This is a genomic window from Burkholderia sp. Ap-955, assembly GCF_011753045.1.
In the GTDB taxonomy this organism is placed as follows: Bacteria; Pseudomonadota; Gammaproteobacteria; order Burkholderiales; family Burkholderiaceae; genus Burkholderia; species Burkholderia lata_D.
Genome location: NZ_VWWH01000014.1, coordinates 1 through 54,697, shown reverse-complemented (window position 1 = coordinate 54,697; position 54,697 = coordinate 1). Strand labels below are relative to the sequence as shown.

61 protein-coding genes and 1 pseudogene (1 of these 62 cut by a window edge) are annotated in these 54,697 nt (G+C 69.8%); 43 read left to right on the top strand and 19 right to left on the bottom strand.

Annotated features, from left to right (window positions below; translation table 11 throughout):
* Positions 1 to 782 carry the 3' portion of a transketolase family protein gene (locus tag F3J15_RS11015; RefSeq protein ID WP_166890726.1) on the top strand. Its footprint begins 217 nt before the window's first position, so only the last 782 of its 999 coding nucleotides appear in the window; its start codon lies beyond the left edge, outside the window; the stop codon is at positions 780 to 782.
* Here the strand turns inward: F3J15_RS11015 and F3J15_RS11010 are convergent.
* Entirely contained in the window at positions 728 to 979 is a 252-nt protein-coding gene (locus F3J15_RS11010; RefSeq protein WP_166890723.1) for a LysR substrate-binding domain-containing protein, read from the bottom strand. The two genes, F3J15_RS11015 and F3J15_RS11010, sit on opposite strands and share 55 nt — an antisense overlap.
* Positions 980 to 1,114: 135 nt before the next feature.
* Between F3J15_RS11010 and F3J15_RS11005 the strand changes: the two genes are divergently transcribed.
* Together F3J15_RS11005 and F3J15_RS11000 are read left to right on the top strand one after the other, a co-directional pair.
* Entirely contained in the window at positions 1,115 to 2,320 is a 1,206-nt protein-coding gene (locus F3J15_RS11005) for a zinc-dependent alcohol dehydrogenase (RefSeq protein WP_166890720.1), read from the top strand.
* Between the two features lie 29 nt (positions 2,321 to 2,349).
* The gene (locus F3J15_RS11000; protein ID WP_205190771.1) at positions 2,350 to 2,673 is read left to right on the top strand and encodes a four-helix bundle copper-binding protein; all 324 of its coding nucleotides are present in this window, start codon (positions 2,350 to 2,352) and stop codon (positions 2,671 to 2,673) included.
* Between the two features lie 9 nt (positions 2,674 to 2,682).
* On the opposite strand, the gene F3J15_RS10995 is transcribed toward F3J15_RS11000, so the two are convergent.
* Entirely contained in the window at positions 2,683 to 4,275 is a 1,593-nt protein-coding gene (locus tag F3J15_RS10995) for an ATP-binding protein (protein WP_166890718.1), read from the bottom strand.
* A gap of 284 nt (positions 4,276 to 4,559) precedes the next feature.
* Here F3J15_RS10995 and F3J15_RS10990 point away from each other — a divergent pair, with 284 nt between their 5' ends.
* From F3J15_RS10990 to F3J15_RS10940, 11 genes and pseudogenes are all read left to right on the top strand, one after another.
* Positions 4,560 to 4,928, top strand: coding sequence for a chemotaxis protein (locus tag F3J15_RS10990; protein ID WP_166890715.1), 369 nt, complete (start codon positions 4,560 to 4,562; stop codon positions 4,926 to 4,928).
* A 187-nt stretch (positions 4,929 to 5,115) separates the two neighbouring features.
* Positions 5,116 to 6,003, top strand: coding sequence for a BON domain-containing protein (locus F3J15_RS10985; protein ID WP_166890712.1), 888 nt, complete (start codon positions 5,116 to 5,118; stop codon positions 6,001 to 6,003).
* 77 nt (positions 6,004 to 6,080) lie between these two features.
* Positions 6,081 to 6,428, top strand: a pseudogene (locus F3J15_RS37565) (ABC transporter transmembrane domain-containing protein); the annotation flags it as partial.
* A 278-nt stretch (positions 6,429 to 6,706) separates the two neighbouring features.
* Positions 6,707 to 7,222 (top strand): hypothetical protein, encoded by a 516-nt coding sequence (locus F3J15_RS10975; protein WP_166890709.1) that lies wholly within the window; start codon positions 6,707 to 6,709, stop codon positions 7,220 to 7,222.
* Positions 7,223 to 7,406: 184 nt separating this feature from the next.
* Positions 7,407 to 8,159, top strand: coding sequence for an SDR family oxidoreductase (locus F3J15_RS10970; RefSeq protein ID WP_166890707.1), 753 nt, complete (start codon positions 7,407 to 7,409; stop codon positions 8,157 to 8,159).
* Positions 8,150 to 8,758 (top strand): HAD-IIIA family hydrolase, encoded by a 609-nt coding sequence (locus F3J15_RS10965; RefSeq protein ID WP_166890704.1) that lies wholly within the window; start codon positions 8,150 to 8,152, stop codon positions 8,756 to 8,758. Before F3J15_RS10970 ends, F3J15_RS10965 begins: the two co-directional genes overlap by 10 nt.
* A complete protein-coding gene (locus F3J15_RS10960) occupies positions 8,758 to 9,960 on the top strand; it encodes a glycosyltransferase family 9 protein (RefSeq protein WP_205190777.1) in 1,203 nt (400 codons plus the stop codon). The genes F3J15_RS10965 and F3J15_RS10960 overlap by 1 nt, the downstream gene beginning before the upstream one ends.
* Before the next feature lie 3 nt (positions 9,961 to 9,963).
* Positions 9,964 to 11,709, top strand: coding sequence for a carbamoyltransferase C-terminal domain-containing protein (locus tag F3J15_RS10955; protein WP_166890699.1), 1,746 nt, complete (start codon positions 9,964 to 9,966; stop codon positions 11,707 to 11,709).
* The gene (locus tag F3J15_RS10950; RefSeq protein ID WP_166890696.1) at positions 11,706 to 12,707 is read left to right on the top strand and encodes a glycosyltransferase; all 1,002 of its coding nucleotides are present in this window, start codon (positions 11,706 to 11,708) and stop codon (positions 12,705 to 12,707) included. Before F3J15_RS10955 ends, F3J15_RS10950 begins: the two co-directional genes overlap by 4 nt.
* Positions 12,704 to 13,789: a glycosyltransferase family 9 protein gene (locus tag F3J15_RS10945; protein WP_166890693.1), complete on the top strand. Its 1,086-nt coding sequence runs from the start codon at positions 12,704 to 12,706 to the stop codon at positions 13,787 to 13,789. Before F3J15_RS10950 ends, F3J15_RS10945 begins: the two co-directional genes overlap by 4 nt.
* On the top strand, positions 13,779 to 14,729 hold the full coding sequence (locus tag F3J15_RS10940; RefSeq protein ID WP_166890690.1) for a glycosyltransferase family 4 protein: 951 nt from the start codon (positions 13,779 to 13,781) through the stop codon (positions 14,727 to 14,729). Before F3J15_RS10945 ends, F3J15_RS10940 begins: the two co-directional genes overlap by 11 nt.
* A 22-nt stretch (positions 14,730 to 14,751) precedes the next feature.
* Here the strand turns inward: F3J15_RS10940 and F3J15_RS10935 are convergent, their stop codons facing one another.
* Positions 14,752 to 15,774: a sigma-54 dependent transcriptional regulator gene (locus F3J15_RS10935; RefSeq protein ID WP_166890688.1), complete on the bottom strand. Its 1,023-nt coding sequence runs from the start codon at positions 15,772 to 15,774 to the stop codon at positions 14,752 to 14,754.
* A gap of 349 nt (positions 15,775 to 16,123) precedes the next feature.
* On the opposite strand from F3J15_RS10935, the gene F3J15_RS10930 reads away from it, so the two are divergent.
* Positions 16,124 to 17,491 (top strand): sigma-54 dependent transcriptional regulator, encoded by a 1,368-nt coding sequence (locus F3J15_RS10930; RefSeq protein ID WP_166890686.1) that lies wholly within the window; start codon positions 16,124 to 16,126, stop codon positions 17,489 to 17,491.
* Between the two features lie 14 nt (positions 17,492 to 17,505).
* Here F3J15_RS10930 and F3J15_RS10925 read toward each other — a convergent pair whose 3' ends face one another.
* Positions 17,506 to 18,429, bottom strand: coding sequence for a glycosyltransferase (locus tag F3J15_RS10925; RefSeq protein WP_166890684.1), 924 nt, complete (start codon positions 18,427 to 18,429; stop codon positions 17,506 to 17,508).
* Positions 18,408 to 19,118: a PIG-L family deacetylase gene (locus F3J15_RS10920; protein WP_166890682.1), complete on the bottom strand. Its 711-nt coding sequence runs from the start codon at positions 19,116 to 19,118 to the stop codon at positions 18,408 to 18,410. Before F3J15_RS10920 ends, F3J15_RS10925 begins: the two co-directional genes overlap by 22 nt.
* A gap of 101 nt (positions 19,119 to 19,219) precedes the next feature.
* Here F3J15_RS10920 and F3J15_RS10915 point away from each other — a divergent pair, with 101 nt between their 5' ends.
* Complete coding sequence (locus F3J15_RS10915; RefSeq protein ID WP_166890680.1) at positions 19,220 to 21,541, top strand: PAS domain-containing protein; 2,322 nt, start codon at positions 19,220 to 19,222, stop codon at positions 21,539 to 21,541.
* Positions 21,542 to 21,572: 31 nt separating this feature from the next.
* Here the strand turns inward: F3J15_RS10915 and F3J15_RS10910 are convergent, their stop codons facing one another.
* Together F3J15_RS10910 and F3J15_RS10905 are read right to left on the bottom strand one after the other, a co-directional pair.
* Positions 21,573 to 22,619, bottom strand: coding sequence for a UDP-glucuronic acid decarboxylase family protein (locus tag F3J15_RS10910; RefSeq protein WP_166890834.1), 1,047 nt, complete (start codon positions 22,617 to 22,619; stop codon positions 21,573 to 21,575).
* Complete coding sequence (locus F3J15_RS10905; protein WP_166890678.1) at positions 22,619 to 23,938, bottom strand: glycosyltransferase family 1 protein; 1,320 nt, start codon at positions 23,936 to 23,938, stop codon at positions 22,619 to 22,621. Before F3J15_RS10905 ends, F3J15_RS10910 begins: the two co-directional genes overlap by 1 nt.
* A gap of 242 nt (positions 23,939 to 24,180) precedes the next feature.
* Here F3J15_RS10905 and F3J15_RS10900 point away from each other — a divergent pair, with 242 nt between their 5' ends.
* From F3J15_RS10900 to F3J15_RS10870, 7 genes are all read left to right on the top strand, one after another.
* Positions 24,181 to 24,582 carry a BON domain-containing protein gene (locus F3J15_RS10900; RefSeq protein ID WP_089449133.1) on the top strand — a complete coding sequence of 134 codons (402 nt, stop codon included), beginning with the start codon at positions 24,181 to 24,183 and terminating at the stop codon, positions 24,580 to 24,582.
* 30 nt (positions 24,583 to 24,612) lie between these two features.
* On the top strand, positions 24,613 to 25,641 hold the full coding sequence (locus tag F3J15_RS10895) for an SDR family oxidoreductase (RefSeq protein ID WP_166890675.1): 1,029 nt from the start codon (positions 24,613 to 24,615) through the stop codon (positions 25,639 to 25,641).
* Between the two features lie 26 nt (positions 25,642 to 25,667).
* Positions 25,668 to 25,967 carry a DUF2795 domain-containing protein gene (locus F3J15_RS10890; protein ID WP_069250315.1) on the top strand — a complete coding sequence of 100 codons (300 nt, stop codon included), beginning with the start codon at positions 25,668 to 25,670 and terminating at the stop codon, positions 25,965 to 25,967.
* A gap of 64 nt (positions 25,968 to 26,031) precedes the next feature.
* Positions 26,032 to 26,601, top strand: coding sequence for a hypothetical protein (locus F3J15_RS10885; protein ID WP_166890673.1), 570 nt, complete (start codon positions 26,032 to 26,034; stop codon positions 26,599 to 26,601).
* Positions 26,602 to 26,706: 105 nt separating this feature from the next.
* The gene (locus F3J15_RS10880) at positions 26,707 to 27,564 is read left to right on the top strand and encodes an SDR family oxidoreductase (RefSeq protein WP_166890670.1); all 858 of its coding nucleotides are present in this window, start codon (positions 26,707 to 26,709) and stop codon (positions 27,562 to 27,564) included.
* Between the two features lie 34 nt (positions 27,565 to 27,598).
* Entirely contained in the window at positions 27,599 to 28,204 is a 606-nt protein-coding gene (locus tag F3J15_RS10875; protein WP_166890668.1) for a DUF4142 domain-containing protein, read from the top strand.
* 57 nt (positions 28,205 to 28,261) lie between these two features.
* On the top strand, positions 28,262 to 28,870 hold the full coding sequence (locus F3J15_RS10870) for a DUF892 family protein (RefSeq protein WP_166890665.1): 609 nt from the start codon (positions 28,262 to 28,264) through the stop codon (positions 28,868 to 28,870).
* Positions 28,871 to 28,954: 84 nt separating this feature from the next.
* On the opposite strand, the gene F3J15_RS10865 is transcribed toward F3J15_RS10870, so the two are convergent.
* Both F3J15_RS10865 and F3J15_RS10860 read right to left on the bottom strand, forming a co-directional pair.
* Positions 28,955 to 30,235 carry a divalent metal cation transporter gene (locus tag F3J15_RS10865; protein WP_166890662.1) on the bottom strand — a complete coding sequence of 427 codons (1,281 nt, stop codon included), beginning with the start codon at positions 30,233 to 30,235 and terminating at the stop codon, positions 28,955 to 28,957.
* On the bottom strand, positions 30,232 to 30,891 hold the full coding sequence (locus F3J15_RS10860; protein WP_166890659.1) for a UdgX family uracil-DNA binding protein: 660 nt from the start codon (positions 30,889 to 30,891) through the stop codon (positions 30,232 to 30,234). Before F3J15_RS10860 ends, F3J15_RS10865 begins: the two co-directional genes overlap by 4 nt.
* Positions 30,892 to 31,086: 195 nt before the next feature.
* Here F3J15_RS10860 and F3J15_RS10855 point away from each other — a divergent pair, with 195 nt between their 5' ends.
* A complete protein-coding gene (locus tag F3J15_RS10855) occupies positions 31,087 to 31,563 on the top strand; it encodes a response regulator (RefSeq protein WP_166890656.1) in 477 nt (158 codons plus the stop codon).
* Positions 31,564 to 31,593: 30 nt separating this feature from the next.
* Here F3J15_RS10855 and F3J15_RS10850 read toward each other — a convergent pair whose 3' ends face one another.
* Both F3J15_RS10850 and F3J15_RS10845 read right to left on the bottom strand, forming a co-directional pair.
* Entirely contained in the window at positions 31,594 to 32,805 is a 1,212-nt protein-coding gene (locus F3J15_RS10850; RefSeq protein WP_166890653.1) for an MFS transporter, read from the bottom strand.
* A gap of 40 nt (positions 32,806 to 32,845) precedes the next feature.
* The gene (locus tag F3J15_RS10845) at positions 32,846 to 33,115 is read right to left on the bottom strand and encodes a DUF4148 domain-containing protein (RefSeq protein ID WP_166890650.1); all 270 of its coding nucleotides are present in this window, start codon (positions 33,113 to 33,115) and stop codon (positions 32,846 to 32,848) included.
* 194 nt (positions 33,116 to 33,309) lie between these two features.
* Here F3J15_RS10845 and F3J15_RS10840 point away from each other — a divergent pair, with 194 nt between their 5' ends.
* A complete protein-coding gene (locus tag F3J15_RS10840) occupies positions 33,310 to 34,203 on the top strand; it encodes a LysR family transcriptional regulator (protein ID WP_069250006.1) in 894 nt (297 codons plus the stop codon).
* Between the two features lie 110 nt (positions 34,204 to 34,313).
* On the opposite strand, the gene F3J15_RS10835 is transcribed toward F3J15_RS10840, so the two are convergent.
* From F3J15_RS10835 to F3J15_RS10825, 3 genes are all read right to left on the bottom strand, one after another.
* Complete coding sequence (locus tag F3J15_RS10835) at positions 34,314 to 34,796, bottom strand: PRC-barrel domain-containing protein (protein ID WP_089429293.1); 483 nt, start codon at positions 34,794 to 34,796, stop codon at positions 34,314 to 34,316.
* A 91-nt stretch (positions 34,797 to 34,887) separates the two neighbouring features.
* Positions 34,888 to 35,319: a CBS domain-containing protein gene (locus F3J15_RS10830; protein WP_039371315.1), complete on the bottom strand. Its 432-nt coding sequence runs from the start codon at positions 35,317 to 35,319 to the stop codon at positions 34,888 to 34,890.
* Positions 35,320 to 35,398: 79 nt separating this feature from the next.
* Positions 35,399 to 35,653: a hypothetical protein gene (locus F3J15_RS10825; protein WP_089434103.1), complete on the bottom strand. Its 255-nt coding sequence runs from the start codon at positions 35,651 to 35,653 to the stop codon at positions 35,399 to 35,401.
* Positions 35,654 to 35,817: 164 nt separating this feature from the next.
* Between F3J15_RS10825 and F3J15_RS10820 the strand changes: the two genes are divergently transcribed.
* From F3J15_RS10820 to F3J15_RS10745, 16 genes are all read left to right on the top strand, one after another.
* A complete protein-coding gene (locus tag F3J15_RS10820) occupies positions 35,818 to 36,135 on the top strand; it encodes a hypothetical protein (protein WP_166890831.1) in 318 nt (105 codons plus the stop codon).
* 149 nt (positions 36,136 to 36,284) lie between these two features.
* Positions 36,285 to 36,512 (top strand): hypothetical protein, encoded by a 228-nt coding sequence (locus F3J15_RS10815; protein ID WP_166890647.1) that lies wholly within the window; start codon positions 36,285 to 36,287, stop codon positions 36,510 to 36,512.
* The gene (locus F3J15_RS10810) at positions 36,509 to 36,820 is read left to right on the top strand and encodes a hypothetical protein (protein ID WP_069250010.1); all 312 of its coding nucleotides are present in this window, start codon (positions 36,509 to 36,511) and stop codon (positions 36,818 to 36,820) included. The genes F3J15_RS10815 and F3J15_RS10810 overlap by 4 nt, the downstream gene beginning before the upstream one ends.
* Before the next feature lie 25 nt (positions 36,821 to 36,845).
* Positions 36,846 to 37,151, top strand: coding sequence for a hypothetical protein (locus tag F3J15_RS10805; RefSeq protein WP_166890644.1), 306 nt, complete (start codon positions 36,846 to 36,848; stop codon positions 37,149 to 37,151).
* Between the two features lie 112 nt (positions 37,152 to 37,263).
* Positions 37,264 to 37,773, top strand: a complete 510-nt coding sequence (locus F3J15_RS10800; protein WP_166890642.1) for a DUF892 family protein — start codon at positions 37,264 to 37,266, stop codon at positions 37,771 to 37,773.
* A 405-nt stretch (positions 37,774 to 38,178) separates the two neighbouring features.
* Entirely contained in the window at positions 38,179 to 38,367 is a 189-nt protein-coding gene (locus F3J15_RS10795) for a DUF3008 family protein (protein WP_069250317.1), read from the top strand.
* Between the two features lie 46 nt (positions 38,368 to 38,413).
* Positions 38,414 to 38,575, top strand: a complete 162-nt coding sequence (locus tag F3J15_RS10790; protein ID WP_006767422.1) for a DUF1328 family protein — start codon at positions 38,414 to 38,416, stop codon at positions 38,573 to 38,575.
* Positions 38,572 to 38,958, top strand: coding sequence for a DUF3022 domain-containing protein (locus tag F3J15_RS10785; RefSeq protein ID WP_166890639.1), 387 nt, complete (start codon positions 38,572 to 38,574; stop codon positions 38,956 to 38,958). Before F3J15_RS10790 ends, F3J15_RS10785 begins: the two co-directional genes overlap by 4 nt.
* A 93-nt stretch (positions 38,959 to 39,051) precedes the next feature.
* A complete protein-coding gene (gene katE, locus F3J15_RS10780) occupies positions 39,052 to 41,196 on the top strand; it encodes a catalase HPII (protein ID WP_166890636.1) in 2,145 nt (714 codons plus the stop codon).
* 12 nt (positions 41,197 to 41,208) lie between these two features.
* Positions 41,209 to 41,712 carry a YetF domain-containing protein gene (locus tag F3J15_RS10775; RefSeq protein WP_069250016.1) on the top strand — a complete coding sequence of 168 codons (504 nt, stop codon included), beginning with the start codon at positions 41,209 to 41,211 and terminating at the stop codon, positions 41,710 to 41,712.
* A 39-nt stretch (positions 41,713 to 41,751) separates the two neighbouring features.
* Entirely contained in the window at positions 41,752 to 42,756 is a 1,005-nt protein-coding gene (locus F3J15_RS10770; protein ID WP_166890633.1) for a Ku protein, read from the top strand.
* Between the two features lie 24 nt (positions 42,757 to 42,780).
* Positions 42,781 to 45,528 carry a DNA ligase D gene (ligD, locus tag F3J15_RS10765; RefSeq protein ID WP_166890630.1) on the top strand — a complete coding sequence of 916 codons (2,748 nt, stop codon included), beginning with the start codon at positions 42,781 to 42,783 and terminating at the stop codon, positions 45,526 to 45,528.
* A 36-nt stretch (positions 45,529 to 45,564) separates the two neighbouring features.
* The gene (locus tag F3J15_RS10760; protein WP_166890627.1) at positions 45,565 to 45,711 is read left to right on the top strand and encodes a hypothetical protein; all 147 of its coding nucleotides are present in this window, start codon (positions 45,565 to 45,567) and stop codon (positions 45,709 to 45,711) included.
* On the top strand, positions 45,708 to 46,124 hold the full coding sequence (locus F3J15_RS10755) for a hypothetical protein (protein WP_166890625.1): 417 nt from the start codon (positions 45,708 to 45,710) through the stop codon (positions 46,122 to 46,124). Before F3J15_RS10760 ends, F3J15_RS10755 begins: the two co-directional genes overlap by 4 nt.
* A gap of 69 nt (positions 46,125 to 46,193) precedes the next feature.
* A complete protein-coding gene (locus tag F3J15_RS10750) occupies positions 46,194 to 46,559 on the top strand; it encodes a DUF3022 domain-containing protein (RefSeq protein ID WP_166890621.1) in 366 nt (121 codons plus the stop codon).
* Positions 46,560 to 46,760: 201 nt separating this feature from the next.
* Positions 46,761 to 47,309 (top strand): type 1 glutamine amidotransferase domain-containing protein, encoded by a 549-nt coding sequence (locus F3J15_RS10745; protein WP_069250318.1) that lies wholly within the window; start codon positions 46,761 to 46,763, stop codon positions 47,307 to 47,309.
* 135 nt (positions 47,310 to 47,444) lie between these two features.
* Here the strand turns inward: F3J15_RS10745 and F3J15_RS10740 are convergent, their stop codons facing one another.
* Complete coding sequence (locus F3J15_RS10740) at positions 47,445 to 48,692, bottom strand: phosphatidylserine decarboxylase family protein (protein WP_166890618.1); 1,248 nt, start codon at positions 48,690 to 48,692, stop codon at positions 47,445 to 47,447.
* A gap of 110 nt (positions 48,693 to 48,802) precedes the next feature.
* Between F3J15_RS10740 and F3J15_RS10735 the strand changes: the two genes are divergently transcribed.
* Complete coding sequence (locus tag F3J15_RS10735; protein WP_166890615.1) at positions 48,803 to 49,048, top strand: hypothetical protein; 246 nt, start codon at positions 48,803 to 48,805, stop codon at positions 49,046 to 49,048.
* 187 nt (positions 49,049 to 49,235) lie between these two features.
* Here F3J15_RS10735 and F3J15_RS10730 read toward each other — a convergent pair whose 3' ends face one another.
* The 3 genes from F3J15_RS10730 to F3J15_RS10720 are packed head-to-tail and all read right to left on the bottom strand — an operon-like array spanning position 49,236 to position 52,569.
* Positions 49,236 to 50,045: an endonuclease/exonuclease/phosphatase family protein gene (locus tag F3J15_RS10730; RefSeq protein ID WP_166890612.1), complete on the bottom strand. Its 810-nt coding sequence runs from the start codon at positions 50,043 to 50,045 to the stop codon at positions 49,236 to 49,238.
* Complete coding sequence (locus F3J15_RS10725) at positions 50,036 to 52,234, bottom strand: VTT domain-containing protein (RefSeq protein ID WP_166890609.1); 2,199 nt, start codon at positions 52,232 to 52,234, stop codon at positions 50,036 to 50,038. Before F3J15_RS10725 ends, F3J15_RS10730 begins: the two co-directional genes overlap by 10 nt.
* Positions 52,231 to 52,569 carry a hypothetical protein gene (locus F3J15_RS10720; protein ID WP_166890607.1) on the bottom strand — a complete coding sequence of 113 codons (339 nt, stop codon included), beginning with the start codon at positions 52,567 to 52,569 and terminating at the stop codon, positions 52,231 to 52,233. The genes F3J15_RS10725 and F3J15_RS10720 overlap by 4 nt, the downstream gene beginning before the upstream one ends.
* Before the next feature lie 312 nt (positions 52,570 to 52,881).
* On the opposite strand from F3J15_RS10720, the gene F3J15_RS10715 reads away from it, so the two are divergent.
* A complete protein-coding gene (locus F3J15_RS10715) occupies positions 52,882 to 53,121 on the top strand; it encodes a DUF6566 family protein (protein ID WP_166890604.1) in 240 nt (79 codons plus the stop codon).
* 301 nt (positions 53,122 to 53,422) lie between these two features.
* On the opposite strand, the gene F3J15_RS10710 is transcribed toward F3J15_RS10715, so the two are convergent.
* Positions 53,423 to 54,697 (bottom strand): cytochrome c (locus tag F3J15_RS10710; RefSeq protein WP_166890601.1); only part of this gene is annotated, 1,275 nt, incomplete at its 5' end.

Below are 54,697 nucleotides of genomic sequence, written 5' to 3'. Positions count from 1 at the left end.
GGATGGCCGAGCAGCTGCTGATGGGTGCGGCCGCCGGATTCGCGCACGAAGGGGCGCAGCCGTTCGTCACGACCTATGCGGTGTTCGCGACGCGCCGCGCATACGACTTCATCCATCAGGCGATCGCCGAGGACAATCTCGATGTGAAGCTGGTGTGTGCGTTGCCGGGCCTCACGACCGGTTACGGGCCGAGCCACCAGGCGGCCGAGGATCTGGCGCTGATGCGCGCGATGCCGAACATGACCGTGATCGATCCGTGCGACGCGCTGGACATCGAGCAGATGGTGCCCGCGATGGCCGCGCACAAAGGGCCGGTGTATGCGCGCCTGCTGCGCGGCAACGTGCCGGCCGTGCTTGACGAATACGATTACCGTTTCGAACTCGGCAAGGCGAAGATGCTGCGCGACGGCAACGACGTGCTGCTGATCTCGTCCGGGATCATGACGATGCGTTCGCTCGAGGTCGCGAAGGCGCTCGAGGCCGATCGCGTCGATGTCGCGGTGCTGCACGTACCGACGATCAAGCCGCTCGACACGGCGACGATCGTCCGCGAGGCGTCGCGCAGCGGGCGCATGGTGATCGTCGCGGAAAACCATACGGTGATCGGCGGGCTCGGCGAAGCGGTAGCGACCGCGCTGCTGGCGGCCGGCGTTGTCGTGCCGTTCCGGCAGATCGGGTTGCCCGATGCGTATCTCGCCGCGGGTGCGCTGCCGACGCTGCACGATCGTTACGGGATCTCGGCCGGCGCGATGCGGACGAATATCCGGTCGTGGGCCGGGTGACGGCCTGACGGCCGCCCAGCGTCGTCTCCGCGCGCGACGACGTCGAATGCTTCGTCCGTGACGGTCACGTCGATGGTCGCGTCGGGATAACGCACCGCAAAGCTTGCCAGCCACGGCCCCGACAGGAAGGGCTCGGCAATCGACGTGGCCGAGAGCCGAAGATGGCCGCGCGGCGCGGCGCGTCGGTTGTGCCTCAACGACGTCCTTGGCGCCGTGACGGATGAATTCTCTCCGCACTGCGGAGAGAATTCAAGCTATGCCCGCCGCGGCTCATTCCTTGCTCGATTGCTTTCTCGGTATTTCCGAGAACGTTCGAACAAGGAGGGCCTGATATGAAAGCAGTCGTATTTCACGGTATCGGCGACATTCGCATCGACACGGTGCCCGATCCCGAAGTCACCGACGCGACCGACGCGATCGTGCGCCTGACGGCCAGCGCGATCTGCGGCACCGACCTGCACATGGTGCGCGGCACCCTCGACGGGATGAAGCCGGGCACGATCCTCGGCCACGAGGGTGTCGGCATCGTCGAGACGGTCGGTCGCGACGTGCGCAACCTGCGGCGCGGCGATCGTGTGCTGATTCCGTCGACGATCGCATGCGGCAGTTGCGCGTACTGCCGCGCGGGCTACACCGCGCAATGCGATGTCGCGAACCCGGGCGGCCCACGCGCGGGTACCGCGTTCTTCGGCGGTCCGGCCGACAGCGGCGCGTTCGACGGGCTGCAGGCCGAATACGCGCGCACGCCGCTTGCGCACGCGAGCCTGATCCGACTGCCGGATGCGATCGACGACGATCGCGCGATCCTGATGTCGGACATTTTTCCCACCGGCTATTTCGGCGCGCAGCTCGCGGAAGTGAGTCCGGGCGATACGGTCGCCGTGTTCGGTGCGGGGCCGGTCGGCCAGTTTGCGATCGCGAGCGCGAAGCTGATGGGCGCCGGACGCGTGATCGCGGTCGACCGCGTTGCGTCGCGTCTCGAGATGGCGTGCGCGCAAGGCGCGGAGATCGTCGATTTTTCGGAGGACGATCCGGTCGAGACGGTGCTGCGGCTGACGGGCGGGATCGGCGTCGATCGCGTGATCGATGCGGTGGGTGTCGACGCGATGCGCGCGACGCACGGGCCGGCCGCGGCCGATCGCGATGCGGCGCATGCATTCGATGCGGAAGTCGAGGCGATCGCGCCGCACCGCAAGCCGGACGGCCGCAACTGGGTGCCAGGCGACGGGCCGTCGCAGGTGCTGCAATGGGCGGTGCGCGCGGTCGCGAAAGCCGGCACGGTGGCGGTGATCGGCGTGTATCCGCCGGCGTCGCGCGTGTTTCCGGTCGGCGATGCCATGAACCGCAACCTGACGATCAAGATGGGCAACTGCAATCACCGAACAGTGACGCCGCCGCTCGTCGAGCTCGTGCGCAGCGGCGCATTCGACCCGCTGTCGGTGCTCACGCGTTGCGAACCGCTGACGAATGCGATCGATGCCTATCGCGCGTTCGACACGCGCGAGCCGGGCTGGATGAAGGTGAAGCTGACGCCATGACGATGCCAACCGAAACCGGGAGGACTGCGATGAACGATCAATACGACAACTGCATGGCCGCTTGCGACGCATGCGCACACGCATGCGATGCGTGTACGGCCGCGTGCCTCGTCGAGCGCGACGCGCAAGCGCTGGCCGACTGCATCGCGCTCGACATCGAATGCGCGCAGCTGTGCCGCTTCGCGTCGGGCGCGATGGCGCGCCGCAGTGTGCTTACGCCAAGCATCTGCGCGCTGTGTGCGCAAGCATGCGACCTGTGTGCGGCCGAATGCCTGCGGCATGCACACGATCATTGCCGCCGCGGCGCGCTCGCGTGTGAAGCATGCGCGGCGATGTGTCGCGCGGTGGCTTGAGCACGGCGGTCACGGCGTGTCGCGAACCCGGCGCGCGACGCGTTGCAGCAGCGCGTCGAGCACGGCTATTTCGACGGGCTTCACGAGGTGCTCGTCGAAACCCGCGCGTTCGGTGCGTTCAAGGTCCGCGGCGCTGGCATGTCCCGACAGCGCAACGCAGGTCGCGTCGCGCAGTGCGTCGATCGCGCGCAGTTCGTGCAGGAGCGTGAAGCCGTCGACGTCGGGCATCGTGAGGTCGAGGATCATCAGCTGCGGCGCGTAGTCGCGGGCGAGCGCCAGTGCGTCGCGCGCGTTGTAGGCGACGCGGGGCGCGTGCCCTTTCACCTGCAGCAGCACGGCGAGCGTGTCGGCCGAATCGCGATTGTCGTCGACGATGACGATACGGAGCGGCGTGGTGTCCGTCTGCGCGGACTTGACCGGCCCGCGCACCTCGTCGCGTGTCGCGCGCGCCATGCGGTCGATCGGCAACCGCACCGTAAACGTCGCACCGCGACCGGGGCCGTCGCTTTCGGCCGAGATGCGCCCGCCGTGCAGTTCGACGAACGTCCGGCAGATCGCGAGACCCAGCCCGAAGCCTTCGGCCGGCCGCCGGTCCGACCCGCTTTCCTGCTCGAACAGGTCGAAGATGGTTTCGAGCGCGTCGCGCGCGATGCCGACGCCACGATCGGTCACGCGGATCGCGACGACCGGCCCCTCGATCCGGGCGCCGACGTCGATGCGTCCGTCGAGCGGCGAGAACTTCGACGCGTTGTCGAGCAGGTTGTGCAGCACCTGGACGAGCCGCGCATCGTCACCGTGCAGCGGCACGGCATCGGATGGCAGATCGACGTGGATCTGCTGCCCGCGCGCGGCCAGCTTCGGCTGGATGCTTTCAACGCCGCGGCACACGATGTCGCGCACGGTAATGGGGCGGTCGTCCAGCTCGAGCTTGCCGGCGGTGATGCGCCCGACGTCGAGCAGGTCGTCGACGAGCCGCGTCAGTTGCGTGACCTGACGATTCACGGCGTCGCGGCACTGCGCGAGCGAGGGGGCCGGGTTGGCCAGGCTCTGCAGCACGCCGACCGAATGGCGCAAGGGCGCGAGATGGTTGCGCAGCTCGTGCGCGAGCATCGCGATGAACACGCTGAGCCGGTGCGTCGACGCTTCGAGTTCCTCGAGCCGCTTGCGCTCGGTCATGTCGCGCGTGATCTTGATGAAGCCGCAGAGCTGGTGCAAGTGATCGTGCACGGGCGTGATCGTCACGCTTGCCCAGAACTGCGAGCCGTCCTTGCGCACGCGCCAGCCTTCGTCCTCGAAGTGGCCGTGGGCGGCCGCTTCGGCGAGCCCGAGCGACGGCCGGCCGGCCGCGATCGCGTCGGGCGGATAGAAGCGCGAGAAGTGGTGGCCGACGATCTCCGCGGCGCGATAGCCCTTGATGCGCGCGGCCCCCGCGTTCCAGGTCGCGACATTGCCGTGCGGATCGAGCATGAACACCGCGTAGTCGGTGATCGACTCGACCACCGTCTGGAACCGGAACTCGGCGAAGCGGTGCAACAGGTCGCACGCCTCGGATTGCCCGAGCGGCGGGGGATGCGAGCGAGGATCGATGTCGTCTTTCATCATCGGAGCGGCTTGTCGAAGACGGGCGAGCGAGCACGCCCGGCCACCGTCGGGCGGGCCGGCGGCGGCGGTACGAACCGGATTGGCACCCCGAAAGCATAAGGGAACTCAACGCGGGTGATCAATGGGCGCGCATCGGTTGTGCCGATCGTCGTGCCGGCCGCGCGAAATCGGTTCCAGCGGTTCCGGGGCGCGATGCGGCATGCCGATTGCGCGCGCTTGCGGTCCGCCAGCCATGCCGCGGTTGCCCGGGTGCACGCGGCCGCGAGCCCCGCAAGGAGAGCGACATGAACAGCACGCTGAACCCCGACAACGAACCGTCCGACCCGGACGACGACAATGCCAGTCGCGGCCGCGACGGCCGCGCACTGGGGCCGAGCGACTCCTCCGACAGCGGCAGCGACACGGCCGGCGCGCGGCGTCATCCGTTCGACGTCGATTCGCCGCTCGACGATCATGCGCTCGAACGTGGCGATGCAGCGCTCGACAGCGATACGGACCGTGCGGGCACCGGTGAGCGCGCGTCGGCGGACGGCGATTCGACGCTCGACGAAGGCATGGACATTATGCCGGACCGCACCGAGCGGCTGAGCGGGCCCGGACGCACGACGGAATCGGATGACCAGGACGAAGCGGGCGATGACGGCACGCCGTGACGCCCGGCACGCAAAAACTGCAATCGCGTTGCAGATTCTCGCGTCCGGCAGCAGATCGGCGTCGCAATGCGCGTCTGTCTTCCCTCGGCCACGACATCGGCACGCGACTTGCATTCGAGCTGACCGACGCGCGCCGTGACACGGCATGGGGCCGTGCGCGGCGCAGGCGCGATCAAGGAGGGACACGATGCAACGACGATATCCCGGACGGCACGGCGAACGCGGTGGCCCGCCCGACTGGCAGGAGCGCAACGAACGCGCATACCGGGGCGCCGGCGAGCGCGGCATCCCGGACGATCCGGCGCGATGGCCCGAAGAGGGCGACGAGGCGGCGTACCGCCGCTTCGCGAGCGAGGACGTCGGTCCGGAAGACTGGGGCAGCGAATGGAGCGAACGCGCGGCGCGGCCGGTCGGCCAGCGGCGCGGCGGGGCCGAGGCGGGCTGGCAGGGCGACTTCCAGCGCCAGCCGGCGCGCGAACCCGATCCCGGCTACGGCGAGCGCGAACGTCGCGCGCAGGGCCGCGACTGGCGGGAAAGCCAGTACGGGGAAAACCAGTACCGCGGCGTTCCCCCGGAGTTTCGCGGGCATTACCAGATGGGCGGGTACGACAGCGACCGCGCCTACGGTGACCCGTACGGCAATCGGCGCTACGGCGGCGCCCCCGACTTGTCGCGGTTCGGCAGCGACGCCGAACGCGACGCGCTGCGCAATCGTCGCGGGCCGAAGGGCTATACGCGATCGGACGAGCGGATCCGCGAAGATGTGTGCGAGCGGCTCACGCGTGCACTCGACATCGACGTGAGCGACGTCACGGTGCAGGTACAGGATGGACGCGTCGAACTGGACGGCACGGTGCCGGCGCGATGGATGAAGCACGGTATCGAGGATCTGGCCGACGGCTGCATGTGCGTGCGCGACGTCGAGAATCGCGTGCGGGTTCGTCGTGAGGGCGAGCACGATTCGGGGATGGTGCTGCATCCCGACCAGCGGACCGTGACGCCGACGCAGCCTGCCGCGCTCGATCCCGAGCCGGGCACCGTCGGTCGCGACCGCGAGCGCAAACCGCACCACTGAGCGCGCGTGCACGAAACGGCGCGCCCCGAACCGCCTCCCGCACGCATGACGACGGGAACCGACGATACGCCGCCCGGGCGGTGCTCGTGATCGTCGTCGGCAAGTACGGCGGCGGCTTCACCGCGATCCTCTTCGTCACGTTCGCGATCCATGCGGCATGCACGGCCGTGTTCAAGCGCCTGCGGATGCGCTACCAGCGACGCGTGAATGCGCTGGAGGCCGAGTCGAACGCGCGTTTGGTCGACCGCCTGCTGAACGTCGATACGGTCAAATATTTCGCGCGCGAGGACGTCGAGCGCGACCGGCTCGAACGTGTGCTCGACGCATGGCGCGAGGCGGGCGTCGACAACCCGTACGCGCCGTCGACGCCGCATATCGGGCAGAGCGCGTGCATCGGCGCGGGGATCGCGGCCGTGATGCTGCTGGACGAACTGTGGCGCGCGCGCCGGGCCGACTGGCCGGCGCTGCTCGTGTGCGACATCGACCTGGGCGACGACGAGGAAGACGGCTATGCGGTGATGTCGCGCATTCGCCAGATCGACGCCGCGCGTGATCGGGAAGGCCGCGCGCCGCTCGAGGGCGTGACGCTGTCCGGCCACGCGCGCGGTCGAGGCCGGTTTCCATGCTTACCTGACCAAGCCCGCGGCAACGGCCGACCTGATCGCGACGTTGCGCGCACTCGCATTTTCCTCTGGAGAAACCCATGTCCCACCCACCACCCGAAGCGCTGACCGGCCGCCGCGCCGGTAGCGCGTTTGTCGACCGCCCGACCGCGGTCGCCGCGGTCGAACTGCTCCTGCCGAGCCTGTCGGCCGCGCTGCAGAGCGACTTCGTCGGCGACAGCGGTTGCCTGCACATCGTGATCATGGATCCCGCGCTCGGGCCTCACGACGCGGCGTTCGAGGACGCGATCCTGTATGAGTTCTCGTTGCCCGACCCGAAGGAGTGGGACGCCGACTACCGCGCGTATGCGCGCGCGAAGGCGCGGCTGTCGTGGGAAACGGGCCGCGACGGCCACGTCGTGCAGGCGCTGGAGCCGTACCGGCTGCGCGCGGGCGATACGAACCTGTGGGGCGGTGTCGCGCTCGGCGGGATCGTGGTCGGCGTGTCGGGCGCGCAGCCGTGGTTCGACGAGGCATTCGCGGGCTGCATCGCGCACTGCCTGCGTGCGCTCGCGAAGCGCCGCGCGCAGGCGACGCCGGACGCGCTGGCGATCTGAGCGCGGCCGGCCGGGGCGGTTTTTACAGCAGCTTATAAAAAAGCCAGCGATCGCGTACCGGCGCGCGAGGCGGCACGGGCGCACGCAAGTCGGCACGGTTCTCGCTGTATCTCCGGCACCGACGCTTGTCGCGACACGCGTCACAGCCAGTCCGGATGCGTCCGGACGTCCCCAGGAGGTGCAGGTGAACGACGTCAAACACGATCCGGCCCAAGCGCCGCTCGCCGGCCGCGTCGCGCTGGTGACCGGCGGCGGCCGCGGGCTCGGCGAGGCCATTTGCGAAGACCTGGCGCGGCACGGTGCGCACGTGATCGTCGCCGATCTCGACGGCGACCGCGCGGTCGCCGTCGCGCAGCGGCTCGAACGGCACGGCGGGCCGGCGGTCGGCCGGCCGCTCGACGTGCGCGACGAGGCGTCCGTGCTGCAGGTCGTGCACGACGCGCGGGAAGCGCTCGGCGACCTCGACGTGATCGTCAACAACGCGGCGATCGACGTGACCGCGCCGATCGACGACGTGAGCGTCGATGCGTGGCGGCAGGTGCTGATGACGAACCTGCTCGGCCCCTACCTGATGTGCCACGCCGCCGTGCCGATGATGAAGGCGCGCGGCACCGGACATATCGTCAACATCGCGTCGACCGCGTCGAAGCGCGCGTGGCCGAATGCGTCCGCCTATCACGCGACGAAGTGGGGGCTGCTCGGGCTGTCGCACGCGCTGCATGCCGAACTGCGGCCGGCCGGCGTGAGCGTGTCGGCGATCGTCGCGGGCGGGATGCGCACGCCGTTCCTGCTCGACCGCTTCCCGGACATCGACGCGGACACGCTGCAGCCGGCCGAGAACGTCGCGGCCGCCGTGCGCTTCGTGCTGATGCAGCCACCCGGCACCGTGGTGCCGGAACTGATGGTGCTGCCGATGAAGGAGACGTCATGGCCCTGAAGCGCGAAAGGGGGCTGCCCGGGGCCGTGCTGATCGACAAGGACGGCACGTTGCTCGACGACGTGCCCTACAACGTCGATCCGGCGCGGATGCGCCTCGCACCGGGCGCGGCACGCGCGCTGCGCACGCTCGGCACGACCGGCATGCCGATCGTGGTCGTCTCGAACCAGCCGGGCGTCGCGCTCGGCCGCTTTACCGAAAACGAGCTGGGCGCGGTCCGTCGGCGTCTCGCCGAACTGTTCGAAGCGAACGGCGCGACGCTGGCGGATTTTTTCTACTGCCCACATCATCCGCTGGGCAGCGTGCCGGCTTATACGGTCGACTGCGTCTGCCGCAAGCCGCGCCCCGGCATGTTGCGTCGCGCGCTGGCCGCGCTGGGCGTCGTCCCCGAATGGAGCTGGATGATTGGCGACATCCTCGACGACGTCGCGGCCGGGCGCGCCGCGCGTTGCCGCACGATCCTCGTCGACTGCGGGCACGAGACCGAATGGCGCACCGGCGCCGCGCGTACGCCGCACCATGTCGTCGATCGCGTCGACCTCGCGGCCGACATCGTCGCGCGCGAAGCCGTGCGGCGGCACGGCACGTGGGTGCGATGATGAACGCGGCGTGGCGTCGCGCGCGACGCATCCTGTGCGTGCGGCTCGACAGCGTCGGCGACGTGCTGATGACGACGCCCGCGTTGCGCGCGCTGAAGGAAAGCGGCGAGGGTCGCCGGCTCACGCTGCTGACGTCGCGCACGGGCGCCGCGCTGGCGGCGCACCTGCCGATGGTCGACGACGTGTGGACCTACGACGCGCCGTGGGTCAAGCACCCCGACGTGCGCGGCGATCCGGTGGCCGATCTCGACATGATCGCTCGGCTGCTGGCCGGCCGTTTCGATGCGGCCGCGGTCTTTACCGTCTACAGCCAGAATCCGCTGCCCGCCGCGATGATGTGCTGGCTGGCGGGCATTCCGCTGCGGCTCGCGCATTGCCGCGAGAACCCGTATGAACTGCTGACCGACCGCGTGCCGGAAAGCGAACCGGAGTCGCACGTGCGGCACGAGGTGGCGCGGCAGCTTGCGCTCGTGCGCGCGATCGGCGCCACGACGTCGAACTGGCGGATGGCGTTCGAACCGGGCGACGCGGCGCGGCGCGCGGTCAGTGCGCGATTGCGGGCCGCGTTGCAGTGCATCGGCGGCCCGCGCCGGCCGGACGCGCCATCCGCGCGCTGGCTCGTCGTTCATCCGGGCGCGAGCGCGGCGTCGCGTCGCTGGCCGGCCGAGCGCTTCGGCGAGGTGGCCGCGAGCGTCGCGCCGCTGTTCGACGGCATCGCAGTGACGGGTAGCGAGAGCGAGCGCGCGCTGGTCGACACGGTGTGCGCCCGCGCGGGCCCGCGCGCGGTGCCGTTGGCGGGCGCGCTGTCGCTCGGCGAACTCGGCGCGCTGATCGAGACGGCCGACCTGCTGCTGTCGAATAATTCCGGCCCGGTGCATCTCGCGGCCGCGCTCGGCACGCCGGTGGTCGATCTCTATGCGCTGACCAATCCGCAGCACACGCCCTGGCGGGTGCCGCATCGGGTGCTGAACGTCGACGTGCCATGCCGCAACTGCTACCACAGCGTGTGCGATCAACCCGGCCATCCGTGCCTGCGCGCGGTGAGCGTCGACGATGCGGTCGCAGCCGTGCACGCGCTGCTGCGCGGCCGCATACGCCATGCGCGGCGGGCGGCCGTGCGGGCCGCCATGCATGGCGACGGACCGGTCGAGGCGAGGACATCGAACGTGATTCCGTTCGCGCCCGCCATCACGAGGAGCTGACGCATGCCCGCACCGATCCATACGCTCGGCATCAACGCCGCCTTTCACGACAGTGCGGCGTGCCTCGTGCGCGACGGCATCGTGATCGCAGCCGCCGAGGACGAACGCTTCACGCACGTGAAGCACGCGAAGCGCCCGGTACCGTTCTCGACCTGGGAGCTGCCCTACCATGCGATCGACTACTGTCTCGCGGAGGCCGGCATCGTGCTCGCGGACGTCGACCATGTCGCGTATTCATACGATCCGTGGTTCGAGCTCGACCGCGACACTGCCGAGCCGTCGCTGACCTTGCCGCTTTCGCCGTCGGCCCACGCGCCGCGCAACGGCGGCGCGTCGCCATGGCATCCGCTGTTCCTGTCGTCGATCGTGAACGCGCCGCGCCAGCTCGCGGGCGGTGCGCCGCACCACCTGCAGCGACGTTTTCGCGGGGTCACGCACGACGGGCCGTTCCGCTGGCATTTCGTCGAGCACCATCTCGCGCACGAGGCGAGCGCGTTTCTCGCGGCGCCTTTCGAGCGCTGCGCGGTGATGACGATGGACGGGCGCGGCGAGCGTGCGACGACGAGCTACGGCGCGTTCGACGGCCGGTCGTACCGGCGGCTCGGCCAGGTCAACCTGCCGCATTCGCTTGGGTTGCTGTACGAACGCGTGACGCGCTACCTCGGCTTCCTGCATTCGTCCGACGAGTACAAGGTGATGGCGCTCGCGTCATACGGCAAGCCGGTGTTCGCCGACGCGATGCGCAAGCTGGTGCGCTACGACGGCGACGGACGCTACGCCATCCTCGACGGCGATCTCGTCGCGCTGTTCGGGCCGCCGCGCGAACGCGGCGGCCCGATCGAGCCGCATCACTGCGACATCGCGCATGCATTGCAGCGCGTGCTGGAAGAAACGGCCTTGCAGGCGGTCGACTGGCTGGCCACCGGCACCGGCGAGCGACAGCTCGCGATGGCTGGCGGCGTCGCGCTGAACTGCGTGATGAACGCGAAGATCCGCGATCGCGGCTCGTTCGACGACGTGTGGGTGCAGCCCGCCGCCGGCGATGCCGGCACCGCGCTCGGCGCGGCGCTGTGGACCGACTTCCGGATGCGCGGCGAGCGCGGCGCATGGCGGATGGACCATGCGTATCTCGGGCCGTCATACGGTGACGACGCGATCGAGGCGTTCCTGAAGGACGCCCAGCTGCCGTACCGGCGGCTGGCCGACGTCGCCGCGCAAACGGCTGCGCTGCTCGCGGCGAACCGCGTGATCGGCTGGTTCCAGGGGCGCATGGAGTTCGGCCCGCGCGCGCTCGGCGCACGCTCGATCCTCGCGTCGCCGACCGACCCGGACATGCAGCGCAAGCTCAACCGGATCAAGGATCGAGAGGACTTTCGCCCGGTCGCGCCGGTCGTGCTCGAAAGCAAGGCGCATCACTGGTTCCGCGGCGGACGGCGCACGCCGCTGCGCGCGCCGTTCATGCTGTTCGTGTACGACGTCGCGCCCGGCGCCGAAGCGACGATTCCGGCCGTGCGCCATATCGACGGCACCGCGCGCGTGCAGACCGTCGACGACATCCAGCATCCGCTGCTGCACGCGTTGCTGACCGAGTTCGACGCGCTCACCGGCGTACCGGTGCTCGTCAACACGTCGTTCAATACACGCGGCGAACCGATCGTCTGCACGCCGCGCGACGCGCTCGAATGCTTCTGGACGTCGCCGCTCGACGCGCTCGTGATCGGTTCGTTTCTGCTGGAGAAACCGAGATGAACGCGCGCGACACGCAACTGCCGCCGGTCGTGTCGGTCGTCGTGCCGACCTACCGGCGGCCCGACCTGCTCGAACGCTGCCTCGAAGCACTGTGCGTGCAGGTGTTCGACCCGACGACCTACGAGATCATCGTGGTCGACGACGACGCCGCCGGCAGCGCGCGGCCTGTCGTCGAGCGGTGCCGTGCGCGCGTGACCGACGTGCCGGCGATCCGCTACATGACCGCGCCCGCCACGCAGGGGCCGGCCGGTGCGCGCAACGTCGGCTGGCGCAGCGCGTGCGGCGCGTTGATCGCGTTCACCGACGACGACACGATTCCCGATCCGGCGTGGTTGCGCCACGGCACGGCCGCGTTGCTGGCCGAACCGGCCGCGGTGGCGGCCGCGGGCCGCATCGACGTGCCGTTGCGGCCGCACCCGACCGACTACGAACGCGACGCGGCCGGCCTCGCGCATGCGGAATTCGCGACCGCGAACTGCTTCGTGCGGCGCGTGGCGCTCGAACGTGTCGGCGGCTTCGACGAACGCTTCACGCGCGCATGGCGCGAGGACGCGGACCTGATGTTCGCATTGCGCGAACACGCGGGGCCGATCGTCGACGCCGATGCGGCGTGCATCGTGCATCCGGTACGCCCCGCGCGCTGGGGCGCGAGCATCGGCCAGCAGTCGAAGGTCTATTTCGACGCGCTGCTGTACAAGAAGCATCGTGCGACCTACCGCCGCCATATCCGGGCGGCGCCACCGTGGCACTACTACGCGGCGGTGCTCGCCGGGCTCGGCGCGATCGTGTGCTTCGCGGCCGGGTGGCCGGCGCCGGGCGTGGCATGCGCGACGGTCTGGGCCGTGATTACCGCGGCGTTCTGCGTGAAGCGCTTGCGCGGCACCGAGCTCACGCCGTCACACGTTGCCGAGATGATCGTCACGTCCATCGCGATTCCGCCCGTGTCGCTGTACTGGCGCATGCGCGGCGCGCTTCATTTCCGGGTCTTGTTCCTATGACAACCGAACCTCCTGATTTCGAGCGCGTGCAACGCCCGACGCGCATCGCGGTGTTCCGTGCGCTGCAGCTCGGCGACATGCTGTGCGCGGTGCCCGCGTTGCGCGCGCTGCGGCGCGGCGAACCCGACGCGCGGATCACGCTGATCGGGTTGCCGTGGGCGCGCGAGTTTGCTTCGCGTTTCTCGGACTACATCGACGGTTTCATCGCGTTTCCCGGCGCGCCGGGGCTCGACGAACAACCCGTGCCCGACGCAGCCGCCCGTGAAGCGTTCATCGCCGAGTGCCGCGCCCGGGATTTCGACCTCGCGATCCAGCTGCACGGCAGCGGCACGACCACCAACGCGATCGTCGCGTCACTCGGGGCAACGCGCACGGCCGGCTTCATGCCGGCCGACGGTGGTGCGACCCGGCTCGACCACACGCTCGCGTGGCGGGACGACGAGCCGGAGGTCACGCGTTACCTGGCGCTGATGCGTGCGCTCGGTTATGCGGCATGGGGCGACTACCTCGAATTCCCGCTCGGCGGCCTGGATTATGCGTTGTGGCACGTGCTGTGCGACGAGCATGCGCTCGATCCGGGGCGCTACGTGATCGTGCATCCCGGCGCGCGGATGGCGTCGCGGCGCTGGCCGGTCGAGCGCTTCGCGCTCGCCGCACGGCAGCTCGCCGACGACGGCTGGCAGATCGTGTTGACCGGCACGCGCGCGGAACTGGCGCTGGCCGGTGCGTTCGCAGAGCATCTCGCGCGGCCCTGCGTGAACCTGTGCGGCCGCACGCCGCTCGGCGCGCTGGCCGCGCTGATCGGACGCGCACGGCTGCTGCTGTGCAACGACACGGGCGTGTCGCACATCGCGGCGGCGCTCGGCACGCCGAGCGTGGTCGTCGCGTGCGGCAGCGACACGGCCCGCTGGGCGCCGCTCGACGGCGCGCGTCATCACGTCCTCGCGAACTATCCGGCGTGCCGGCCGTGCATGTTCGACACGTGCCCGTATGGGCACGAATGCGCGATGGCGATCGGCGTCGGCGACGTGATGGAGCGGGCAGGCGAACTGCTTGCGGAGGAGAGGCGTCATGTCACGTAAGCGGCTGCGCGTGCTGACCTGGCACGTGCATGGCAACTACCTGTATTACCTGTCGCAGGCGCCGCACGAGTTCTTCATCGTGACGAAGCCGCACGATCCGCCCGGCTATGCAGGCCGCGTCGGGCATCTGCCATGGGGCGACAACGTGCACGAGGTGCCGGTGGAGTGCGTACGCGACACCGCATTCGACTGCGTGCTGTACCAGCACCAGAGCCACTACGAGCACGACCGCCTGCGGCTGCTGAGCGACGACCAGCGTGCGTTGCCGACCCTGTTCGTCGAGCACGATCCGCCGCGCGGGCATCCGACCGATACGCTGCATCCGGTGCAGGATCCGAACGTGCTGCTGGTGCACGTGACGCCGTTCAATGCGCTGATGTGGGACAACGGCGTGACGCCGACGCGTGTGATCGAGCATGGCGTGCTGATGCCCGACAACGTCGCGTACCACGGGACGTTGCCGAAAGGCGTGACGGTCGTGAACAACCTGGCGCGCCGGGGCCGTCGCCTGGGCGCCGACCTGTTCGAGGCCGCGCGTCACAGCGTGCCGCTCGAACTGGTCGGGATGGGCTCGGCCGAGCTGGGCGGGATCGGCGAGGTGCCGAACCCGGCACTGCCGCAATTCCTGTCGCACTACCGGTTCTTTTTCAATCCGATCCGCTATACGAGCCTCGGGCTCGCGGTGATCGAGGCGATGATGATCGGGATGCCGATCGTCGCGTTCGCGACGACCGAGATGGCGTTGCTCGTCCGCAGCGGCCGCAACGGCGTGGCCGATACGCGGCCGGCCGTGCTGATCGATGCGATGCGCATGCTGATCCGCGATCCCGATCTCGCACGCGAGTGGGGCGCCGCCGCGCGACGCGACGCATGCGAGCGCTTCAGCATCGAGCGGTTCGTGCGCGACTGGGACGCGGCGTTGCACGACGTCGCGACGTGAGTCGCACGCGTGCCGCGCGGGCTCAGGGAGTCGGTGCGTCGGGTGGGTTCGGCACGTTCGGCACGTTCGACGCGCCGGTTCCGCGAAACGCATCCCGTTCATTTTCGGGCAGGAGCGCGAGCCGGTTGTAGAGCGTCTTCAGGCTGATGCCGAGCGCTTTTGCGGTGCGCGGCTTGTCGCCGTTGAAATGCCGCAGCGACGCGACGATGAAGCGCTGCTGCGTGTGCGCGAGCGTCGTGCCGATATGCAGCGTGATCGCGTTGTGACGACATTCGTCGCGCGGTGGCGCACGGCGCGGCAACTGCAGCTCGATCTGCTCGTCGGCGAGGATGAACGCGCGCTCGAGCGTATTGCGCAGCTCGCGCACGTTACCGGGCCACGTGTAGGCCCGCAACGCCTTCATCGCCTGGATGGACAGCCGTTTTCTCGTGCGGTGCCGCGCATTCAGCCGCTCGACGATCTGCAGCGCGATATCGTCGACGTCGTCCTCGCGCTGCCTGAGCGGGGGCACGTGCAGCGCGACCGTCGCGATCCGGTAGAACAGGTCCTCGCGCAGCCGCCCGCTGCGCACGGCCTCGACCGGGTCGTGATGGGTGGCGGCGACGATCCGCACGTCGAGCGGGATCGATTCGTGGCCGCCGACCCGCACGATCGAGTTCGACTCGAGCGTGCGCAGCAGCTTGACCTGCAGCTCGGCCGGCATTTCGGCGATCTCGTCGAGAAACAGCGTGCCGCCGCGCGCGGCCTCGAACATGCCCACATGCTGGGCAACGGCGCCGGTGAAACTGCCTTTCTCGTGACCGAACAGATGCGATTCCGCAATGTCATGCGGGATCGCGCCGCAATTGACGGGAACGAACGGCCCGCGGCGGCGTGGGCTCAGGTCGTGCAGGAGCCGCGCGACGATGTCCTTGCCCGCACCGCTTTCGCCGACGATCAACACGCCGACGCGTGTCGCGGCCACGCGCGACACCTTCAGCAACAGGGTCTGGATCGCACGCGAGCGGCCGAAGAGCCGCGCGCCGTCATCGACGGGTTTCGACATGGTGGTGGGATATCGAATGGGAAGATTTGACCGAATGCGCCGAGACCGGATGAAAAAATGACGTGGCATGCGTCACCGTTTTCCTGTATCGAGAATACCTTTTATACCGGCGGTCAGACATTGAATCTGCAATGCGGGCCGCGCCGCCGGATAGATTTATTCGATTGGCGGAGAATGCGCGACACCGTTCTTCTATACTGCTAAGCGTTGCGTCCCGGGCACGAACGCTCGCCCGTCCGATCATGCGCAGCGCGGCGCGTGCCGCCGCAAAACGAGGCGGAGACAGTACGCTGCGTGTCCGTCGCGGTTCCGGCCATGCAGGGGTCGGGCCGCTTCACGAGGAGCCTCGATGCCCTACGTCCTGATCGTCGAAGACGATGCCGATACGCGCACCATGCTCGCGACGCTCGCACGCACACAGCAGCTGTCGTGCGATACGGCTGCGACGCTCGAGGAAGCGCGCACGCTCGTGTCGACGCATCCCCCCGATCTCGTGCTGTGCGATCTCGTGCTGCCGGACGGCAACGGGATGGATCTGTTCGATGCGTTGCCGAAGCGTGCGCACTGTGAAATGGTGCTGACCACCGGCCACGCGAGTCTCGAAACCGCGATCGATGCACTGCGGCGCGGCGCGACCGACTACCTGGTGAAGCCGCTCAACATGCAGCGGTTGAACAGCATCTTCGCGCGCGTGCCGCGCACCACCGCGCTGCATGAAGAGATTGCCGAACTGCGCTCGGAACTGCAGCGGCTCGGGCGCTTCGGCCGCATGCTCGGCAGCTCGCCCGCGATGCAGACCGTCTACGACGCGATCGGCCGGGTGGCGCGCACCGAGGCGTCGGTGCTGCTGACGGGCGAATCGGGCACCGGCAAGGAACTGGCCGCGCAGACGGTGCACGACCTGAGCCTGCGCCGACGTGGTCCGTTCCTCGCGGTGAACTGCGGCGCGATCGCCGCGAACCTCGTCGAGAGCGAGATGTTCGGCCATGACCGCGGCAGCTTCACGGGCGCGGAACGCCAGCACAAGGGCTTCTTCGAACGCGCGGACGGCGGCACGCTGTTTCTCGACGAGATCACCGAGATGCCGCTCGAATCTCAGGTCAAGCTGCTGCGCGTGCTCGAGACAGGGCGCCTCACGCGGCTCGGCTCGACGCGCGAGATCGATGTCGACGTGCGCATCGTCGCGGCGACCAACCGCGACCCGGAAGCCGCGATGGCCGACGGCAAGCTGCGGCCCGACCTGTTCCACCGGATCAACGTGTTTCCGATCCCGCTGCCGTCGCTGCGCGAGCGCGGCGACGATATCCCGATGCTCGCCGATGCGTTCCTGCAGCGCTACAACGAGGAAAGCGGCCGCACATTGCGGTTCTCGCCCGCCGCGCGCGACGCGCTGAAGACTTACGCGTGGCCCGGCAACGTACGCGAGCTGCGCAACTTCGTGCAGCGCGCGAGCATCTTCAGCGATACGGACCTGATTGATACGCTGCCGCCGCCGATCATGGACGAATTGTCGAGCATGGTCGATTCGCATGACGATCGCGTCACGGTGCCGTTCGGCACGCCGCTCGAGGAAGTCGACCGCAAGCTGATCCTCGGCACCATCGCGCAATGCGGGGACGTGAAGGCGCAGGCGGCCGAGGTGCTCGACGTCAGCCTGAAGACGATCTACAACCGGCTCGCGCAACTGGATGACGATGCAGGAAAACCGGATTCCTGATGGTGCCGCCGCGCTCATGCTCCGTTGCACGCATCCCGACGCGCATCACGGTCGAGCTGGCGGCGCATGCGATCCACGTGGGGCGGGATCGCACGGCGCTCCCGCAGGATCCACGCCAGGCCCGCGAACGTGCGCGCGAGCATGCGGTCGCGCCACAGGCGCGGCAGCAGTCGCACGGTCTGCCGCAGCGCGGCCGGGGCCGGCCACCTGAGCCAGGTGGTCCATACCGCGTTGCGGGCGGTGACGCGGGCGCGCGTGAGCGAGTCGCGCTGCGGCGACGGGTCATGGTGGACCGTGAGACTCGGCGCATAGACGAGCCATCCGCCGGCGCGGTACAGGTCGAGCGCGAGCAGCGCTTCCTCGCCACCGAGAAAGTAGCGCGGATGGTAGCCGCCTGCCTTCATGAACGCGTCGCGCCGGAACGCCGTCGCGCCGGCCAGCAAGCCGAGGATCGGGCGGCCGGGCAGCGTGACGGGCGCATCGAGCGGGCTGTCGGCCATCCGGCGACAGGTCGGGTCTTCGCGCTGATCAGCGCCGACGAGCACGCGTGCGGTGACGGCCGCGACGTGCGGATACGCGTCGAGCAGGTCCGCCGCTTGCTCCATCGAACCGGGCGCCCACCAGGTGTCGTCGTCGCAGAACGCGACGTGGCGCGTGCGGGCGACGGCCACGCCGAGGTTACGGCCGGCCGCGCCGAGATTGGCGGGCGCATGCACGAGTACGACGTGCGGAAAGCGGTGGCGGATCAGGGCGGTGGTGTCGGCTTCCGACGCATTGTCGACGACGACGATGGCGGGGCGGTCGGGCAGCGACGAGAGCCGGGCCAGCGTGTGCGCGAGCCCGGCCGGTCGTCTGTAGGTCAGCACAATGGCGGTCACGCGCGGTTCGGCCGGGGGCGCAACGTTGCGCGCGGGTGTTACGCGAACGTGACGTCGCATTCGAGCCGCCAGTACGTTTCGGGTTCCTTGAGATCGGCGCGCATATGAGAATCGAACAACGCAATCTGGCTCGTATACGCGGCGACCGCGGCGGTTTTCGCGGCGATGGCTTCCGCGCGGTCGCAGGCCGGGGCGCCGGCCGGATGGGCGATCCAGCCGCGCTCGCGCCAGCCGATCACGCGCGTGGCCATCAGCCCCGCGATCCGGCGGTACGGTACGTCCTCGTAGAAGCGCCACACGCGCGCCGCGTCGTGCGACGCGCGTGCGCGATCCAGCAGCGACAGCGCGGCCTGCTGCACTTGCAGGTGATCCCGGTGGAACAGGCCGGCCGGCGCGAGGACGCCGAACCCGGCATGTGCGTCGATCTCCTGTGCCAGGCGCGCGGCAATCGCTGCCGATGCGGCGGGCATCCCGTATTGATCGTCGAGAAAGTCGAGCCAGACCGGCCGCGCGTCGAGCCGTGCGAGCGCGCGTCGGTCTTCTTCGCGGCGCGCGCGCACGGCTTCGTCGGCGCGATGGAAGCCTGCGCGGCGATCCCACGGCGGCGCCGGCGCATCGCGCGGCGGAATGCCGGCGAACACGGTGACGACGATCGAACCGGGCGCTGCGGCAAGCAGGCGCCCGCAACTGAAGACGGCGTCGTCCAGATGGGGCGAGACAACGAGCCAGCGAGTCGGGGCATGCGTCACAAGATGATCTCCCGGGTGGGTGGCCAGCCGGGCGAGCAGGCATCGTACCCAGCCGTCGTTGCCCCGAGGGCGCACGGCCACTCGAGGCAGGAACGTGTCCGATGATTGAAATGACCCGACCGCGAGCCGGCAATTACGTGATGGCAGCGATGCTGGTCGCGCTCGCGACCGTGTTGCAGTCGCTCGCGATCCGTTTCGGCGGCGTGAACCTGCCGTTCGTGCTGTACTACCCGTTGCTCGCGGGCGCCGCATGGGCGACGTCGTTCCTGTTCGGCATCGTGTCGACCGTGGCCAGCGGCATACTCGTGTGGACGCTGTTCCTCTCGGATTCCGCGGCCTATACGCAGCCGCTGCCCGATCGGCTCGTGCAGCTCGGCACGTTCATGCTGGTCGGCGTGCTGGTGTGTGCGCTCGCGGCGATGCTGCGCCATACGCGGCTCACGAACGATCGTGCGCGCCGGCGCGAGGCGGCCGCGCGGCAGCGGCTCGAAGCCGTGTTGCAGGCACTGCCGCACGGTGTGATCGCGGCCGATGCGAACGGGCGGCTCACCTACCTCAACGCGGCTGCGGCCGCGCTCGTCGGCTGCACGCCGGAAGACGCGACGGGGCGGCCCGCGCGCGACGTGCTGCGGATCGTCGACCATGAGGGCCGCCGCGTGCCGACGACCCCGCTCGAACGCGCGCTCGGCGGCGCCCACGCGACGTCCGACCGGCACTGGCTGCAGGTGACGGAGGGCGGCGATCCGGTACCGGTCGTCGAGGTGGCGTCGCCGCTCGGTGACGTGGACGGCAACATCGACGGGGCGGTGATGATCGTGCGCGACGCCAGTGCGGACCGCGCGCGGGTCGATGCGTCGCGTCTTCAGCAAGCGGTCGTCGACGCATCGCCCGACGCGATCGTCGGCGTCGACGGCGATGGCCGCATCGTCAGCTGGAACCCGGCCGCGCAGCGGATGTTCGGCTACGAGGAAGACGACGCACGCGGCCGTTCGCTCGAGACGTTCGTCGCGATGCGCTGGCTGTGGCGCAGGCCGTTCGCCGAATCGTTCGACGCCATGCGCGATGCGGTCGGGCCGGTCGAACTGCTGTGCGTCCGGCGCGATGGCCGGCGGTTTCGTGCGACCGTGTCGGCGCGCCGGTTGCGCGGCGACGCGGGCGCGACCCTCGCGCTGTCGCTGACGCTGCACGAAACCGGTGCGCGGCGCCGGCGTGATCTGCGCGCGCAGCGGTCGCTGCAGGGCGCGCGCGATGCGCGCGACCAGGCTGATACGTCGAACCGGTTGAAGGACGAGTTGCTGGCCACGGTGTCGCACGAATTGCGCACGCCGCTGAACGTGATCTACGGTTGGATCGAGGTACTGCGCCATTCGGTCGACCACGCGCTGCAGCGTCAGGCGATCGATGCGATCGACCGCAGCGCGCGCTCGCTTACGCGGATGGTCGGCGACATTCTCGATGCGTCGTCGCTCGCGACCGGCAAGCTGCGGCTCGACGCGGCGCCGGTCGACATCGCGCGGCTGTTCTCCGACTCGGTCGGCACGTTCCAGACGGCCGCGGCGTCCGCCGGCGTCATGCTCGAATTCGCTTGCGGGTCCAGCACGTTCATCGTGTCCGGCGACGCGGAACGGTTGCGGCAGATGCTGTCGAACCTCGTGTCGAACGCGCTCAAGTTCACGCCGGGCGGCGGCAGCGTGCATGTCGGGCTGGCGCGCAACGGCACGCACGCGGTGTTGACCGTGGCCGATACGGGGCAGGGGGTCGCGCCCGAGTTCGTGCCGTACGTCTTCGACATGTTCCGTCGGGCGGACGATTCGCCCGCGTCGTCGCGGCGCGGGCTCGGCCTGGGGCTGTCGATCGTGCGGCATATCGCGGAGCTGCACGGCGGCACCGTGACGGCCGAAAGCGCAGGCCGCAATCTCGGCTCGACGTTCACGGTGAGGCTGCCGGCCGACTGGCAGCCGGCCGGCGCGATGGCGTGGGGGTTCGCGCAGGCGGGCGACCGTCACGCGCCGCTCGGGCTCGCCACGCAGCGGATCCTGATCGTCGACGACGATGCGACGACTCGCGCGAGCCTGACCGCCGCGCTGACGACGTTCGGCGCGGCCGTCACGGTCGCGTCGTCGGGTCGCGAAGCGCTCGCGATGGCCGCCGACCTGCAGCCCACCGTCGTGCTGTCCGATCTCGCGATGCCGGACGGAGACGGCTTCTGGCTGCTCGACGCGCTTCGGCGCGGCGCCGGCAACGGCAACGGCAACGGCGAGGGCGACACGCGGAACCTGCGCGTGCTCGCCGTCACCGCGCACGCGGGCCCGGCGGACGAGCGCCGTGCCCTCGAGGCCGGCTTCGACGGCTATCTGTGCAAGCCGGTCGACGTGCGCGAACTGGCGCACAAGATCATGCTCGTGACGAAGGGCGACGACTGACGGTCGGTGCGCGCCGGATGCACCGGCGTCGTCACTGCGCCGGTGCCGGGCGGCGCGGCATATCGACCTGCGCGAGCAGGTGCGACGCGATTTGCGTGCTGCGCACGAGATCGCCCGGTTGGTGAAGCGCGGCCTGCCGATGAATGAAGTACCGGACGGTACGCGCGAGCCCGGTGGCGAGCGGCGTGGTCGCACGCCAGTCGAGGCGCCGCTGCGCGGCGTCGAGGTTCGGTCGCCGCTGGCGCGGATCGTCGGACGGCAGCGGCCGGAACTCGATCGCGACCGTCGCGCCGATGATCCGCACGACTTCGCGCGCGACGTCGAGCATCGCGATTTCGGCGTCGCTGCCGAGATTGACCGGTTCGCTCGCGTCGCCCGGCTCATTCATCAGCCGAATCAGCGCATCGATCATGTCGTCCACGTAACAGAACGAGCGCGTCTGCCTGCCGTCGCCGTAGACGGTCAGCGGCGCGTCGGCGAGCGCCTGCGTGATGAAGTTCGACACGACGCGGCCGTCGGCCGGATGCATGCGCGGGCCGTACGTGTTGAAGATGCGCGCGATCCGCACGTCGACGCCGTACTGGCGGTGATAGTCCATGAACAGCGTTTCCGCGCAGCGCTTGCCTTCGTCGTAGCAGGCGCGCAGGCCGACCGGGTTCACGCGGCCGCAGTATTGCTCGTGCTGCGGATGGACGTCGGGGTCGCCGTACACCTCGCTCGTGGACGCCTGCAGGATGCGCGCCTTCACGCGCTTCGCGAGACCGAGCAGGTTGATCGCGCCATGCACGCTCGTCTTGGTCGTCTGGACGGGGTCGCGCTGGTAGTGGACGGGCGACGCGGGGCACGCGAGGTTATAGATCTCGTCGACTTCGACATAGAGCGGAAACGTCACGTCGTGCCGCATCAGTTCGAAGGTCGGCGCGTCGAGCAGATGTGCGATGTTGTCCTTCGTGCCGGTGTAGAAGTTGTCGACGCACAGCACGTCGTGGCCGTCCGACACGAGGCGTTCGCACAGATGCGAGCCGAGGAAGCCGGCGCCGCCGGCGACGAGCACGCGTTTGCGATCATGGCCCTTCATCATGCGTTCTCCTTGCGATGGGCGAGCGCGCCCGATGTGATCGAGACGGGGGTGCGACGACCGGTGCCGGCCGACGCGCCGGCGCTGCGCGGTCGGGCGACGTCGCGATAGATGTCGACGAGCCGGTCGGCCACGCCTTTCCACGTATAGAACCGATGCGCGCGCAGGTAGCCGGCGCGCCCGAGCGCCGCGCACAGATCGGGTTGCGCGCGCAACTGGACGAGCCGCGCGGCCAGCGCGGCGGGATCGCGCGGGGGGACGAGGTAGCCGGTCGTTCCGTCGTCCACCGTCGTGCGGATGCCGCCGACGTTGCTGCCGATCACCGGCGTCGCGCAGGCCATGGCCTCGACCGGCGTGATGCCGAACGGCTCGTACCACGGGGTCGTGACGAACACGTCGGCCGCGCTGTAATACAGGTGCAGCGTGTCGCGGTCCCGCCGGCCGACGAAGGTCACGCGGTTGGCGATCCCCAGTTCGTGCGCCAGCCCGGCGAGGCGGGCGAGTTCCGGGTCGCGTGCCGGATCGGGCGTGGCCTGGCTGCCGCCGACGATGTAAAGGTGGGTCGGCCGTTGCGGATCGCGCGGCATGCGGGCCAGCGCGTCGATCACCGTGTCGATGCCTTTGCGCGGCACGAGGCGGCCGAGCTGCAGCACGACGAAGGCATCCTGCGGCCAGCCGAGCTGCGCGCGCGCGTCGATGCGCGGCGTCGGCCTGAGTTCCCGCACGTCGAAACCGCACGGCACGATCTCGATGCGCGCGGCGTCGGCGCGATAGTGCGTCATCAGGTCGAGCGCATCCTGCGGGCATTCGGCGATCACGCGGTCCGAGCGGCGCGCGAGCGTGTCCTCGATCGCGAAGCGCGCATCGGGGAAGCCGTCGGCGTCGCCCTGATGGAGCCGGCGGACCCGGCCGAGCGCATGGAAGGTCGTGACGAGCGGGATGCCGAGCCGCCGCTTCACGCGCAACGCCGCGTCGCCCGACATGAAGAAGTTCGCGTGCATCACGTCGACCGGGTCGGGCTCGCGTCGCATGCGCGCGACCATGCCCTCCGCAAACGCGGCCATGTACGGCAGCAGCCGCTCCTTGGGGATGTCGGTGGGTGGCCCGGCCGGTACGTGGATCACGCGCATGCGCGTGCCGATCGGCACGACTTCCGGCAGGTGCGGGTTGTCGCAGCGCGTATAGACATCGACGTCGAGGCCGCGCTCGGCCAGCTGCTTCGCGACGTTCGCGACGTAGATGTTCTGCCCGCCGGCATCGACGCCGCCGATCACCCCCAGCGGCGATGCGTGCTCACTGATCAACGCGATTCTTTGCATGGTGTTGCTCCCGGTACCGGGGCCGCGTGGATGGGCCACCGTTGCCAGTGATTCGGCAAGCGGCATACCCGGGGCGTTGCCCGTGAAGCCGCCCGTCGCGATACCGAAAAAATTACAACGGGTTGGATGAAAGGGCGTCCGATCGGGAGAACCCGCGGCGGCGCCGCACGGGCACCGAGGCACGCGACTTGCGCTGCCCCGTTCACCCGCCGGCAATCCCGGCTCGACGAAAGGAGGTCACGATGAAGGCATTTCCGCTGCAAGCCCGTTCCTTGAGGTTCCGTCGTCGCAACGCGATGCGCACCGGCATGGCGATCGCGATCGCCGCCACCACGGCGTGCGCGGTGATCGCACCGGTCGCGGTCGCCGCCGGCGACGACAGTGCCGCGTCGACGTCGTCGTCGTCGCATTCGTCGACCGGCGCGAAGATCCGCGACGCCACGATCACGACCAAGGCGAAGGCCGAGCTCGTCGGGACGAACGGACTGTCGTCCGGCGACATCCACGTGAAGACGCGGCGCGGCATCGTGACGCTCACCGGCAGCGTGCCCGACGAGCAGCAGCGCACGCAGGCCGTCAGCGTCGTGAAGCAGGTCGACGGCGTACAGGACGTGCGCGATCAGTTGACGATCCGGGCCAAGTGACCGCGGCCGCGCCGCACAAGGAGTCCAGTCATGCAATGCATGCTCAAACCGGTCGGCGAGCAGACGATCGTGATTACCGGCGCGACGAGCGGCATCGGCCTCGTCACCGCGCGCAAGGCCGCGCGCCGCGGCGCGAAGCTGGTGCTGTTCGCGCGGAATGAAGCCGCGCTCAACACGTTGTGCGAGGAGCTTCGCCAGCATGGCGATCTCGCGGTGGCGGTCGCGGGCGACGTGGGCAATCTCGAGGATCTGCAACGCGCGGCCGCCAAGGCGGTCGAGACCTACGGCGGTTTCGACACGTGGGTCAACAACGCCGGCGTATCGATCTTCGGTCCGGCTTCGGCCGTGCCGCTCGACGACCAGCGCAAGCTGTTCGACACCAACTACTGGGGTGTCGTGCACGGGTCGCTCGTCGCGGCCGACCACTTCCGGCGCAAGAACGACTTTCACGGCGGCGCGATCATCAACATGGGCAGCGAGGCGTCCGACGCGCCGGTGCCGTTGCAGAGCGCGTATGCGGCGTCCAAGCATGCGGTGAAGGGCTTTACCGATTCGCTGCGGCTCGAAATGGAGGGTGACCACCTGCCGGTATCCGTGACGTTGATCAAGCCGGCCGCGATCGACACGATGCTCGTGATGCACGCGAAAAACTACATGAACGTCGAGGCGAAGCTGCCGCCGCCGATCTACGACCCGGAACTGGTGGCCGACGCGATCCTGTTCGCGGCCGCGCATCCGCGCCGCACGCTGTTCGTGGGCGGCGCGGCGAAGTTCACGTCGGCGAGCGCGTATCACGCGCCGCGCCTGTTCGATCGCGTCGCGGCCCGGCTCTTCTGGCGCAGCCAGCGCACGGATCGCCCCGCCCGCCCGCGCGACGACAACGCGCTGTACGAGCCGCGCCATGCGTTGCACGAGCGCGAAGGCATGGACGGGCCCGTGCTGCGCGGTTGCGCCTACAACACGGTGGTTCAGCGGCCGAAGGTGGCGGGGGCGGTCGCCCTCGGCGCGGTGGCGCTGGTGGTCGCCGCGCTGGCGCGTGCGCGCCGTGCGTCGACGTGATTTCGTTCATCCCCAAGGAGATTTTCATGACATCCCGACAACATACGGGCCACGAGTACAGCCACTCACGCGCGCACGAAGGCGAGCGCGTGCAGCAGGACCATGACAAGGGCGGCCATCAGGGCGGCCACGGCAAGGCGCCGAGCCCGATCGACGTGCAGAAGGCGTTGAAGGGCATGGACTATCCGGCCAGCAAGGCGGCGGTGGTCGAGTGCGCGGAACGCTCGCATGCGGACCCCGGCGTGATCGACATGCTCCGCCGCATTCCCGATCGCGAATACGGCACGCCGGCCTCGGTGTCGAAGGAACTCGGGCGGCTGATGTGAGCGCCGCCCCGTCGCGCCGCGTGCGGCTGCACGCGGCGCAACCACCGTCACGAGGAGCATGACCATGGCGATGATCGTCGCAGGCCGCTTCACGACGTTCGACGAAGCGGAAGGTGGGGCGCGTCACCTTTACGAGCGCGCGTTCGGCTCGGACGACGTATCGATCTTCTTCCTGAATCCCGCCGGACAGCATGCGCGCTTTCCGATCGGCGGCGACGTCTATGCCGACACGGCGGCGAAGCCGGGCGGGCGCGGCGCGATGATCGGCGCGATCCGCGGGGTGGTGATCGGCATCGTCGTGGGGCTCCTCGTCTATGCGATCGGCGTGCGCTACTGGTTCGTTCCGGCTGCCGCCGCGCTGGCCGGCGCGTATCTCGGCGCATTCGGCGGCGCGCTGGGCCGGATGCGCGGCGAGCGGGCCGAGGGCAAGGGCACGCTCGCGCAGAGCGAATCCGGCGTGATCCTCGCGGTGCGCGTGGCGCCCGATACCGTGAATACCGCGGAAGACGTGCTGCGCGCGACCGGTGCGTCGTCGATCGAGCGTGTCGAGGGCGACTGGCAGGACGGCGAGTGGCGTGACTTCGATCCGGTACGCCGGCCCGGCCAGCCCGCATCGGGCGGCCATCCACGCTGAATTTTTCACGCCCGTTCGCAGCGTCGCACGCGCAACGCGGTCGCTGCCGTGCGCGGCACGCCGCTTGCGAGCGTTTGACGACACCGTTCAGGGAGGAACGAACCCATGACTACCGCACAGACCCCGCCGCCCCAGCACCAGGACCACCAGCCGGGCACCGAGCGCGACATGCATCCGCAGCCGCGCGACGAGGCGGCCGACTACGTCGGCAGCGGCAAGCTCGCCGGCAAGGTCGCGCTCGTGACGGGCGGCGACAGCGGGATCGGCCGCGCCGTCGCGATCGGCTTCGCGAAGGAAGGGGCGGACGTCGCGATCGTCTACCTGAAGGAGTCGGCCGACGCCGCGCATACGAAGCAGTTGATCGAGCAGGCCGGCCGGCGTTGCGAGGCGATCATGTGCGACGTCGGCGACCGACGGCAGGCGCACGACGCGGTGGCGCGCACGGTCGAGCGGCTCGGGCGGCTCGACGTGCTCGTGAACAACGCGGGCGAACAGCATCCGCGCCCGGGCATCGAGGACGTGACCGAGGAACAGCTCGAACGCACGTTCCGCACGAACGTGTACGGGATGGTCTTCTGCACGCAGGCCGCGCTGCCGCACATGAAGCCCGGCGGACGCATCGTCAACACCGCGTCGGTGACCGCGTATCACGGCAATCCGACGCTGCCCGACTATTCGGCGACCAAGGGCGCGATCGTCGCGTTCACGCGGTCGCTGTCGGCGGAGCTGGCCGAACGCGACATCCGCGTCAACGCGGTCGCGCCCGGACCGATCTGGACGCCGCTGATTCCGTCGACGTTCACGGCCGAGCAGGTCGCGAAGTTCGGCGAGAACGTGCCGCTCAAGCGGCCGGGGCAGCCGGACGAACTGATCGGCTGCTACGTGCTGCTCGCGTCGGAAGGCGCGAGCTACATGACCGGGCAGACGCTGCACCCGAACGGCGGCTCGATCGTCGGCGGCTGACGGCCGTCTGTCGCCCCATGCAAGGAGGAAGCACATGAAACGACCCAACTGGACGATCGCGGCGTTCGCCGCGGCCGTGCTCGCTGCCGCGGGCGTCGCCCGCGCGCAGATGCCGAGCGAGCCGCCCGCATCGAATTCACATGTGCCCGGCGGCGTGATCAACCCGTCGTCGGGCGCGGGCGACGCGATGATCGCGAAAGCGCCGCAAGGCGGCGACGCGGAATTCGTCGACAAGGCCGCCATCGCCGGCAAGGCCGAGGTGCAGGCGAGCCAGCTCGCGCTGAGGCAGGCGCAGTCGCCGGACGTGCGCGCATTCGCGCAGCGCATGGTGGCCGATCACGGCAAGGCGAATGCGCAATTGAACGAGATCGCCGCGGTCCAGGGCAGGAAGCCGCAAGTCGAACAGATCCAGGATCCCGACGTCGAGGCGCTGCGCGGCAAGCACGGTCGCGACTTCGACGTCGCGTACGTCGCGGTGGCCGGCCCGGATGCGCACCGCAAGGCCGTCGCGCTGTTCGAAGGCGAGGCGCGCGACGGGCGGGATCCGCAATTGCGCGAGTTCGCGAGCGCCACGCTGCCGACGCTGCGGCATCACCTGAGCATGGCGCAGGCGCTCGAACGCAAGGTGGGCGCGCACTGACGCGCGCCCGTTCAACCCCGGGCCGCGCGTGCGGCCCGTCTTTTTGGAGAGGCAGTCATGGCCCATCGGCAACCGAAGCATGAAGGCATCCGCGAATTGCTCTGCCAGGCATACGAAACCGAGCTTGGCGGCGCGAAGATCTACGAAGCCGCGCTGCAATGCGCGACCGACGAGGATCTGCACAAGGAATGGGAGAAGTACCACCGCGAGACGCTGCATCACCAGGAGGTGCTGCGCAAGGTGTTCGAGACGTTCGGCATGGACGCCGACGCGCAGACGCCCGGCCGCAGCGCGGTGGCGGCCATCGGCAAGGCGCTCGTGCATACGATCGAGCAGGCGCAGAAGCAGGCCGAGCCGGCCGTCGCGCAAATCATCGCGGCCGAGTGCGTGGTGCTCGCCGAGACGAAGGATCACCTGAACTGGGAGCTGATCGGCTATGCGGCCGATCAACTGTCGGGTGATGCCGCGAAGACGCTGAAGGACGCGCACGACGAGGTCGAGGCCGACGAGGATCATCACCTGTATCACACGCGGGGCTGGGCGCGCGAGCTGTGGATCGGGTCGATGGGCTTCAAGGCGGTGCTCCCGCCGCCGGAAGAAGTGAAGAAGGTCGAATCGGCGGCCGACGCGGCGCGCGCCGAACGTTCGCGCGGCAAGATGATGTGAGCGCGGCGGGCCGGGCATGGCCGCGATGCGGTCGGCCCGGCTCGGCGAAAGTCGTGCGCGCGCAATGAATGGACGATGCGCGGTTCAGGTCAGCAGGTCGACGACCATCGTCACGACCGATGCCGCCATCAGCGCGACCGCCAGCCAGCCGAACGTTTTCGACACGATGCCGCTGCCGGGTTGTCCGGCCGCCTCGCGCCGGTGCGACAGCAGCATCACGAGCACGAGCATCGGTACCGCCGCGATACCGTTGAGCACCGCGCTCCAGTACAGCGCCTTGATCGGATCGATCGGGCTCACGCAGATCGCGATGCCGACGATCACGCACAGCGCGAGCACCGCATAGAACGCGGGGGCACGCCGCACCGGCTCGTTCAGCCCTTCGCGGAACCGCCACGCTTCCGCGCAGCCATACGCGGCGCTGCCCGCAAACGCGGGAATCGCGAGCAGCCCGCAGCCGACGATGCCGAACGCGAACACGAGAAACGCGGCTTCGCCGGCGATCGGCCGCAGCGCTTCCGCAGCTTGCGCGGTGGTGCCGATGTCGTGCCGGCCGTGCGCGAAGAACACGGCGGCGCCGACCACCATGATGCAGAACGACACCGCGTTCGTGACGATCATGCCCACCCACGTGTCGAAGGTGACGCGTCGTTCGGTCTCGCGGCGCGTGGCGCGTGGCCCGGACGCCGTTTCCTCCACCTCGAGCGCGGCCTGCCACACGAACAGGTACGGGCTCAGCGTCGTGCCGAGCACGGCCACCGTGGTCGTCGCATACGCATGCGTGAATTCGATCCGCGGCAGCACTATCGCATGCATCACGCCGCGCCAGTCGATCGGCACGAAGCCGAGTTCGAGTACGTAGGCGATCAGGCCGAGCGTCATCCATTTGAGCCAGCGCGCATAGCGCTCGTACGACAGCGTCATCTGCAGCGCGAGCGAGGCTATCCCGTAGACCGGGGCGTACCAGTAGCTGCGCCCGCCTGCGACGAGCGCCGTCGCGTCGCCCATCGCCGCGAGATCGGCGCCGACGTTGACGACGTTGACGATCGCGACCATCACGATCAGCGTCTTGGCGAGCCGGTCGGAGTAGTGCTCGCGGATGGCGGCGACGAGGCCCGCGCGGTTGCGGCGTCCAATGAACGCCGACGCGAGCTGCACGGCGACCATCATCGGCAGCGTGACGACGATCATCCACAGCATGTTGAAGCCGAACTGGCCGCCGGCCTGCGCGTAGACGGCGATGTTGCTCGGATCGGCATCGGACGCTCCCGCGAGCAGGCCGGGGCCGAGCCGCCGGTACCACGGTGTCGCGGTGCGCGGCGCGGCGTTCGCAGCCGGCTGCGCGTCGTCGCCCGGTGCGCTCATCGGGTGTCTCCCCGTGCACCGTGCCGGTGGTCGCGATCGGGGGCGCGCTCGGGTTCGCCGGCCAGGCGCGACGCGGTGCGCAACGCGTCGACGAGCCTCCGGTACGCCTGCTCGCGCGAATCGGCGCCGCGCGTGCGCAGCACGTACGACGGGTGGTAGGTCGCGACGACGAGCCGGCCTTCCGCCGTGCGAATCGGCGCGCGCGCGGCCTCCAGCGTCGCGTCGTTGTCTTGCAGCAGCGCGCGCAACGCGGTGCCGCCGAGCGCGACGATGACGCGCGGCCGTACCGCGTCGAGTTCGCGCTCGAGCCAGTAGCGGCACGCGGCCACCTCGCGTTGCGCGGGCGTCTTGTGCAGCCGGCGCTTGCCGCGCGGCTCCCATTTGAAGTGCTTGACCGCGTTCGTCAGGTAGCAGTGCGCGCGCTCGATCCCGGCTTCATCGAGTGCGCGGTCCAGCATGCGTCCGGCCGCGCCGACGAACGGCAATCCCTGGCGGTCCTCCTGGTCGCCCGGCTGCTCGCCGACCAGCATGATCGTCGCGTCGACGGGGCCGGCGCCGGGCACCGGCTGGGTCGCATGCTCCCACAACGCGCAGCGGCGGCACGCACCGAGTGTCGCCGGTGCATCGTCGTCGGCGGGCGGCGTCTGGCGCGTCATGTGACGACGCCCGTGCGGCCCGGGGCGCGGCATGTCGCGCACGCCAGCGGGGCTGGACAGAAACGAAAGCGCAGCGTGACGCGCATGAAGGGCTCCGGTACGACGATTCGTCCCTGTGCAGCAACCGCCGTTCCGCATCGGCCGAGACGGGCGCGTGGTTTGCGTGGGGGCGGTGTCAACGACAGGAGAAACGCGATGCTTCCCGATCCCGGCAACGATCCGGCCGCGGACGACGTGCTGCTGTGGCGCGCACCCGACAGCGTGCCGAGGCGGCCGCGTCGCGTGCTGATCGTCGACGACTATCGCGACGCGGCCGATGCGCTGCGCCTGCTGCTCGAGGCGCGCGGCTTCGAATGCCGCATTGCCGTCGATCCGTTCGCCGTCTGCGCGATCGCGCGCGACTGGCAGCCGTTCGCGGTCGTGCTCGATATCGCGATGCCGGGCCTCGACGGGCTGCAGCTGGCGGCGCGGCTGCGCGGGGATCCGCATACCGGCGACATGCTGCTCGTCGCGTGCAGCGGGGTGGCGTCGCCACGCGACTGCGAGGCGGCGCGGCAAGCCGGGTTCGACGCGCACTGCGCGAAGCCGCTGACGCCGCACCGGCTGCTCGGTTATCTGGACGCGGCGAGCGGCCGCGCGAAGCCGGACGGGGCGGTTACACGACGCTTGTAAAAAAGCCGCCGGGGCGTCGTGGCGCAGGCATCAACCGCCGGTGCGCGTGGCCGCGCGTCGGGCGGACCGGCCCGCGACGACGGCCAGCCCGCCGGCGAGCGCGAGCAGTGCCGCGCTCATCGCGAAGGTCGCGCGGTAGCCGTGCAGGTCGAACAGCATGCCGCCGATCGTCGCGCCGAGCCCGATCGCGAGTTGCACGACCGCCACCATCAGCCCGCCGCCGGCTTCCGCATCGTGCGGCAGCGTACGGGCGAGCCACGTCCACCAGCCGACCGGCGCCGCGGTGCCGAGCAGGCCCCATGCGCCGAGCAGGCAGGCGGTTGCCGCCGTGGAGCCGCCGACGACCATCAGCGCCGCCGCAATCGCGGCCATCAGTACCGGCGTGGCCACGAGGGTCCGGTAGAGCCCGCGTGCCAGCACGCCGCCGATCAGGAACGTGCCCGCGAAACCCGCGACGCCGATCACGAGCAGGATCAGCGACAGCGTGCCGGTGCCGGCGTGCGTCACGGTTTCGAGGAACGGACGCAGGTAGGTGAACAGCGTGAACTGGCCCATGAAGAACACGCTGACCGCCGCCATGCCGAGCGCGACCGGCGGCCGGGCCAGCAACCTGAGCGCGTTGCTTGACGTGCCGCGCGGCGCGGACTGCATCGACGGCAGGCTGACGAGCTTCCAGCCGAATGCGATCGCGGCGACCGGCACGACGCAGAAGAACGCCCAGCGCCACCCGACGATCCCACCCAGAAAGCTGCCGAGCGGGGCCGCGACGACGGTCGCCAGCGCATTGCCGCCGTTCACGATCGCCAGCGCGCGCGGCACGTGCGGCGCCGGCACGAGGCGCATCGCGGTGGCGGCCGACATCGACCAGAAGCCGCCGATCGCCACGCCGATCAGTGCGCGGCCGGCGATGAACGCCGCGTAGTTCGGCGCGAATGCGACGAGCGTGCCGGACACGATCGTCAGCAGTGTCAGCAACAGCAGCAACGGCTTGCGATCGCGCCGGCCGGCGAGCGAGGCGATGAACAGGCTCGTGACCAGCGCGAAAGCGCCCGACACGGAGATGGCCTGGCCGGCCTGCCCTTCGCTGACGTGCAGGTCGCCTGCAATCGGTGTGAGCAGGCTGACGGGCATGAACTCGGAGGCGACCAGCGCGAACGCGCCGAGCGACATCGCGAGGACGGCGCCCCATGCGGCAGCGCCATCCGGCGCCGTGCCGCGATCGGGAGTGGAGACGGATTGCATGTCGGGAACTGGATCGGAAAAAGGTGTGGCGGTCGCGCGCTCAGTCGCACTGCGTCGTGGCGCCGTGCACGGCGAGCTGCGTGCGCGCGTCGTCGGCGCGCCCGGCCTGCACCCGGGCCGCGACGGCCTGGGCGTCGTCGACCCAGCTGCGCGGGTTCATGCGTGCGGGATTGAAGCCGGCGGCCTCGTAGCGCAGCATGTCCTGGCGGACCTGCTCGCGCGTCAGGCCCGGTGCGGATTGCGCGAACAGCGAGCCGGACGCGACAAGCGTGGCGACGGCGGCGACGGCGGTGAGAAAGCGGGTAGTCATGAGGTTGGGCTCCGGAATGCGGGTAGTCCGAGCGTCCGGGCGCTGCCGCGACGCATCGGGTCGATGGCTCCGCAGTCTAGCGAGCCGTGCCGGATCGATTAAGTAGTGCGGCGCGCTTGGACTGATGAGCCAAACTGATGAATCGCCGCCGGCGGTGCTACGATTGGCGTCCGTCCCGACCGGAGCTTTTCGACATGGCGCGCGAAAATCTGAACGACCTGCTCGTCTTTCTCGCGGTGGCCCGCGACCGCAGCTTCACGCGCGCGGCCACGCGGCTCGGCGTGTCGCAGTCGGCGCTGAGCCATACCATTCGCGATCTCGAAGCGCGGGTCGGCGTGCGGCTGCTCACGCGCACGACGCGCAGCGTGTCGACGACCGACGCGGGCGAAGCGCTGTTCCAGGCGGTGGCCCCGCGCATCGACGAGATCACCGCGCAACTGGCCGCGCTGTCGGATTTCCGGGACAAGCCGGCCGGCGTGGTGCGCATTACGGCCACCGAGCATCCGATCGATACGATCATCTGGCCGAAACTCAGGCAGGTCCTGCCCGACTACCCGGATATCCGCATCGAGCTGTCGGTCGATTACGGGCTGTCGAACATCGTCGAGGAGCGCTACGACATCGGCGTGCGCTACGGCGACCAGGTGGCGAAGGACATGATCGCCGTGCGGATCAGCCCGGATGTCCGGATGGCGATGGTCGCGGCGCCGGCCTATCTCGACGGCCGCAAGCCGCCGAAGAAGCCGCAGGACCTGCTCGATCACGATTGCGTCACGTTGCGGCTCGCCACGGCGAAGGGCATCTATGCATGGGAGCTGAAGAAGGGCAGGAACGACGTGCTGGCGCGCGTGAACGGCCGGATCACCTGCAACACGCAGCCGCACATGGTCCAGGCGGCGCTCGACGGCTTCGGCATCGCGTTCGTCACCGAGGACATCGTGCTGGAGCATGTCCGCAACGGCAGCCTGCGGATCGTGATGCCGGACTGGTGCCCGGTCTTTCCCGGCTACCACGCGTACTATCCGAGCCGCCGCCCGGCGTCGCGTGCGTTCACCGTCGTGATCGACGCGTTGCGGCATCGCGCGTAGCGCGTGTCGCGTCGGGGCCGCCGTCGCGACGGCCGGCAAGAAAAACGCCCCGCGCGGGCGGGGCGTTCGAAGCGGCTGCGCCGGTGAACCGGCGCAGCGCGATGGCGCGATCAGAGACGGTCGCGTGAGCGCGGATCGTTCAGTTCCTCGGTCGGGTCGGTCAGCCCGAGTTCGTCGCCGGCGCTCCAGTACGGCGTGCTCCCGTAGAACTCGTGCAGCGGCGTGGCCCATTGCGGATCGGCCATCGCCGGCCAGTGGTCCTTGTCGAACCCCGGTGCGTTGCGGATCCGCTCGGACGACACCGACAGCAGGAAGCATTTGCGCTCGGTGTCGAGCGTGAGCGCGCTCCACGGGATCGCGTGCAGCTTGTCGCCGATGCCGAGGATGCCGCCGCTCGACAGTACCGCGTAGGCGACGCGGCCGGAGCGCACGTCGAGCATGATGTCCTTGATCTTGCCGACATCGTCGCCGTCGGTCGTATAGACCTTGTCGCCTTCCAGCGTATCGGCCGCCATCACGTCGGGGCCAGGGCCGGCCGCCGTTGCGGCGCCCTTGCCGATGATGCGGGTCTGACCTTGATCGGAAGTCTGCATGGTTTCCTCCAGACTGTGTGAGGCGCGACGGTGCCCGGGGCGGGCCCTGCGGGTCGCGCGGGGTGGTCGGGACGGGGCAGGGATCGCTCCGTCACGTCTGCTTCGGTTGCGACACGCCTTCGAGCGTGTTCGCGAGATCGTCCCGCTCGGGGCCGGCCATGCGTGTCGCGATATCCGCGAGCGACAGCATGCCGACCAGCCGCTTGTCGTGATCGACGACCGGCAGGCGGCGCAGTTGCGCGTCCGCCATGTAGTGCTGGATCTCGTCCAGCGAATCGTCGTCGAAACACCATTCGATCGGTCCCGACGCGACTTCGTGAATGCGCGTCTCCGGCGGCTTGCCGGCCGAAATCGCGCGCACCGCGAGATCCCGGTCCGTCACCATCCCGATCAGCCGGTTGTTGTCGCACACGGGCAGGGCGCCGACGTCGTAGCGCTCCATCAGTTGCGCGGCATGACGGATCGAGTCGGTCGGTGCGATGTGCACGACGTCCTGCGACATGATTTCGTTGACGCGATGCATGAAATTCTCCTCACGAGTTCGGTAGTGCATTGGATCGAAATGGGCGGGACGGAATCAGCAAGCCACGTGCCGTGGGCGCTCACGCGTCGCCGCGTTCGCGCTTGTCCTGCCACGGCCCCTCGTCGTGCGTGCCGGGCGGCGTGTCCGGCTCGATGCGCGTGACGCCGCCGGTCGCGGGCGGGTCGCTCGCGGGAAACGTGTCCTCGAGCTGCTTGTCGATATGGCGTTCCGAGTGGCGCGTCCGCGCGCGGTCGCGGTGCTTGAGCGGCGGCGACGGATCGGGTTGCCGTTCGTGTGCCGGCGCGTCGTGGCCGGTCCGGGTCGAATCCTTCATCGCGAGCCTCCGTGTCGATGCCGATGGCGTGTCCCATTCGCAACGGCCATGCCCGGTATGCGCCGAGATGCGCCGGACGCGAGCGGCACGCGACTTGCCGTGATGACGACGAAAGCGCGTGGCGCAACCGGTGCCGGCCGCGCACCCATCGAGCGGGAGGTACGATAACGATTCCGAAACGACGACCGGGCGTGCGCTACGAGGTCAACGTCTGCGGCGGCGGATTCGATTCGTTGAAGAGCCATTTCAACGAATGGAAGCATGAACCGCTGATCTACCGGCCCGAGCGCCGGATGTTCGAAGGCAAGGCCGACGTGAAGCCGCTCGGCGGCGAGACGTTCGGCTCGACCGAGCCGGCGCGGTTCGCGCTGCAGCGTGCGTGCGAGCCGTCCGATTCGTATGCGCTCGCCGCGCAGGTGCGCGATGACGGCCGCTTACGACGCGTAGCCGCGCCGTTGCAAGATTTGCAGCGGACGGTGTAGCGAAGGCACGGCAGGCCGTTCGCGGCGCCCGCGTGCGCATCGCGGCGGCTAGGCGGACGACGTGGACGACGGCATGCGGCTTGCGCACCCTGGGCAGGCGAAGGTCGCGCCCGCTGCCGACCCGCCGACCCCGCAATGAAGGAGTGCCGATGACACATGACGCAGCGCAGTGGTTGCAGCGGCCCGAACCGCCGCTATCCGACATCGGGCCGGATCCGGACCCGCCCGATCCCGACGATTTGCCGCCCGACCTGCCCGAGCCGTACCGGGAGCCCGAGGGCGACCCACCGGGGCATGCACCGCCCGAGCGCGAGCCGCCCGTGCATACGCCGCCGATGGGTGCGGTAACGCGAACGCGCGACGAGGTATCCCCATGAGCATCCGTGTGAAACCCGGCGTGTTGCGCGACATCGCCGAAACGCTTGGCCGCCATTTCGAGGCGCGCGCGATGCCGTTCCATATCGAGGAAGCGCCGCTCGATGCGTTGCATATCGGCTTTCGCGTCGACGGCCATCCGGCGTCGCTGACCGTGGCGTTCGACGCCGACGCATTCGCCGCGCTCGAGCAGGCCGGCATCGAATCGCAGCGCCGCGCGCTCACGCGCGTCGCGGTGGAGTTCGACGAGATGATGGCGCGCCGCGCCCCGACCGCCTACGCCGGCGATTTCCGTTTCAACCGGCTATGAGACGTCGATCACAGGGAGGATTTCGATGAACCTGATCCAGACGATACGCATGGGCATCCTTGCGTTCGCCGCCGCGTGCGCGCTGGGTGCATGCACGCAACCGGCGAACGGCCCCTACGGTACCCGCGGTGCGCCACCCGACAGCCGTGAGGCACAGTCGACCACGACGACGCCCGACGCGAATGCGCGTGGCGATACGCGCCCGGCGCCGGGCACCCTGATGCCGCAGGGCGCGGCCGGCGGCGAATCGGCCGACGGGCCGTCCACCGGCGCGAACGATGTGCAGGGCGCCCGGCCGCTGCCGGGCACGCCGCCGCTGATGCAGTATTGACCCGGCACCGGGACGTCACCCACGGTGCGTGCGCGGGATCGCGTGCGCCGAGCAACGCGCCGTCCAGTGCGGCGCACGGCATGCCGCCGCGCGATGCGGCCGGAGGAAACCGATGGCGAATCCGCGCGAACACCTGGAAGACTGGCTGCGCGATGCCTATGCGATGGAGCGGCAGGCGGAAATGCTGCTCGCCGCGCAACTGAAACGGCTCGATCACTATCCGCAGTTGCAGGACCGGCTGCGCCTGCATCTCGACGACACGCTCGGCCACCAGGCGCTCGTCGAAGCGTGCCTGATGCGGCTCGGTACGACGCCGTCCGCGATCAAGGACCTCGCCGCGCGGATCACCGCGTACGGCCGGATCGCGAGCGGCATGCTGGCCGTCGACGAAGTGGTGAAGGGGGCGTTGGCCGGTTATGCGTTCGCGCAGGTCGAGATCGCCGCGTATACCGCGCTCGTCGCCGCGGCGCAGGCGGCCGGCGAAGCGGAGATTGGCGCGTGCTGCGAACGGATCCTGCACCAGGAGCGCAGCGTGGCCGCTTGGCTGCTGAGTCACCTGCCGGCACTGACGACCGCCTTTCTCGATCGTTCGGCCGTCGATCGCATCGATGCGAAGCGATGACGGCCGACGATCCGGCATGCTTCCCGGCTCGCGGAACGCGTGTCCAAAACTTGCCGCCGGCTTGTAAATAAGCGGCTCCCGCCTGCGGCGACACGCGGGGCGAACCCGCAACGAACGCGCTTCGACGAGCTGGCATGCTCGATGCATGACGCATGCAGACGGTCAACTGTGAACGAACCGCCGGGCGGCTTTCGAAGCTGTGTTCGGCGGTGCCGCGCGGCCCAGGCATCGTTCTTGCGCGTTGCACCGCGACGCAGGATCGCCAGGCGATGACGATTTCGCCGGCCGGCCCGTGGCGTCGCGACGCGGCGTGACAGCCGGGCGATTCGACCGCGCTCACCCGCGTTCAACCGCGTGCGTGCCACCGCTTGCCGCGATGCACGCACCCACGAGAGGAGCACGACCATGCCAGCAAAATCGCAGGCCCAGCAACGCGCCGCCGGGGCCGCCCTGTCGGCCAAGCGCGGCGAGACGAAAATGAAGGACCTCAAACCGCCTTCGAAGTCGATGGCCAAATCGATGAGCGAAAAAGAGCTCGAGAAAATGGCCTCCACGCCGGTCCACGGCAAACCGAAACACAAGCACGACGCCTGATCGACGCCGACGCGGGTCGGCGACCGCTGTCATCCAGGAGGGTTCCATGCTTCGATACGCCATCATCTTCTTCATCATCGCGATCATCGCGGCCGTGTTCGGTTTCGGCGGCATCGCAGCCGGCGCGGCGGAGATCGCGAAGATCCTGTTCTACATCTTCGTGGTGATCTTCCTGGTCACGCTGCTGCTGGGCGTGGTCCGACGATGAGCGTCACGCCCGACCGGTCGCAGCGCATCTCGGAACTCGAGCATGCGCTCGCGAACGGTTTCCCGTCGGAATCGACCGTCGTCGTGCATGCGGACGACGCGTCCGGGCGGCTGACCATCCAGGTGTCGTGGGTGCGCGTGCCGGCCGACGCAAGCGCGCGCGACTGGCGTTGCGCGGTCGACCTGCGGTTCGATCCGGACGTGATCACGCGCTATGCGTCGCTTGACGCGGCCGACCGGCTGCGCGTGCGCACGCATCTGTGCGACGGCGCGCGGCGCGCGGTGGACGCGCGCAAGCCGCGCGTCGACGATGCGGCGATCGAGTGCAACGTGGCGCTCGACGTGACGCGCGCCGAACTCGACGCGGCGTTGCGCGCGCCCTGAGGCCACTGCCGGCCGGCGGGTGCGGTCGCGCCCGGCCGCGCCGGTTTTCCTGCTGTCCCCGCCACGTGCGCGCCGCAGCAACGCGGCGCGTGCATGGCGGATACCCATCCAAACGCCACGAGGACCCGATCGATGACCCATTCCCCCTCTTCCGGCAAGACACCGCCCGCCCAGCCACAGGACAGCGCGAAATCGCGCCAGCTCGACGAGCACCGTTCGCGGCCCGACCACGAGGCACTGCGCACCAACCAGGGCGTGCGGATCGCCGACAACCAGAACACGTTGCGGGGTGGCCCGCGCGGCCCGTCGCTGCTCGAAGACTTCATCATGCGCGAGAAGATCACGCATTTCGATCACGAGCGCATTCCGGAGCGCGTGGTGCACGCGCGCGGCTCGGCCGCGCACGGCGTGTTTCGCGTGTACGAGCCGATGGCCGACTACACGAAGGCCGCCTTCCTGCAGGACCCAGCCGCCGAAACGCCGGTGTACGTGCGTTTCTCGACGGTACAGGGGCCGCGCGGCTCGGCCGATACCGTGCGCGACGTGCGTGGCTTCGCGGTGAAGTTCTATACCGAAGAGGGTAACTACGATCTCGTCGGCAACAACATGCCGGTGTTCTTCATCCAGGATGCGATCAAGTTTCCCGATTTCGTGCATGCGGTGAAGCCCGAGGCGCCGAACGAGATGCCGACCGGCGCGTCCGCGCACGACACGTTCTGGGATTTCGTGTCGCTGGTGCCGGAAACCACCCACACGGTGCTGTGGCTGATGTCCGACCGCGCGCTGCCCGCGAGCTTCCGCGCGATGGACGGCTTCGGCGTGCACACGTTCCGCTTCGTGAACGCGGCCGGCGCCGAGCGTTTCGTGAAGTTCCACTGGCGGCCCGTGAGCGGCGCGTATTCGCTGCTGTGGGACGAGGCGCAGCGGATTGCCGGCCACGATCCGGACTTCAACCGGCGCGACTTGTGGATGGCGATCGAGCGCGGCGACTATCCGGAGTTCGAACTCTGCGTGCAGATGATCGATCCGGCCGACGCCGGGAAGTTCGACTTCGACCTGCTCGACCCGACCAAGCTGGTGCCGGAAGAGCTGGTGCCGGTGCGTCCCATCGGCCGGATGACGTTGAACCGCAATCCCGACAACTTCTTCGCGGAAACCGAGCAGGTCGCGTTTCATCCGGGGCACGTGGTGCCGGGCATCGACTTCACGAACGATCCGCTGCTGCAGGGGCGGCTGTTCTCGTACACCGATACGCAATTGAGCCGGCTCGGCGGCCCGAACTTTCACGAGATCCCGATCAACCGCCCGGTGTGCCCGTTCGCGAACAACCAGCGCGATGCGATGCACCGGCAGACGATCAACGTCGGGCAGGCGTCGTACGAACCGAATTCGACGAGCGGCGGCTGGCCGCGCGAGACGCCGCCCGCGCCGGCCGGCGGCGGCTTCGAGACCGTGCACGAGCCGCTCGAAGGCGACAAGGTGCGCGTGCGCAGCGAGACGTTCGCCGATCATTTCTCGCAGCCCGCGCTGTTCTACCAGAGCATGACCGAGATCGAGCAGCGGCATATCCGCGACGCATACTGCTTCGAGCTCGGCAAGGTGACGCAGCCGCACATTCGCGAGCGGGTGGTCAACGACATCATCGCCCGCTTCGACGCAGGGCTGGCCGCGCAGGTGGCCGAACGGCTCGGGCTGCCCGCGCCGCACGGAGGCGCGACGCCGGCGGTCGCGCAGCGTTCGCCCGCGCTGAGCCTGATCGGCCGCGCGAAGCCCGGCATCCGGTCGCGCAAGATCGCGCTGATCGCGACCGCCGGGACGAGCGAGGCGCTCGTCCAGCAGGTGCGCGATGCGCTGCAGGCCGCGCACGCGGTGCCGACGATCGTCGCGCCGACGCTGGCGCCGATCGGCAGCATCGTGCCGCAGGCGACGCTGGCCGGCATGCCGTCGGTGATGTTCGATGCGGTGTTCGTGTGCGGCGGCGACGGCGACGGCCGCGATCTCGCGCACAGCGCCGACGCGCGGCATTTCGTGCGCGAAGCGTTCAAGCACCTGAAGCCGATCGCGGCCGTCGGGTCGGGGCGGCAATTGCTGAGCGCCGCCCACTTGCCGGACCCGGCCGAAGGGGTGTGCGTCGGGCAGGCCGTCGATCTCGGCGCAGTCCTGAACGACCTGTCCGACCACCTCGGCCGTCATCGCGTCTGGGCACGCGAGCAGCAGGCCGCCGAGTTGCCGGCCTAGCGCCACGCGATCATGGACGTCGTCGTCGCACTGTTCGGACAGGGCCGGATGCTCGGCCCCGGGCAGATGGTACTGCGGGCGATCGTCGTGTTCGTGATCGCACTGGTGCTGATCCGCATCGCCGGGCGGCGTGCGTTCGGCCAGCGTTCGCCGGTCGACTACGTGGTCGGCATCCTGCTCGGCGCGATCCTGAGCCGCGCGGTGGTCGGTGCGTCGCCGTTCGTGGCGACGGTGGCCGCGTCGCTCGCGATCGCGCTGCTGCATCGCGTGATCGGCTGGGCCTGCGTGCGCTCGAGCCGGCTCGAGCGGCTGCTGGTCGGCGCGGAGCGCGAGGTGTATCGCAACGGCCGCTTCGACGACGCGCAGATGCGCGCGGCCCTGATCACGCCGACGGACGTGCGCGAAAGCGTGCGTCAGGCGCTCGGCGCGGACGACTTGTCGGACGTCGACGCGGCGATCCTGGAGCGCAACGGCCACGTCAGCATCGTGCGGCGCAGCCGTTGCCGAAGGCCCTGACGGCCGTGCACGGCGACGGACGCCGCAAGGAGGACATCGATGACACGCATGATCTGGAAAGGTGCGATCAGCTTCGGGCTCGTTCACGTGCCCGTGCAGCTGTTCCCGGCCACGCGCACCGTGAAGCCGTCGTTCCGGCTGCTCGACAAGCGCTCGATGGACCCGGTCGGTTATCGGCAGGTCAACAAGCGCACCGGCAAGGAAGTCACGCGCGAGGACATCGTGCGCGGCTACGAGTACGAGAAGGAGCGCTATGTCGTGCTGACCGACGACGAGATCCGCGCGGCGAACCCCGAGTCGACGCAGACCGTCGACATCGTCACGTTCGTCGACGAGGACGCCGTGTCGTTCCTGTATCTCGACACGCCGTACTACCTCGTGCCGGACCGCAAGGGCGAGAAGGTCTATGCGCTGCTGCGCGACGCGCTGAAAGACAGCGGCAAGATCGGCATCGCGCACGTCGTGATGCGCGACCGCCAGCATCTCGGCGCGCTGATTCCGGTCGGGCCGCTGCTCGCGCTCGATACGCTGCGCTGGCAGGAGGAACTGCGGCCGCTCGACGAACTGTCGGTGCCCGCCGACGACGCGAAGCGCGCCGGCGTCAGTGCGCGCGAACTTGCGATGGCGAAGAAGCTGATCGAGGACATGTCGGGCTCCTGGACGCCCGACGAGTATCACGACACGTTCCGCGACGACATCCTCGAACTGGTCGAGCGCAAAGTGCGCGCGGGCCGCATCGAGGAAATCGAGGACCGGCCCCCGCAGACGGCGCGCACGGCGACCAACGTGGTCGATCTCACCGAGCTGCTCAAGCGCAGCCTGAAGGGCGGCGGTGCGCGTGCCGCACGCACGGACGACGACGAGGAGGCCCAGGAGCCGTCGCATGCGACGGGCACGCGGCGCAAGCCGGCGGCGAAAACGTCCGCGAAAGGCACGGCGAAGACGTCGGCGAATACACCGGCGAAGCGTGCGGCCGCGAAGCGCGGCGCGACCGGCACGCACGCGGCGAAGAAGACCACCGCGCGCCGCAAGCACGCCGCGTGACGGCGCGGGAAGGAGGGTGACGCGATGGCCGGCAAGCTCGAACCCTATCGCCGCAAGCGCCGCTTCGATGCGACGCCGGAACCCGAGGGAGCGCACGGACGGCGGCGCGCGCACGCGGATGCGGACGCGAGCGTGCAGAAGGCGCATAAAGCGCGACCCTCCGCGCGCACCGCCCGGCCGCTGCGCTTCGTGATCCAGGAGCATCACGCACGGCGGCTGCACTACGACTTCCGTCTCGAGCTCGACGGCACGCTGAAGTCATGGGCGGTGCCGAAAGGGCCGAGCGTCGATCCGTCGGTGAAACGGCTGGCCGTGCACGTCGAGGATCATCCGCTCGAATATGCGTCGTTCGAAGGCGAGATCCCGGCCGGCCATTACGGCGCGGGCTCCGTCACCGTGTGGGACGAAGGCACCTGGACACCCGATGGCGGCATTGCCCGGGCACGCGACGGTTATCGTGCGGGCAAGCTGACGTTCCGGCTCGACGGCACGAAGCTGCACGGCGGCTGGGCGCTGGTGCGCAGCGGGCGGCAGCAGGGACGCCAGGAGCAATGGCTGCTGATCAAGGAACGCGACGACGAGGCGCGCGATGCGGCCAGCTTCGACGTCGTCGCGCAGCAGCCGGGCAGCGTGCATGACGGCCGGACAAAGGCGTCGCGCACGGCGCCTGCTCATCCGCCGCGTGACGGCGTGGCGCGCACGACGGAGGTCGATCCGTCGCAGGTGGAAGGCGCGGTGCATGCTGCGTTGCCCGACCGCGTGACGCCGCAACTCGCGACGCTCGTCGATGCACCGCCCGCTCACGACGACTGGCGCTACGAAGTGAAATTCGACGGTTACCGGATCCTTGCCCGGATCGCGGGTCGCGGTGCGCGTCGGCACGTCACGCTGATGACGCGCGAAGGTCGAGACTGGACCGCGAAACTGCGGATGCAGCGCGACGCGCTCGCGGCGCTCGATGTCGACAACGCGTGGCTCGACGGCGAGGCCGTCGTCCTGGGTGAGCACGGGCTGCCCGATTTCCAGGCCCTGCAGAACGCGCTCGGCGCGGGCCGTTCGGACGCGGTGACGCTGTTCGTGTTCGACCTGCCGTTTCTCGACGGATACGACCTGCGCGATGCGCCGCTCACCGCGCGGCGCGCGCTGCTCGAACCGTTGCTCGCCGGCAGCGATCCCGCGCGGCTGCGCTACTCGCCCGATCTCGGCGACGACGTCGCGTCGCTGATCGCGAGCGCGTGCGACACGGGGCTCGAAGGGTTGATCGGCAAGCGCGCGGATTCACGCTATCGCGGCGGCCGCTCGCCGGCATGGATCAAGCTGAAATGCCGGCGGCGCCAGGAGTTCGTGATCGGCGGCTATACCGAGCCGTCGGGCAGCCGGCACGGCTTCGGCGCGCTGCTGCTCGGCGTGTACGAACCGGCCGCGGGCGGCAAGCGGCCCAGGCGGCCGCACGCCGCTCCGCCGTTGCGCTATGTCGGCCGGGTCGGCACCGGGTTCGATACGCGTCTGCTCGACCGGCTCGCGGCGACCCTGCGCAAGCACGAACGCGGCACGACGCCGTTCGATCCGCCGCCGCGCGAACGGTCCCGCACGCGCGTCCACTGGGTCGAGCCGACGCTCGTCGCCGAATGCGAATTCGCGGAATGGACCAGCGACGGAATCGTGCGGCAGGCGGCGTTCATCGCGCTGCGCGAAGACAAGCCGGCGCGGCAGATCGTCCGCGAAGTGCCACGGCCAACCGAAACGGAGGCGACGATGAACGAATCCCGCACGGCGCACGACGCATCCTCGCATGCCCCGCATACCGATACGGCGCACGGCCGCAAGCACGGCGCGCGATCGTCCGCGTCTTCAGGCGACACGCAGGGTGCGGCCGTCGCCGATCAGGTCGGCCGCGTGCGCATCACGCATCCCGATCGGGTGCTCGATCCGCAAAGCGGCACGCGCAAGATCGACCTCGCGCACTACTGGCAATGGGTCGCGCCGTGGCTGCTGCCGGACCTGAAGGGCCGACCCGTGTCGCTCGTGCGCGCACCGGGCGACATCGCCGGCGAACTGTTCTTCCAGAAGCATGCCGAGCGCCGCGAGATCCCGTTCGTCACGCAGCACGAAGGGCTCGATCCCGGCCACGGGCCGCTGCTGTCGATCGACAGCGTCGATGCGCTGCTCGGTGCCGCGCAGATGGGCACTGTCGAGCTGCACACGTGGAACGCGCACGCGTCGAACATCGAGCGGCCGGACCGCATCGTGTTCGACCTCGATCCCGATCCGGCGCTGCCGTGGCGCGCGATGATCGACGCCGCGCAACTCGTGCGCGGGCTGCTCGACGAGCTGGGGCTCGCCTCGTTCTGCAAGACGAGCGGCGGCAAGGGGCTGCACGTCGTCGTGCCGCTCACGCGACATGCGGGCTGGGACGACGTGAAGGATTTCTCGCGCGCGGTGGCGCAGCACGTCGCGGGCGCGCTGCCCGACCGTTTCACCGCGACGATGGGGCCGCGCCACCGGCGCGGCAAGATCTTCGTCGACTACCTGCGCAACGGCCGCGGCGCGAGCACGATCGCCGCGTATTCGGTACGCGCGCGGCCCGGCATGGGCGTATCGGTGCCGCTCGACTGGGACGAGGTGCCCGACACGACGGGCGGGGCGCAATGGACGATCGACACGCTGCGCGAACGCCTCGATGCGTTGAAACGCGACCCGTGGGCAGGCTATGCGCGCGCGCGGCAGCGCATCACCGCGTCGATGCGCGCCCGGCTGGGCGCTGAAACGTGAATGCGTCATGGCCGATGCTGCGGCCCGTGATGCCTGTTGATCGGCGGCATCGCGGACATCCCGCGTGCGATCACGGATGTCGACACGACCGCCAGCACGCGTGCCGACGGCGGCATGGGCCTTGCTGAAAGGAAGGGGCAGGAATTTCCTTCACGTGATCTCTATCAGGGAGAAAACTCATGAAATCTGCATCCGAATCGAAATATGTCGCGCCGCGCGTGCTTGCGTGCGCGGCTGTCGCGATCATCGCGGCCGCGCCTGCCGCATGGGCGCAGAACTCGCAGCGCCCGGACGAGGGCACCGGTGCGCCGAATCCGTCGATGGACATGTCGACGCCGGGCACCAACGGCAATACGGCCGCGCCGCCTCCGCCTGCACCCATCCAGCGGCAGGGTGCGACACAAGGCTCGCGTTCGCACAGCGGATCGGCCGGCCACGTGAAGCCGGGCGGCGGCCCCAACGGCGCGGGTGCGGGCGGCAGCGGCACTGGCACCGGCAGCGGCACCGGTGCCGGTAGCGGCAGTTCGCCCGGGTCGACGGGCACGGGCGGTGGCGGCGCTGGCGGGGCGGGCAGCGCGGGCTCCAGCGGTTATTGACGGCGCCGTGCCGACGAGGGCGGCGGGGTTTCCCGGGACGGGCTCGCCGCCACGACACAGGAGGGCATCATGCGATCCAATTCCCGGAACGGGGTGGAGAACGACGAGATCGACGGCGACGCGATCGAGGCGGACGATCTCGATACGACGGTCCATGTCGACGTCGCGACGGGCAGGATCAAGTTCCACTCGACCTGGGCGCTGGCGGCCGATGCGCCGCCCGAGTACGCGCGGCATGCTGTCGAACTTGCGCTCGACAGCGACACGATGGAGCGGTATGCGGCGCTCGACGACGGCACGCGGATGCGCGTGCATGCGATTTTGCACGACACGGTGCAGGCGATGCTCGACCGTCTGCCCGATACCAATGAGAGCCTGACGCTCACGATCGAAGTGACCGACGCGATGCTGGACGCGGCGAGTCACCTGCAGTAGCGGGGTGAGCGACGCCGTCTCGCGGTTCGCAGGCGGCGGCCGCCGCCCGGACGGCATCGGCCCTTGCATGCCGGAAATCCGCGTGCCCGGCGCGCGAAATCGTTCCCCGATGGCGGGCGCGTCCCGTGGGCGGAAACGGCACGCCGCTTGCTGCGAGACCGGCGCGGCACGACGTGTGTCGCGTTACTGACGGAGGGCTTCATGAGCGGAAGGCTGGTTCATTGCAAGGTGGCGATCCTCGCGGTCGACGGCTTCGAGGAAGCCGAACTCGTCGAACCGCAGCGCGCGCTCGCGGCGGAAGGCGCGCAGGTCGACGTGATTTCGCAGAAGGGGGGCGAGATCCAGGGCTTCAGGCACGTCGAAAAGGGCAAGCGCGTGAAGGTCGACCGCACGTTCGACGATGCGCGCGAGGGCGATTACGACGCGGTCGTGCTGCCCGGCGGCGTCGTGAACGGCGACGCGATCCGGATGGTGCCGGCCGCGCGCGAGTTCGTGACGGCGGCCGTCGGCGCCGGCAAGCCGATCGCGGCGATCTGCCATGGTGGCTGGCTGCTCGTGTCCGCCGGCCTCGTGGAAGGCCGCACGATGACGAGCTGGCCGAGCCTTCAGGACGACATCCGTCATGCGGGCGGCAAGTGGGTCGACCAGGAGGTCGTCCGTGACGGCCCGTTCATCACCAGCCGCAAGCCTGACGACCTGCCCGCCTTCAACGGTGCGCTGATCGATTCCCTGGCGCCACGGGCGGCGTGAACTCGTGTCGGCCGCGCCATTCGACGGGTCATGCTGACCGACGATCCGCCGACGTTCCGCGGCATTACAAACCGTTGAAAACATTGCACCGATAGCCGGCGTGCGTCGAGCCTGCGAGCCCGACGCACGTGCGACTCACCGGGCGATCGCGACCGGTGAATTGACGTTCACGACGGCGGTGTCGTGGCCGAACGGCGGCGCAGGCACGAACCGGTCGATCACGCCGGCTTCGAACAGCAGGCAGCAGGTCGAGCCGCCGAACTGGAAATAACCGATCTCGTCGCCCTTGTCGACGCGCTGTCCCGGCACGACGTCGATCACGCAGGACGATACGTCGCCCATGCCGACGAACACGGCGGCCACGGTGCCGATGCCGGGATCGTCGCAGGCAATCGCGACCACGGCGCGCGTGGCGACCGCCGTCATGTACCCCTGCGAGTCGTTCAGTCCGGCCGGGTCGGGGCCTTCCGCCTCGACGATGGAGTAGTAGGTGCCATGGACCCGGTACGCATGCGTGACGACCCCGCGCACCGGCGCGTGCCAGCGATGGTAGTTGTACGCGCTGAGATACGCCTGGTACAGGTCCCCGCCGACGAAGCGCTCGGCGAGCGACAGCCGGGCCGGCGTGAAGATGTCGCGCAGCGAATACGGCTGCGCCTTGATCCAGAACCGGTCGCGCAGCTTCACGTTCGATTCGACGTGGTACGGCGCGGCCTCGCACGCGCTGACGATCACGTGCGGATCGTCGGGCGCCGCGACGGGGCGCGCGCCGTCGCGAAAGCGCCGCGTGAAGAAGTCGTTCCACGACGTGAAGCCCCCGTGCGGCTGGTCGTCGCGATACTGGAACTGCGATAGCCCGATGCGCGTGCGCGCCGCGTCGCAAAACCAGCCGTCGGGCGCCGACGTGTCGAGATGCGCGCGCGAATGCGGGCCGCCAAGGAAGCCGCACCACACGTTCAGCACGTTCTGCAGATGCGCGTTGACGGCGGCGTCGCGAAACAGCGCATGGCCCGACGGCATGCACATCGGCCAGTCGAGAAAGGCGTTGATCGGGCACACGATCAGGCTCGCGTCGCTGAACGGCGGCGTGTAGGTCATCAGGTGATCCAGGACGGTCATCAGCCCGTCGACCGACGTATAGCCGAGCTGGTGGCCCGATTCGACCGCTTCGTCGATCGCGCGGACCAGGCTCATACGCAGCACGGCATGGTCGTCGAACAGCCGCGCAAGTTCCTGCACGGCCGGCGTGCGCAGCCGCTCGCCGGCATGCGTGCGCGCGTCTGCGGCGATTTTTTCGCGAAATGCGGCCATGTGCGCTTCTTCGCGGGCCATCCATTCGCCGAGCCGATGGCGCTCGGGCGGCGGGTTGAGGTCGGTCGGCATCGTGGTCTCCAGGGCGATGATCGGTAACCGACGCAAGGAGCAATCCGCCTGCCCGGAGGGGGCACCGATCTTGCGGATCGGCTGTTGTTTGATTCCTACCGGAGAAAACCATGAGCGCGGCTTCAACTGGACGGCCGAAGACGAAGGCCGAATCGACGGGCGACGGGCGCGGTGGCGCGCAGCACACCGTGGCGCCCACGCGGACGCGCCACGCAACGGCGAAGTCGCGCGGCACACGGGCGGCCCGGGAGCAGGAAAAGGGGCGCGGGACGGTGACCGCGGGCAGCGGCGGTGAGACGGGCCAGCCGTTGTGGGAGGACGACGGCGGGGCGTTGCCGCCGGAAGAGTGGTCATAAGCGCAAACGCGGCCCTTCTGCGCGATGTGAGGGCACCGACGTGCGCAACAACGGCACGTGAAGTGCATCGTGTGTTCGTCATCGGCACACGGCACACGGCACACGGCGCACGTGCGCGTCATGACGCGTCATCCGTTCCCGCGAGTTTGCCGGTTCGCATGGGCACGCGCTGCCGTGCCGAAGCGGTTCATCGCAAATCGGGCGTGCGCATCGTGGCGCCCCTTTCCGCGTCAGACGGCAGCCGCATCCGCGCGACGAGCGGGTAGTGATCCGACGCATGCCGGGCACGCACGCTGCGGTGCACGACCACATCGACCAGCCATTCGCCCGGATGAATCCAGATCCGGTCCAGCGAGAACACCGGGCATACGGTCGGGAACGTGCGCGGCGCCGGCGCGCGCCGGAACCGCGTGACGAGCGCCTGCAGCGCACGCCCGCGCACGAACCATTCGTTGATGTCGCCGAGCAGGATCACCGGCATCGCGCCCGTGTCGAAGGCCGCGAGCAGCCGCTGCACCTGCGCGCCGCGCTCGCTCGCCGACAGGCCGAGGTGGGTCGCGACCACGCGCAGCGTGAGCGCGCCGCAATCGATGTCGGCGTCGAGCGCCCCGCGCGGTTCGCGCGAGTGAAACGACAGGTCGAGCGTGCGTGCCGCGCGGATCGGGCAGCGCGACAGCACCGCGTTGCCGTAGCGGCGCTCCGGCGTGTCGATCGTCGGGCCGGCCACCGCATGCATGCCGGTGGCGTCGTGCAGGTGTGCGAGCACATCGGGCGCGCGCGTGCCGCCGAGCGGGACTTCCTGCAGCGCGATCACGTCCGCGTCGAGTTCGTCGATCACGGCCGCGATCCGGTCGGCCGCGCGCGCCGGCCACGCGCCGTAGCCGCCGCGGATGTTGTACGTCGCGATCCGCAGGTCGCGTCCGCCCGGCGCGGCAGCCGGCGCGTCGTCGGTGGCGATGACTTGCGGCGGCGGCGCCGCACGCGTGCTCAGCGCCATCGTCGCAACACCCTGACGAGCAGCACCGACACGCCGACCAGCGCGAGGCCGATCGCCGCGAGCCACGCGAATGCGCCGGGCCGGGGATGGCTCAGCGCGGCCGTCAGCTGGTGCGCGAACGTGACGGTCAGCACGATGCCGGGCAGCATGCCGATCGCGGTGCCGACCAGGTAGTCGCGCAGGCCGATATGCGACGCGCCGGCGACGAGGTTCACGACGGTAAACGGCGCGATCGGCAACAGCCGCAGCACGGCCATCGCGAGCACGCCGCGCCGGCCGATGTGTTCGCTGAGCCGGTTCGCGCGTGCGCCGGCGAGCCGGCGCACCGCATCCCGCCCGAGCCAGCGGCCGATCCCGTAGTTCGCGGCCGCGGCCGCCATCGTGCCGACGGCCGCGTAAGCCACGCCCGGCCACGCGCCGAACACGAGCCCCGTCGCGGTGATCAGCAGCGTGACCGGCACCGCGAAGGTGGCCGCGACCACGTAGCCGGCCAGCAGCAGCGCAGGCGCGGCGGGCCGTTGCGCGAGCGTGGCCAGTGCATGCGCGAGCGACGCGACGTTCACCCGTTGGCCGAGCGGCGTGAAGCGCCATGCGAGCGCGAGCGCGGCGACCAGCAGCACGGCCAGGCCGAGCGCGAGAAACCGTGCGGTCAGCGGGCGATGGCGGTCGTGCGGCACGAATTCGCGGACGAACCGGTCGGGCTCGATCGGCTGCTCGGGGTCGAGCCACGCGCTGACCGGCACGAGTGCGTCGAGTTGCGGCGCGACGGCCGGGTCGAGCGTGCGCAGCGTGCGGCCCGGTTTCGCGCGCAGCCGGTCGAGCGCGGCGTTCGGCCGCTCGATGCACGCGAATGCATCGGCCACGGCCTCGGGCGTCGTGCCGAGATGTTCGGCCAGCAGCCGCTCGCGCAGGGCGGCGATCGCGGCGCGGATGCGCGCATCGCCGGCCGCGACGAGCGCGATGCAGCATTCGGTGTCGAGCAGCATCGAGCGGTTGTTCAGGTTCGCGCTGCCGATCACGAGGCATTCGTCGTCGGCGATCGCGAGCTTGCTGTGGACGTTCACGCACGCGTCGCCGAGCCCGTCGACGTGCGGATACAGCAGACGGTATCGGCCGAAGCGGTCCGCCGACACGAGCGCCGCGTGCAGCCGCGCGCGCAGCACGCCCATCGTCGCTTCCTGCAGCCAGCCGCTCTGCACGCGCGGCGCGACGACGGTCACGTCGGGCCCGTGCGTGTCGGCGAGGCGGGCGGACAACGTTTCGCGGACGACCGCCGCGGTGAAATACTGGTTTTCGACATACAGGTGCCGGCGCGCCGCACGGATCGTGTCCTCGACGAGCGCGCGCACCTGCCGCACCGGCTCGCGGCCGTCGTGGCGCGGCGCCGTGCAGGCGATGCCGAGCCGCACGTCGCGCACGTCCACGCGGGTGTCGGGCGGCCACGGATCGTCGTCGTCCGGCCGCTCGAGGTGGCGTTGCGCGCGGATCGCGATCGGGCGGCCGCACGCCTGCAGCCAGCGCGCACGCGCCTGCTCGCCGATCGCGGCCGCCGCGTCGCCGTCGAACATCGCCTGCACGTCGTGAAACGGCGCGTACGGCGCGCCGTGTTCGTCGTGGCGGCGCGGATCGCCGGCCGCGTGCGCAGGCGTGTCCCAGCGCGCGCGCGTCAGGTCGAGGCCGCCGACGAACGCGAGCCGGTCGTCGATCGCGACCAGCTTCTGGTGATGCGACGCGCCGCGGGGATGCGTGCCGTCGAGCCGGAACACGATGCCGCGATGGGCACGCCAGCCGGCGCGATACACGGGCGGCCAGTCGCGCTCCAGCGCGTAGATCATCGCGAAATCCCACGCGAGCACGTAGATGCGCAGGTTGTGCCGTCGGGCGGCAAGCGCGTGCAGGAACGCCGCGAGCGTGTCGGGGAGCGTGTCGTCGGGGCCGCCCGGCGCGAGCCGCATCCGGCTGTCGACGTCCCAGCCGACGATGAACACCGTATGGCGTGCGCGCAGCAGCGCGGCGCGCAGCGTCGAGAAGTACGCATCGCCGTCGACGAGCATCGTGAAGCGGTCCGCATGGCGGATCGTGTCGCAGTTGCGGCCGCGTTCGAGCAGGCCATGCCGCGGGATATCGCTCGCCTGCGTGGCGTCGATGGTCGTCTCGTCGGTGCGTGTCGTGCGTTCCGCCACGGTCATCGGATGCGGACGTCCCGGTTGCCGTCGAGCTGCTGCAGCGGCGTATCGCCGTGCGCATACGGTGCCCGGAGCCCGGGCGAATGCGCATCGAGCCGTACGCGTTTGGTGTGGTCGCCATCGCCGCGCGTGACGGCGACGTCGTCGATGCCTTGCGCGAGCGTCGCCGCCGCATGGGCGACGCGGATTCGCTCGAGGCACCCGCACTCGGCGTGATGACGCGCGCGCCACGCACGCGGCGTGGCGATCGGCTGGCCGGTGGCGAACCCCGCGCCGGACCGCATGCGGGTGGCAAGCCGGCGCGTCACGAGATAACCGGGCAAATGGGTCTGGGTCACGCGAAACTCCTTGACGGGGATTCGGGTTGACAGGTGCGGACGCAGGCGATGTTTCTCAGCGTCTCGCAGATGGCGTCGAACTCCGGGCGCTCGTGCGCGAGAAGGATACCGAAATGTGTTCGAGATGGCCGATCATGACGTGTCCTCCTTCCGGTGGGCACGAGCCGTGCCCGGCGGCGATTCGACGTGCACAAGGCACGCAAGCCGCGTGCCGGCCGGGAACGGCGCATGCGCAGAGGGCGGGGGCGCACACCGCGACAGGTGGCGTGCATTTTTTGCATCGACATCGCAGATATGGACAGGAGACCCACCGTGGAGCATCAACAGGACGCGCAGGTTCGCAACCCGTATCGTGGTCACGAGATTCTCGTCTGGGCACGGCTCGACGAACGCGGCGCATGGCGTGACGAGGTGCAGGTGTATGTCGACGGCGCACGCATCGAGTTGACCGTGCCGGCGCCGGCGGGCCGCGCGTGGTCGACCGAGCTCGACGCGCTGCGCGGCGGCATCGAGCGCGGCCGCGACCTGATCGACCGGCGCCTGGACGGCTAGGGCCTGTTCACGCTAATAACGGGCTTGCGAACGTGCCTTGCCGGTCGTAGTGCAAGGAGTGAGGAGCGCCGTTTGGCCGAGCCAAACGCCCCGAAGGAAGTCCCCTTGGGGGACAAGCGCCGATCGACGCCGCAATACGGCCGGCAAGGCACGTTCCCCTGTTCGGGAAAATTCATTCGTGGGGCTGGCCACCAGAAGTGCCCGTTATTAGCGTGAACAGGCCCTAGTGACCGGCATGGCGCTTGCGCGCCGCCCATCGCGTCAGCCCACCGTCACCGCACGGCGTCGCGTGCCCGGCCGCTCATCGGTGGATGGCCCCCCGCAACCGCCTGACGTCCTGCTCCGACACGGGGGCGGCACGATTGCCCCACCCGCCGCGCACATAGCTGACCACCGCTGCGATTTCGTTGCTGGTCAGCGTGTCGCGCATGGCCGGCATCCGCGTCAACGGGTCGTCCTTGCCCGGCGCCGGCCGTGCCCCTTCGACGACGATCCGGATCGTGCTGGTCGGATCGGCCGCGAGCACGACCGGATTGTCGGCGAGCGGCGGCCCGTGATCGCGCACGCCCTTGCCGTCCGCGCCGTGGCAGCGCGCACAGAATCCCGCATACACGCCGGCCCCCGGCGCCTGCTGGCCGCCTTCCGGGCGCGGGCCGGCCGCGGTCAGCCGCGCGGTGCCGACGCCGAGCGGGTTCGTCGCGGCGGTGGGTCGCGCCGGCAGCGATTTCAGGTAGACGGCGATCGCGTGACGATCGGCGTCGGTGAGCAACGCGGTGCTCTCGCCGACGACGGGCGCCATCGCGCCGAACACCGCGCCGCGTGCCGCATGGCCGCTGCGCAGGAACGTGGCGATGTCGTCGGCCGACCAGCGGCCGAGGCCGTCCGCTTCCGCGCCCGTCAGGTTCGGTGCGAACCAGTGGTCGTTGATGCCGCCGGTCAGGAACGCCGCACTGCGCTCGTCGTAGCCGCGCTCGTTGAAACCGGGGCCGCGCGGCGTATGACACGCGCCGCAGTGGCCGAGCCCCTGCACGAGATACGCGCCGCGATTCCATTCCGTCGATCGCGACGGCTGCGGCTCGAACCGGTCGCCGCGCGCGAATGCGACGCGCCACAGCGCGAGCGCCCAGCGCTGGTTGAACGGGAACGGCAGGCGGGTGGCCCGCACCGCGTTCGCGGACGGCGCGACACCGCGCATGAAATACGCATACAGCGCGCGCACGTCGTCGGCGCTCAGCCGCGCGAACGACGGGTACGGCATCGCCGGATAGAGCTGGCTGCCGTCCGCGCGCACGCCGCGCCGCAACGCGTCGTCGAATTGTTGCAGCGTGTAGTGGCCGATCCCGTGGGTCGGGTCCGGCGTGATGTTCGGCGCATAGATCGGCCCGAACGGCGAGTTCACCGGCTGGCCGCCTGCGTACGGCGTGTGGTCGGCCGCGTCGTGGCAGGCCGCGCAGTCACCGGCGTGCGCGAGGTAACGGCCGCGCGCGAGCGTCGCGGCGTCGGTGTCCGCGGCGGCGGCCTTGACGACCGGGCGGCGGGTTGCGGCATCCGACGGTGCCGCGAGCGGTGCGGATGC

Coding starts and splice junctions, on each gene's coding strand:
- F3J15_RS11005 (WP_166890720.1), top strand. CDS start 1,115: ATGAAAGCAGTCGTATTTCACGGTATCGGCGACATTCGCATCGACACG.
- F3J15_RS11000 (WP_205190771.1), top strand. CDS start 2,350: ATGAACGATCAATACGACAACTGCATGGCCGCTTGCGACGCATGCGCA.
- F3J15_RS10995 (WP_166890718.1), bottom strand. CDS start 4,275: ATGATGAAAGACGACATCGATCCTCGCTCGCATCCCCCGCCGCTCGGG.
- F3J15_RS10990 (WP_166890715.1), top strand. CDS start 4,560: ATGAACAGCACGCTGAACCCCGACAACGAACCGTCCGACCCGGACGAC.
- F3J15_RS10985 (WP_166890712.1), top strand. CDS start 5,116: ATGCAACGACGATATCCCGGACGGCACGGCGAACGCGGTGGCCCGCCC.
- F3J15_RS10975 (WP_166890709.1), top strand. CDS start 6,707: ATGTCCCACCCACCACCCGAAGCGCTGACCGGCCGCCGCGCCGGTAGC.
- F3J15_RS10965 (WP_166890704.1), top strand. CDS start 8,150: ATGGCCCTGAAGCGCGAAAGGGGGCTGCCCGGGGCCGTGCTGATCGAC.
- F3J15_RS10960 (WP_205190777.1), top strand. CDS start 8,758: ATGAACGCGGCGTGGCGTCGCGCGCGACGCATCCTGTGCGTGCGGCTC.
- F3J15_RS10955 (WP_166890699.1), top strand. CDS start 9,964: ATGCCCGCACCGATCCATACGCTCGGCATCAACGCCGCCTTTCACGAC.
- F3J15_RS10950 (WP_166890696.1), top strand. CDS start 11,706: ATGAACGCGCGCGACACGCAACTGCCGCCGGTCGTGTCGGTCGTCGTG.
- F3J15_RS10945 (WP_166890693.1), top strand. CDS start 12,704: ATGACAACCGAACCTCCTGATTTCGAGCGCGTGCAACGCCCGACGCGC.
- F3J15_RS10940 (WP_166890690.1), top strand. CDS start 13,779: ATGTCACGTAAGCGGCTGCGCGTGCTGACCTGGCACGTGCATGGCAAC.
- F3J15_RS10935 (WP_166890688.1), bottom strand. CDS start 15,774: ATGTCGAAACCCGTCGATGACGGCGCGCGGCTCTTCGGCCGCTCGCGT.
- F3J15_RS10930 (WP_166890686.1), top strand. CDS start 16,124: ATGCCCTACGTCCTGATCGTCGAAGACGATGCCGATACGCGCACCATG.
- F3J15_RS10925 (WP_166890684.1), bottom strand. CDS start 18,429: ATGCGACGTCACGTTCGCGTAACACCCGCGCGCAACGTTGCGCCCCCG.
- F3J15_RS10915 (WP_166890680.1), top strand. CDS start 19,220: ATGATTGAAATGACCCGACCGCGAGCCGGCAATTACGTGATGGCAGCG.
- F3J15_RS10910 (WP_166890834.1), bottom strand. CDS start 22,619: ATGAAGGGCCATGATCGCAAACGCGTGCTCGTCGCCGGCGGCGCCGGC.
- F3J15_RS10905 (WP_166890678.1), bottom strand. CDS start 23,938: ATGCAAAGAATCGCGTTGATCAGTGAGCACGCATCGCCGCTGGGGGTG.
- F3J15_RS10900 (WP_089449133.1), top strand. CDS start 24,181: ATGAAGGCATTTCCGCTGCAAGCCCGTTCCTTGAGGTTCCGTCGTCGC.
- F3J15_RS10895 (WP_166890675.1), top strand. CDS start 24,613: ATGCAATGCATGCTCAAACCGGTCGGCGAGCAGACGATCGTGATTACC.
- F3J15_RS10890 (WP_069250315.1), top strand. CDS start 25,668: ATGACATCCCGACAACATACGGGCCACGAGTACAGCCACTCACGCGCG.
- F3J15_RS10885 (WP_166890673.1), top strand. CDS start 26,032: ATGGCGATGATCGTCGCAGGCCGCTTCACGACGTTCGACGAAGCGGAA.
- F3J15_RS10880 (WP_166890670.1), top strand. CDS start 26,707: ATGACTACCGCACAGACCCCGCCGCCCCAGCACCAGGACCACCAGCCG.
- F3J15_RS10875 (WP_166890668.1), top strand. CDS start 27,599: ATGAAACGACCCAACTGGACGATCGCGGCGTTCGCCGCGGCCGTGCTC.
- F3J15_RS10870 (WP_166890665.1), top strand. CDS start 28,262: ATGGCCCATCGGCAACCGAAGCATGAAGGCATCCGCGAATTGCTCTGC.
- F3J15_RS10865 (WP_166890662.1), bottom strand. CDS start 30,235: ATGAGCGCACCGGGCGACGACGCGCAGCCGGCTGCGAACGCCGCGCCG.
- F3J15_RS10860 (WP_166890659.1), bottom strand. CDS start 30,891: ATGACGCGCCAGACGCCGCCCGCCGACGACGATGCACCGGCGACACTC.
- F3J15_RS10855 (WP_166890656.1), top strand. CDS start 31,087: ATGCTTCCCGATCCCGGCAACGATCCGGCCGCGGACGACGTGCTGCTG.
- F3J15_RS10850 (WP_166890653.1), bottom strand. CDS start 32,805: ATGCAATCCGTCTCCACTCCCGATCGCGGCACGGCGCCGGATGGCGCT.
- F3J15_RS10845 (WP_166890650.1), bottom strand. CDS start 33,115: ATGACTACCCGCTTTCTCACCGCCGTCGCCGCCGTCGCCACGCTTGTC.
- F3J15_RS10840 (WP_069250006.1), top strand. CDS start 33,310: ATGGCGCGCGAAAATCTGAACGACCTGCTCGTCTTTCTCGCGGTGGCC.
- F3J15_RS10835 (WP_089429293.1), bottom strand. CDS start 34,796: ATGCAGACTTCCGATCAAGGTCAGACCCGCATCATCGGCAAGGGCGCC.
- F3J15_RS10830 (WP_039371315.1), bottom strand. CDS start 35,319: ATGCATCGCGTCAACGAAATCATGTCGCAGGACGTCGTGCACATCGCA.
- F3J15_RS10825 (WP_089434103.1), bottom strand. CDS start 35,653: ATGAAGGATTCGACCCGGACCGGCCACGACGCGCCGGCACACGAACGG.
- F3J15_RS10815 (WP_166890647.1), top strand. CDS start 36,285: ATGACACATGACGCAGCGCAGTGGTTGCAGCGGCCCGAACCGCCGCTA.
- F3J15_RS10810 (WP_069250010.1), top strand. CDS start 36,509: ATGAGCATCCGTGTGAAACCCGGCGTGTTGCGCGACATCGCCGAAACG.
- F3J15_RS10805 (WP_166890644.1), top strand. CDS start 36,846: ATGAACCTGATCCAGACGATACGCATGGGCATCCTTGCGTTCGCCGCC.
- F3J15_RS10800 (WP_166890642.1), top strand. CDS start 37,264: ATGGCGAATCCGCGCGAACACCTGGAAGACTGGCTGCGCGATGCCTAT.
- F3J15_RS10795 (WP_069250317.1), top strand. CDS start 38,179: ATGCCAGCAAAATCGCAGGCCCAGCAACGCGCCGCCGGGGCCGCCCTG.
- F3J15_RS10790 (WP_006767422.1), top strand. CDS start 38,414: ATGCTTCGATACGCCATCATCTTCTTCATCATCGCGATCATCGCGGCC.
- F3J15_RS10785 (WP_166890639.1), top strand. CDS start 38,572: ATGAGCGTCACGCCCGACCGGTCGCAGCGCATCTCGGAACTCGAGCAT.
- katE (WP_166890636.1), top strand. CDS start 39,052: ATGGCGGATACCCATCCAAACGCCACGAGGACCCGATCGATGACCCAT.
- F3J15_RS10775 (WP_069250016.1), top strand. CDS start 41,209: ATGGACGTCGTCGTCGCACTGTTCGGACAGGGCCGGATGCTCGGCCCC.
- F3J15_RS10770 (WP_166890633.1), top strand. CDS start 41,752: ATGACACGCATGATCTGGAAAGGTGCGATCAGCTTCGGGCTCGTTCAC.
- ligD (WP_166890630.1), top strand. CDS start 42,781: ATGGCCGGCAAGCTCGAACCCTATCGCCGCAAGCGCCGCTTCGATGCG.
- F3J15_RS10755 (WP_166890625.1), top strand. CDS start 45,708: ATGAAATCTGCATCCGAATCGAAATATGTCGCGCCGCGCGTGCTTGCG.
- F3J15_RS10750 (WP_166890621.1), top strand. CDS start 46,194: ATGCGATCCAATTCCCGGAACGGGGTGGAGAACGACGAGATCGACGGC.
- F3J15_RS10745 (WP_069250318.1), top strand. CDS start 46,761: ATGAGCGGAAGGCTGGTTCATTGCAAGGTGGCGATCCTCGCGGTCGAC.
- F3J15_RS10740 (WP_166890618.1), bottom strand. CDS start 48,692: ATGCCGACCGACCTCAACCCGCCGCCCGAGCGCCATCGGCTCGGCGAA.
- F3J15_RS10735 (WP_166890615.1), top strand. CDS start 48,803: ATGAGCGCGGCTTCAACTGGACGGCCGAAGACGAAGGCCGAATCGACG.
- F3J15_RS10730 (WP_166890612.1), bottom strand. CDS start 50,045: ATGGCGCTGAGCACGCGTGCGGCGCCGCCGCCGCAAGTCATCGCCACC.
- F3J15_RS10725 (WP_166890609.1), bottom strand. CDS start 52,234: ATGACCGTGGCGGAACGCACGACACGCACCGACGAGACGACCATCGAC.